This window comes from Curtobacterium sp. PsM8 (genome assembly GCF_030433875.1).
GTDB lineage: Bacteria > Actinomycetota > Actinomycetes > Actinomycetales > Microbacteriaceae > Curtobacterium.
On the sequence record NZ_JARUXD010000018.1, the window covers coordinates 1 to 54,914 of the forward strand.

Here is a 54,914-nt window from a genome sequence, read left to right on the forward strand (position 1 = left end):
GGCTGCTCTGTGCGGTCGGGTGCGCTCGGTGTGCGCTGCCGCGCCGGCCCGCCCGCCCCCCCGCGCGCCCGCGCGGCGGCCGGGGGCGGCCCCCCCCCCCCCCCCCCGCCCCGCCCGGTGTCCTCAGCCCGTGGCGGTGAGCACGATCAGCGCGATGTTCAGCGCGACGATCACCGCCGCGATCAGCCACGCGAGCACCTTCGTGCCGAGCGCGTTGACGTCGTCACCCATGACGCTCCGCCGTGACGTGTAGGCCACCAGGGGGACGATCGCGAAGGTGATCCCGAAGCTCAGCACCACCTGGCTGATCACCAGCAGCTGCGTCGGGTCGTACCGCAGCGCCAGCAGGACGATCGCCGGCACGAGCGTGACGAGGCGCCGTACGACGAGCGGGACCCGCACGTGCAGCAGCCCGTGCATGATCTCCGCCCCGGCCATGCAGCCCACCGAGGTGGACGCGAGGCCGGACGCCAGCAGCCCGACCGAGAAGAGCACCCCGACCACGGGGCCGACGTTCTCGGCGATGGCGTGCTGCGCTCCCGGGATCGAGTCGGTGCCGGACACCCCCTGCAGGGTGGCCGCGGCGAGCACGAGCATCGCGATGTTCACCCCGCCCGCGAGGACGAGCGCCAGCGCGACGTCCCACCGGGTCGCGACCAGGATGCGCCGCCGCTCCGGGCCGACCGGGGTGTCGCCGTGCCGGTCGCGCGCCAGAGCCGAGTGCAGGTACACCGCGTGCGGCATCACGGTCGCGCCGAGCATCGACGCGGCGAGCAGCACCGAGTCGGAGTCGGCGAACCGCGGGGCGATGCCGGCGACGAGTGCCGCGGGGGAGACCTGCGCGAACAGCAGTCCCGCGCAGAACCCGACCGTCAGCACCGCGAGCATCGCCGTGACGACGGCCTCGAAGGTCCGTGCGCCCCGGTGGTGCTGGAGCAGCAGGATCGCCATCGAGACCACGCCGGTGATGAGCCCGCCGACGACCAGGGGGACGCCGAAGAGCAGGTGCAGGGCCAGGGCGCCGCCGATCACCTCGGCGACGTCGGTGGCGGCGGCGACGACCTCGGCCTGGGCCCAGAACAGCAGGCGGGGCGTGCGGCGCATCCGCAGGCCGAGCAGCTCCGGAAGGGACCTGCCCGTGACGATGCCGAGCTTGGCGGAGAGGTACTGGACGACGACGGCACTGGCGTTCGCGGCGATCAGGACCCAGAGCAGCAGGTAGCCGTAGCGGGCGCCGGCGGTCAGGTTCGCGGCGACGTTGCCGGGGTCGACGTAGGCGATGGCCGCGACGAACGCCGGACCGAGGAGCCCGAGTCCGGCGGCGCGGCGACCGGGCGGGCGCTGGCCCACGACCGGGGTGGCGGTGTCCGTCATGCACCCACCATGCCAGAGGTTTCGGCGTACCGAATCCAGACTTTCGGTGCGCCGTCCGTTCTACGCGGATCCTCGCCCACGCTCCGGACGCCGCGCGCTGCGCTCAGTTCAGGCGGCCGCGCGCTGCGCTCGGTTCAGACGGCCGCGCGGCGGGCCCGGTGGGCGCGGACCTTCGCCCGGTTGCCGCAGCGCTGCATCGAGCACCAGCGCCGGGTGCCGCCGCGCGAGGAGTCGTAGAACACGAGCCCGCAGTCCGGCGCGGAACAGCGGCTCAGACGCGCCGGGCGTCCGTCCGCCTCGACGTCGTCGAAGCCGACCTCGGTGAGCAGGGCCACGGCGTCGCGCGCGACACTCGACAGCGCCTGCGCCAGCCGCACCCGGTTCGCCCCGGCGCGGCGTCGGCCACCCGGGAGGCTCGGGGGCACGTCCGGCAGGGCGGCGAACAGGTTCACCGTGTCGATGTCGTCCGGCACCGGACGCGTCCGGCCGGTCCCTGCGCGGAGTCCTGCGGCGACCGCGGTCCGCTCGGCGGCGGAGTCGGCGGGTGCCGGGGCGGCGGCGGTGGCCAACCGGGCGATCGCGGCTCGGAGCGCCCGGGCGTCCTGCAGCTCGCGGGCGGTCGCGCCGACGTCGATCGGTTCGGTGTGCAGCCCCAGCCACTCGTCGAGGTCTGCCGGGGTGGCCAGCAGCTCCCCGAGGTGTCCGCGGGGACGTCGGCGGTCCGGGTCGTCCGCGAACCCGCCGGTGTGTGCGAAGTCCAGGGCGATCCGGCCCGCGTCGAAGAACCACGAGGACCCGGCATCGGTCCGGATGTCCTGGCCTGTTCGCATCCGCCCAGGCTAACGGGTGAGCGGCGCGCCTCCGGCATGATCTGCCGAAGCTGGGGTAGCCGTTCCGCTCCGGCGGTGCCAGGTGATGACGTTCCGTTCGTCGAACCGCCGCCCGCAGCGTGCACACGCCAGCGGTCGGGTGGGCGTCCGGTACCGGAAGTGCTCGTGCCCCGCGGGGCAGGTCCCCACCCACGGAGCGAGTTCGCTGGCGATCGGGCCGTCGTGCAGCCGTGAGCCCGTGTACCCGAGGCCCTGGGCCGTCCGCCGCCACGTGGGACCGTGGCCGGCGCGCGGCCCGCTCAGCGCGTGCGCGATCTCGTGCAGCAGCACCTGATCGACGTCCTCCGGGGTGAACCGGACCGCCAGGTGCCGACTCACCGTGATCCGCCGCCGCGCGAAGTCGCACTGGCCGGCGCGGGTCTTCGCGTTGTCGAACGCGAAGGTCCACGAGCCGTCGGGCAGGTGGTCGCCCATCAGTTCCGCGGCACGGGTCCGTACGTCGTCGAGCAGCGTCACTCGTCCCGGTCCGTGCGCGACGGACGGGCCAGTCGACCCCAGAGCGAGTCGCCCTCGGTCCGGGCGGCGTCCGGAGCGCCGAGCACCCGTCGCGGGGTCGTCGGCAGCGGCGTGGCCGGCTCGGCCGCACGCGGCGTGGGCTCGGCGTCGGTGCGCACCGCGAAGTCGCGGGCGGTCCGGGGACGCTCGGCCTCGGGTTCCGCCGCCGGCTGCGTCATGGAGGCCCGGAGTGCGGCCTCGACGGCGGTCCGGAGCGCCTCGGTGCGCTCCGCCGGGGCGCCGGCAGCGCGGAACGCGTCGTACGACCGGCTGAGGACGGCGCGGGCCTCCTCGAAGCGGGACAGTTCGTAGAGGGACCAGCCCTCGAGTTCGGCGGCGGCGCCCTCGAGCTCCGGCCACTCTTCGGTCGCGGCGGTGTCCCGCGCCATCGAGGCCTCGGTCGCGGCGCGCTCGTACCGGCCGAGGTCGTGCAGGATGTGGGCGCGGCGGATCCGTGCGGACACCTTGTCCTGGCGCTCACCGGTGAACATCGTCAGGCGGAACACCTCTTCCGCGACGGTCAGCGCCTCGTCCAGGCGGCCGAGCAGCCGGAGCAGCTCGGCCCGTTCGGCCAGCGCGTCGGTGCTGCGGCTCTGCCCGAGGTCGCGCAGGCGGTCCTGCACGGCCTGGACGTCGACGGCGGGGCGCAGGCTGATCGGCGCGAAGGTGCTGCCCGGGCTGACCCCGGCGGTCACCGGGGCGGCATGACGGGGCTCCCGGGCCTGGTCGGCGCGGTCGTGGTCTCGGCGTTCGTCGGGCGGGAGGGACATCAGGGTCGAGGGTATCCGCGTCGCCCCGGGAGGTGACCGTGCCACGCGCACGAACGCAGACGGCCCGCCCCGGGAGTCCGGGACGGGCCGAGTGGCGTCGAGCTGGTGGTCACATGCCGGAGACGGATCCGGCGATGGCGCTGGCGTACAGGGCGATGGCCACGACGGCGGCGACGAGGGCGAGCACGACTGCCAGGACACCCCAGACGCGTCCCCGCTTGGTGGCGATCGCGATGATCCCCTGCACGATCGCCCAGAGGCCGAACAGCGAGCCGATCCCGAAGACGACCATGCCGGTGCCGAGCGACGACATCGCGGCGGGGTCCTGCATGAGCTGGCGCTGGAGTTCCTGCGGGTCGCCCGCGCCACCGTTCGCCGCGTAGTCCTGCAGGGCCTGGCTGTTCCCGAGGCCGTTGCCGAGCAGGACCCCGGCGACGACGCCGAGGACGAGCGCCACGACCCCGACGAAGAAGGCGATGACGCCGACGGTCTTCTTCTTCTTGGCAGGCTCGTCGTACGAGTGCCAGGCGGGGGCTCCGGCCTGCTGCTGGTTGCCGTACTGCTGCGGCTGCCCGTACTGCTGCGGCTGCTGCCCGTACTGCTGCGGCTGCTGCCCGTACTGGTCGCCCGGTTGCCCGTACTGCTGCTGCCCGTACTGCTGGTGCTGCTGCTGGTCGTGCTGACCCCACTGCGGCGCCGACTGCTGCTGGTACTGCTGCGTCGGCTGGTCATCGGAGCGGGGTGCGCCGCCCTGCTCCGGGCTGACGCGCTCGCCGTAGCGCGGCTGCTCGCGCTCGCCGTAGCGGGGCTGTTCCTCGTTGCGATCGTCGTTGGTCATCGGCGGCCTCCTCGTGGTGTGCGGTCGCGCGCTGGCGCGGCGTGCTCCGACCATCCTGGCAGCGTCCCCCGCCCGGGGTACGGCGCCCGCGCGATCCGCAGCGAGGCCCCAGGTCGGCGCGAACCCGATCGTGCTCAGGCGCCGAAGACCGACTTGTTCGGCTCGGGCGACCCGACGGCCGTGGTGTCGGTGACGATCGGGGCGCCCGCGATGAAGGCCCGCAGCTCGTCGCCGTGCACGACCTTGCTCGGCAGCGGGTCGGACGAGTACCGCCGGGGCATGTCCGCGATCGGCAGCTCGCCGGGGGAGCCGAGCAGCACGATGTTGCCGAAGCGCCGACCCTTGAGCATGCCGGTGTCCGCGACCGCCGCCACCGAGGGCAACACCGACTGCAGCGTCGACGCCTGCCCCCGGGCGAAGGCCAGGCCGGCCCCGTCCGCGACGTTCACCGCGACCATCCCGGTCGGGGACAGGAACGACGCGACCGACCGGTAGAACTCGACACTCGTCACGTGCGCCGGCGTGCGGGCGCCCGAGAACACGTCGACGACGGCCAGGTCGACGGTGCCGCGGAGTCCGGCCGGCAGCTTCTCCATGACCTCGCGGGCGTCGCCGTACCGCACCCGGATCGACGCGCCGCGGGGGAACGGCAGGGCGTCTCGGACGTGGTCGACCAGGTCCCGCTCGAGCTCGATGACCTGCTGCCGCGAGCCCGGCCGGGTCACCGCCACGTACCGCGGCAGGGTCAGCGCACCGGCGCCGAGGTGCAGCGCCGTGACCGGCCCGGGCGGCAGCAGGTCGATCGCGTGCCCGATCCGTCGGATGTACTCGAACGCCAGGTGCGTCGGGTCCTCGAGGTCGACGTGCGACTGCGGCGTCCCGTCGACGACCAGGGTGAACGACCCCGGTCGGTGCCGGTCCGGCTCGACGACCGCGTACCCCGCACCCACCCGGAACCCGTCGAACGCATCAGCCATGCGTCCATGGAACACCACCCGGACCCCCGCCCGGTCCCCACCCGTGGGTGGTGGGCCGGCGGACGTCCCCTGGCGACGATGGGACCACCGGCGGGGAACACCCCGCCGGACCACGACCGGGAGGCCCACCCCATGTCCGTCCAGCTCCTCACGAACGTCGTCATCGGACTCGCACTCGTCGGGTACCTCGCCTGGAAGCAGTCCACCTGGCAGTTCCTGGACCCGGCCCGGATCTGGCGCGGCCCGGTCGTGATGGCGGGCATCGGCATCGTGGTCCTCGCCCAGAGCGCCGCCACGATCGACCCGCAGGACGTCGTCTTCCTCGGCATCGAGGCGCTGCTCTCCGTCGGCATCGGCCTGGCGATGGGCAGCCGCACACGCTTCCGCACCGTCAGCGCCCCCGACGCGAAGGGACGCACCCTGCAGTCCCGCACCGGCTGGATCGGTGCCGCCCTCTGGGTCGCCCTGATCGTCGTCCGCATCGGCCTCGACGTCGTCGGCGCCCACCTCGGTGCACATCTGCTCACCTCGACCGGCGTCATCCTCCTCATGCTCGCCGTCAACCGTGCCGCCCGTGCCCTGGTCGTCGACCAGCGCCTCCAGCACGACGCCCGCGCCGCCCGCGGCATGATGGTGGGATGACCGACCTCCGCGGCCCCGAGGGGCGTGCCGCCGGGACCGACTCCGCACGGGGCCGGTCCCGCGCCGGGTTGTCGATCGGGCTCAACGCGGTCGGCATCGTCGTCGTGGCGTTCTGGTTCGTCCGCAACGGCGTCGCCCAGGAGCTGCCCGTCTGGGTCTGGGTGGCCGGCACCGTCGCGCTCGCCGCCTGGGCCGTCCGCGAGTACGCACCACCCCGCGTCGCCGTGCCCGCCGCCGTGCTGATGGTCGGCGCCGGGTCGCTCGCGGTCGTCCACACCGACGGGCTCCTGCTCGTGCCGGTCATCATCGGGCTCGTCGTCCTCGAGGCCGCGCCGGCCCTGCCCGTCTGGGTCGCCGTCGTCGCCGCGCTCGCCGCCGTCGTGGTCGTCGCCGCGGTCGCCACGGCCGCCGGCACTTCGGTCGCCCTGGTGCTCGGCACCTCGCTCGGCCTGGCGCTCGGCGTCGTGATCGGCGTCAGCCGCCGACAGCTCCGGGTCGCCGCCGAGCAGGCACGCGTCCTCGAGGAACAGGCCCGCCAGGCGGACCGCGACCAGCAGCGGGCACGTCTGCTCGCCGACCGGGCGCGGGTCGCCCGGGACGTGCACGACGTGCTCGCGCACTCGCTCGGCGGCCTGGTCCTGCAGCTCGACGCGGTGGAGGCGCTCCTCGAAGCCGGCCGCGTCGAGGACGCCCGGCAGCGCGCGACCGACGCCCGGGCCCTCGCCGCCGACGGACTCACCGAGGCGCGTCGGGCGGTCCGCGCGCTCCGCGACGACCAGCCCGACGACGCCGCTCCCGCGGGTACCCCCGGACCGGACGCGGGTGGTGTGGCGGAGTCGCCACGGGCCTCCCGACCGGCCGGTGACGGCATCGCCGCCCTCGTCGACGCACACCGCTCCTTCGGCGGCACCGCCGTCGTGCAGGGCGACCTCGACCTGCCCGACGTCGACGAGGCCACCCGCGCGGTCGTCGTCTCCGCCGTCCGGGAGGCCCTCAGCAACGCCCGCAGGCACGCCCCCGGCCGCCCCGTGTCCCTGTCCGTCATCCGGGACGGCGACGCCATGGACGTCGTCGTCGCCAACCCCGTCGCCGCGGACGGACACGGTCTGCTCGGGATGCGCGAGCGGTTCGCCGAGCTCGGCGGGGACGCGACCGTCGAGGCCGAGCGGTCCGACGGCGAGTTCGTCGTCGCGATGCACGTGCCGGTCGCGCAGGACGTCGAGCGTCCGGCCGTCGGCGGCACGAGCGGTCGGACCTCGTGACGATCCGGGTCCTGGTCGCCGACGACCAGGCGATCGTCCGCGACGGTCTGGTCACGGTGCTGTCGCTCGTCGACGACCTGCAGGTCGTGGGCGAAGCCGAGGACGGCGCGGCCGCGGTGGCGATGGTCGCGGCGCTCACCCCGGACGTGGTGCTCATGGACCTGCGGATGCCCGTCCTGGACGGAGCCGCGGCGACCGGGCGGATCACCGCCGAGCACCCGGGGACCGCGGTCCTCGTGCTGACGACGTACGCGGACGACGACTCGATCCTCACCGCGCTCGCCGCGGGGGCCCGGGGGTACCTGACGAAGGACGCGGGGCGGGCGGAGATCGCCACCGCGATCCGGGCGGTGGCGTCGGGGCAGACGACCTTCGATGCGACCGTGGGCGCGATGGTCCTGGCACGGTTGGCGGCCGGGGGCACGGGCGTCGGAGCGGCTGCTGGTGCTGGTGCTGGGACTCGTGCTGCGGAGCCGAGCGCGGCGGCCGGGGCGCCCGACGTTCGGCAGCGGTTCCCGGAGCTGACCCCGCGCGAGGCCGACGTGCTGACCCGCATCGCCGAGGGTCGCACCAACCCGGAGATCGCCGCCGAGCTGTTCCTCACCGTGCCGACCGTGAAGTCGTACGTCAACCAGGTCTTCGCGAAGCTCGGTGTCCGCAGTCGGGCGGAGGCGGTCGCCCGCGTCCTGCGTTGACGCTGCCCGTCGCCCGCGGCGATCCTGCGCCCGGTGGCGGCTCCTCGCCCGTGCTGGCTCAGGTCCTGGTCGATGCTCCTGCATCGACGGACAGGAGACGTCAAGCCTCGCGACGTACCGTGGACGGGTCCTCGCGACGACGAGCGACGCGACCGCGGATCCCCACCGATCGGTCGTGCCCGTCGTCCCGGTCCCCATCAGACCGCGTGGTCGACTGCCCTCCCACCGGCAGCCGCCCGCGTGCCCGTCGGGACCGACCCGGACGCCTGCCCGACGACGAGCCCCGCGCCCGTCGCGGGTCCCGGCGACGTGCTCCGCGTCCACCCGCACCGCTGCGACCCGCACCGCCCTCACCAGCACCGCGGCCAGCACACCCCGCACGACGTCCGGGCACCCACGCCCGAAGGAGCACCCCCATGACCGCCGACACCCTGTCCGTCCCCGTCCGACCGAGCCGACCGGGCTGGACCCCGACGCACGCTCCGGCTCGGGTGCGGAGCGAGGCGGGGGCGGGTCGGGCCTCCCGTCCGCTCGTCGAGGACCACCAGGGCGCACCGGTCTGGATGCGCGCCGTCGGCGGGGTCGTCCTGACGGCCGGGCTCGCGCTCACCGCGGCCGTCCTGGCCTGGCCGGGGGACGCGCCCGAGTCCGCCCTGCTGATCCCGGGCCTCGTCGCGGTCGTCGTCGGTGTCCTGGCGCTCGTCGCCCGGGCCGGCCTGACGGTCACCGAGGACGCGGTCGTCCTGCACTTCCGCCCACTCCCGCCGCGTCGGATCGCCCGCCGCAGCATCACGGCGGTCCGGGTGACCGAGGCGGATGCGCACACCTACGGCGGCATCGGCCTGCGGATCGGTCGTCGACGGCGTGCACTCGTGCTGACGCCGGGGCCCGGCGTGGAGATCACCGACGTGTCGGGGCGGACGACGTTCGTGCGGAGCGACCGGCCCGAGGACGCGGTGCGGGCGCTGGTCGGGGCTGCCCGATCGGGCTCCGCTCTGGCTCCCGCCGAGGGCTCCGCTCTGGCTTCCGCCGCGGGATGAGACAGGTCGTCCGGCGCTTATACACGCCGGACTCGATCTCGGTCAAGCCAGGGACTGGACAGCGCACTGCCGAGCCACCTATGATGACAGTTCGCGCTCCCTGGCATCCGTGTCGTCATATTGCGGTCGACCGAGTTCCACGAAGACGCCTCTCAGCAGGTGCTTCGCTGAACACGCCTGGTGATGCCGGTCCCGTATATGGCGGCGGGACCCGCTCACCGATCATCCCACACGCGGCTCCGGACCCGGAGCACACCGTACTCGTGTCCTGATCACCGGGTTGCGCCGAGCGATCTATCCACTCACCTACACACTGCTTCGTCAGTGTCGGCCCGACGGGGCCTACCGGAGGTCACACCCTTGGCTGCTGCGCCCAACGCATCCACCAACCCCAAGAACGGTCGCAACCACTCGCGACTCTCGTTCGCCAAGATCACGGACACCCTCACGGTTCCTGATCTGCTCGCCCTCCAGACGGAGAGCTTCGACTGGCTCGTCGGCAACGACGCATGGAAGGCCCGCCTCGCCGAAGGGCAGGAACAGGGTCGTACCGACCTCGCGCTGCACTCCGGCCTCGAGGAGATCTTCGAGGAGATCTCCCCGATCGAGGACCTCGGCGAGACCATGCAGCTCTCGTTCACGTCCCCGGAGCTCGAGGACCCGAAGTACTCGATCGACGACTGCAAGGAGCGCGGCAAGACCTACGCCGCTCCGCTGTACGTCAACGCCGAGTTCATGAACCACATGACCGGTGAGATCAAGACGCAGACGGTCTTCATGGGCGACTTCCCGCTCATGACCGAGCGCGGCACGTTCATCATCAACGGCACCGAGCGTGTCGTCGTCTCGCAGCTCGTCCGCTCGCCGGGCGTGTACTTCGAGCGTGCGCAGGAGAAGACGTCCGACAAGGACATCTACTCGGCGCGCATCATCCCGTCGCGTGGCGCCTGGCTCGAGTTCGAGATCGACAAGCGCGACCAGGTCGGCGTGCGCATCGACCGCAAGCGCAAGCAGTCCGTGACCGTCTTCCTCAAGGCCCTCGGCCTGACGAGCGAAGAGATCATGGAGGAGTTCCAGGGCTTCGCGTCCATGGAGTCGACCCTCGAGAAGGACGCCGTCCTCACGAAGGAAGAGGCGCTCAAGGACATCTACCGCAAGCTGCGCCCGGGCGAGCAGGTCGCTGCCGAGGCCGCGCGTGCGCTCCTCGACAACTTCTACTTCAACTCCAAGCGCTACGACCTGGCGAAGGTCGGTCGCTACAAGCTCGACCGCAAGCTCGGCATCGACGCCCCGCTGTCCGACTCGGTGCTCACCGTGCAGGACATCGTCGCGACGATCAAGTACCTGGTGTCCCTGCACGCCGAGCGCACCACCATGGACGGCGTCCGTGACGGTGAGCCGGTGCAGCTCCGCCTCGACGTGGACGACATCGACCACTTCGGCAACCGTCGCATCCGTGCGGTCGGCGAGCTCATCCAGAACCAGGTCCGCACCGGTCTGTCCCGCATGGAGCGCGTCGTCCGCGAGCGCATGACCACGCAGGACATCGAGGCCATCACGCCGCAGACGCTCATCAACGTGCGTCCCGTCGTCGCTGCGATCAAGGAGTTCTTCGGGACGTCCCAGCTGTCGCAGTTCATGGACCAGAACAACCCGCTCGCGGGTCTGACGCACAAGCGTCGCCTGTCGGCCCTCGGCCCGGGTGGTCTGTCCCGTGAGCGTGCCGGCGTCGAGGTCCGTGACGTCCACCCGTCGCACTACGGCCGCATGTGCCCGATCGAGACCCCGGAAGGCCCGAACATCGGCCTGATCGGCTCGCTCGCGTCCTTCGGTCGCATCAACTCGTTCGGCTTCATCGAGACCCCGTACCGTCGCGTCGTCAACGGCGAGGTCACGAAGACGATCGACTACCTGACCGCCTCGGAAGAGGACGAGTTCGTCGTCGCGCAGGCCAACGCCCCGCTGACGAGCACGTTCCACTTCGCTGACGACAAGGTGCTCGTCCGCAAGAAGGGCGGCGAGGTCGAGCTCGTCGGCAAGGACGAGGTCGACTACATGGACGTCTCGCCGCGCCAGATGGTGTCGGTCGCGACCTCGCTCATCCCGTTCCTCGAGCACGACGACGCGAACCGCGCCCTCATGGGTGCGAACATGCAGCGCCAGGCCGTGCCGCTCCTCCGCTCCGAGTCGCCGCTCGTCGGCACCGGCATGGAGGGCTACACCGCCATCGACGCCGGCGACGTCATCACCGCCGACAAGGCCGGTGTCGTCTCCGAGGTCTCGGCCGACGCCGTGACCCTGCAGCTCGACGAAGGTGGCACGCAGACCTTCTACCTGCGCAAGTTCGACCGCTCGAACCAGGGCACCAGCTACAACCACCGCGTGATCGTCAGCGCCGGTGAGCGTGTGGAGCAGGGCGAGGTCATCGCCGACGGCCCCGCGACGGAGAACGGCGAGCTCGCGCTCGGCAAGAACCTCCTCGTCGCGTTCATGCCGTGGGAGGGCTACAACTACGAGGACGCGATGATCCTGTCGCAGAACCTCGTGAAGGACGACACGCTCTCCTCGATCCACATCGAGGAGTACGAGGTCGACGCCCGCGACACCAAGCTCGGCAAGGAAGAGATCACCCGCGACCTGCCGAACGTCAGCCCGGACCTCCTGGCCGACCTCGACGAGCGCGGCATCATCCGCATCGGTGCCGAGGTCCGCCCCGGCGACATCCTCGTCGGCAAGGTCACGCCGAAGGGCGAGACCGAGCTGTCCGCCGAGGAGCGCCTGCTCCGTGCCATCTTCAACGAGAAGTCGCGCGAAGTCCGCGACACCTCGCTCAAGGTGCCCCACGGTGAAGAGGGCACGATCATCGGCGTCAAGGTGTTCGACTCGCAGGACGGCGACGACGAGCTCGGCTCGGGCGTCAACCAGCGCGTGGTCGTCTACATCGCCCAGAAGCGCAAGATCACCGCGGGCGACAAGCTCGCCGGTCGTCACGGCAACAAGGGCGTCATCTCGACGATCCTGCCGGTCGAGGACATGCCGTTCCTCGCGGACGGCACCCCGGTCGACATCGTCCTCAACCCCCTCGGCGTCCCCGGACGCATGAACTTCGGCCAGGTGCTGGAGATCCACCTCGGGTGGCTCGCCAAGCAGGGCTGGCAGGTCGAGGGCATCCAGGAGTGGGCCGAGAACCTGCCGGAAGCCGCGCACAGCGCAGCCCCCGGCACGAAGGTCGCCACCCCGGTGTTCGACGGTGCGTACGAGCGCGAGATCGAGGGTCTCCTCGACTCCACGCTCCCGAACCGCGACGGCGAGCGTCTGATCGGTTCCTCGGGCAAGGCGCAGCTCTTCGACGGCCGCTCCGGCGAGCCGTTCCCGGAGCCCGTGTCGGTCGGCTACATGTACATCCTGAAGCTGCACCACCTGGTCGACGACAAGATCCACGCCCGTTCGACCGGCCCGTACTCGATGATCACGCAGCAGCCGCTGGGTGGGAAGGCGCAGTTCGGTGGACAGCGCTTCGGCGAGATGGAGGTGTGGGCGCTCGAGGCATACGGTGCCGCCTACGCCCTCCAGGAGCTCCTGACGATCAAGTCCGACGACATCCTCGGCCGCGTGAAGGTCTACGAGGCGATCGTCAAGGGCGAGAACATCCAGGAGCCCGGCATCCCGGAGTCGTTCAAGGTCCTCATGAAGGAGATGCAGTCGCTCTGCCTGAACGTCGAGGTCCTCTCGGCGGACGGCCAGGCGGTCAGCCTCCGCGACACGGACGACGAGGTCTTCCGTGCCGCTGAAGAGCTCGGCATCAACATCTCCTCGCGGTTCGAGTCGTCGTCCGTCGACGACATCTGATCCCGCCCGCTGAACACGTTTCGAACCAGCAAGAGAGAAGAACATTGCTCGAAGCAACTTCCTTTGACGCCATTCGGATCGGCCTCGCTACCGCCGAGGACATCCGCCAGTGGTCGTACGGCGAGGTCAAGAAGCCGGAGACGATCAACTACCGCACCCTGAAGCCCGAGAAGGACGGTCTGTTCGGTGAACAGATCTTCGGTCCGTCCCGCGACTGGGAGTGCGCCTGCGGCAAGTACAAGCGAGTCCGGTTCAAGGGCATCGTCTGCGAGCGCTGCGGCGTCGAGGTCACCAAGTCCTCGGTCCGTCGTGAGCGCATGGGCCACATCGAGCTCGCCGCACCCGTCACGCACATCTGGTACTTCAAGGGCGTTCCGTCGCGCTTGGGCTACCTGCTGGACATGGCCCCGAAGGACCTCGAGAAGGTCATCTACTTCGCGGCGTACATGATCATCAGCATCGACGAGGAGGGCCGTCACGCTGACATGCCCGGCCTCGAGAACGAGATGCGCCTCGAGATCAAGACGCTCGAGGGTCAGCGCGACTCGATCATCGCCGACCGCCTCAAGAAGCTCGAGGACGACCTCGCAGCGCTCGAGGAAGAAGGCGCCAAGGCCGACGTGAAGCGCCGGACCAAGGACACCGCTGAGAAGGAGATGTCCCAGGTCCGCAAGTCCTTCGACGAGGACATCACCCGTCTCGAGCGTGTGTGGGAGGACTTCCGCAACCTCAAGGTGGGCGACCTCAAGCCCGAGGACGCCGTGTTCCACGAGCTCCAGGACCGCTTCGGGATCTACTTCGACGCCTTCATGGGTGCCGAGGCGATCAAGCTGCGGCTCGAGGCCTTCGACCTGGCCGCCGAGGCCGAGGCACTGCGTCTGCAGATCGCCGAGGGCAAGGGCCAGAAGAAGATCCGTGCGATCAAGCGTCTGCGCGTCGTCAGCTCCTTCCTCGCCACCGGCAACTCGCCGGCCGCGATGGTGCTCGACGTCGTGCCGGTCATCCCGCCGGAACTGCGCCCGATGGTGCAGCTCGACGGTGGCCGCTTCGCCACGTCGGACCTCAACGACCTCTACCGTCGTGTGATCAACCGCAACAACCGTCTCCGCCGCCTGCTCGACCTCGGTGCCCCCGAGATCATCGTGAACAACGAGAAGCGCATGCTGCAGGAAGCGGTCGACGCGCTGTTCGACAACGGTCGTCGTGGCCGCCCCGTCACGGGTACCGGCAACCGCGCCCTGAAGTCCCTGAGCGACATGCTCAAGGGCAAGCAGGGTCGTTTCCGCCAGAACCTGCTCGGCAAGCGCGTCGACTACTCGGGTCGTTCGGTCATCATCGTCGGCCCGCAGCTCAAGCTCCACCAGTGCGGTCTGCCCAAGCAGATGGCGCTCGAGCTGTTCAAGCCGTTCGTCATCAAGCGCCTGATCGACCTGTCGCACGCGCAGAACATCAAGTCGGCCAAGCGCATGGTCGAGCGTTCGCGTGCCCAGGTGTGGGACGTGCTCGAGGAGATCATCCGCGAGCGCCCCGTGCTGCTGAACCGTGCGCCCACGCTGCACCGTCTCGGCATCCAGGCGTTCGAGCCGCAGCTCGTCGAGGGCAAGGCCATCCAGCTCCACCCGCTGGTCTGTGCTGCGTTCAACGCGGACTTCGACGGCGACCAGATGGCCGTGCACCTGCCGCTGTCGGTCGAGGCCCAGGCCGAGGCCCGCATCCTGATGCTCGCCTCGAACAACATCCTGAAGCCGTCCGACGGCCGCCCGGTGACCCTGCCCGCACAGGACATGATCATCGGTCTGCACCACCTGACGACCGTCCGCGAGGGCGCCGTCGGTGAAGGCCGTTCGTTCTCCTCGGTCGCCGAGGCGATCATGGCGAAGGACCAGAACACGCTGCACCTCAACGCGATGGTGAAGATCCGCATGTCGGGTGTCCACTTCGCCGAGGGTGAAGCACCCGAGGGCTACGAGGTCGGTCAGTCGATCCTCCTCGAGACCACCCTCGGTCGCGCGCTGTTCAACGAGACCCTCCCGACGGACTACCCGTTCGTCCAGAAGGTCACCGACAAGGGCACGCTCTCCGCGATCGTCAACGACCTCGCCGAGCGCTACTCCAAGACGGAGACGGCCGCTGCACTCGACCGGATCAAGGACGCGGGCTTCTACTGGGGCACCCGCTCCGGTGTGACCGTCGCCCTCTCGGACGTCGTGACGCCTCCTCGCAAGAAGGAGATCATCGCGGGCTACGAGATCCAGGCCGCCAAGGTCCAGGGTGAGTTCGACAAGGGTCTGATCACGGACTCGGAGCGTCGCGCCGACCTGATCAAGATCTGGACCGAGGCCACGAACGAGATCGCGCAGGAGATGCGCGACAACTTCCCGAAGGACAACACCATCAACCGCATGGTGTCGTCGGGTGCTCGTGGTAACTGGCTGCAGGTGCGCAACATCGCCGGTATGCGTGGTCTGGTGAGCAACCCGAAGGGTGACATCATCGCCCGCCCGATCATCAACTCGTACCGCGAGGGCCTGACCGTGGCGGAGTACTTCATCGCCACGCACGGTGCTCGCAAGGGTCTGGCGGACACGGCTCTCCGTACCGCCGACTCGGGGTACCTGACCCGTCGTCTCGTGGACGTGTCGCAGGACGTCATCATCCGTGAGGACGACTGCGGGACGACCCGTGGCCTCGAGCTGCCGATCGCGACGATGGGTGCCGACGGCAAGCTCGTCCGCGACCCGCGTGTCGAGAACACCGTCTACTCGCGCACCCTCGCGACCGAGGCCGTCGACGCCTCGGGCACCGTGGTGGCCGAGGGCGGCGAGGACGTCGGTGACGTCCTCCTCGACAAGCTGCTGGCAGCCGGTGTCGAGAGCATCAAGGTGCGCTCGGTCCTGACCTGCGAGTCGGCCGTCGGTGTCTGCGCGCAGTGCTACGGCCGTTCGCTCGCCACGGGCAACCTGGTCGACATCGGTGAGGCGGTCGGCATCATCGCCGCCCAGTCCATCGGTGAGCCCGGTACCCAGCTGACGATGCGTACCTTCCACACGGGTGGTTCGGCCTCGGCCGACGACATCACGCAGGGTCTGCCCCGCGTGACTGAGCTCTTCGAGGCTCGCACCCCGAAGGGCGCGTCCCCGATCGCCGAGGCCCCCGGCCGCGCCACGATCGAGGACACGGACAAGGGTCGTCGGATCATCCTCACGCCGGACAACGGCGACGAGCCGTTCATCTACCCGGTGCTCAAGCGTGCGACCCTCCTCATCGAGGACGGCCAGCACGTCGAGCTCGGCGAGCAGTTCATCGCCGGCACCGTCGACCCGAAGGAAGTCCTCCGGGTCAAGGGTGTCCGAGAGGTCCAGAAGCACCTGGTCAACGGTGTGCAGGACGTCTACGGCTCGCAGGGTGTGCCGATCCACGACAAGCACATCGAGGTCATCGTCCGTCAGATGCTCCGCAAGGTCACCGTCGTCGACCACGCCGACACGGACCTGCTGCCGGGTGAGCTCGTCGACCGGTCGCGCTACAACGCGATCAACCGGGCCGCGCTGCAGGAGGGTCGCAAGACCGCCTCGGCTCGCCAGGAGGTCATGGGCATCACGAAGGCGTCCCTCGCGACCGAGTCGTGGCTGTCCGCCGCGTCCTTCCAGGAGACCACCCGCGTCCTGACGCAGGCGGCCATGGAGGGCAAGCAGGACCAGCTCGTCGGCCTCAAGGAGAACGTCATCATCGGTAAGCTCATCCCCGCCGGGACGGGCCTCAGCCGGTACCGCGACGTGGACGTGAACGCGACGGAAGAAGCGAAGGCGGAGCGGTACCCGAACCGCATCTTCGCGGACGACTCGTCGTTCTCGGACGCCGACCTGAGCTTCGTCGACTTCGACAGCTTCTCGTCGGACGACTTCACGCCGGGTACGTACAACTGAACCGAGTGAGTCCCTGAGGAGGGCCCCGCATCCAGTCGGATGCGGGGCCCTTCTTCGTTCGTCGGTGGTACTGATATGTTGGCGCTCATGTCGTCATCTGCTCCGACGCGTGCCCGATCCGCTGGCTTCCTGGCAGCGGCCGCAGTCGTGATCGCCCTCTGGGCTCCGGTGGCTGCCGTCACCGGGCTGCCGTTCGCGGTGGCCGCCGGCGCGAGCGGCGTGGGTCTCAGCGCGCTGGCCGGCATGGTCGATCGCGACGACCGCCGAGCGCCGGGTGCCTTCCTCGTCTGTCTGGCGATCGTCGGCGTCGCGCTCGTCCTGCACGTCACACGCTGAGACGGGCGAGCGACTTCTTCGGGTCGCCACGGTGACGGACGGGAGGCACGGAGCGGACCCGTCACGGGCCTCCCGTCCGGACGGGGCGGGTCCTAGACGGAGCGACCGGCGTCGCTGTCGCGGCCGCCGAAACCACGGCCGCTCTCGTCGGCGAGCGAGTAGAGGCTGAGGACGTTGCCGTCGGGGTCGCGGGCGTCGAACCAGTCGACGGCTCCGTCGACGCACTCGATCGGTCCGACGTCGATGCCGAGGGCCGCGATGCGCGCGTGCTGGGCGGCGACGTCGTCCACGCCGAAGCGGACGATGACGGGGTTGTCGTCGGCGTCGGGGTCCTCGAGGAGCTGGATCCAGATGCCGCCGACCTCGTACTCGGCGACGCCCTCGGTCGGTTCGAGGTCGGGCTCGAGCCGTTCGAACACCGCGCCGTACCAGAGGCAGGAGGCCTCGAGGTCGGTGACGGGCAACCCCACGGTCACGCTCGTGATGTCCATGTCTCATCATGGTCCGTCGATGCCGGGCGCGTCGAGGGGTAGGGCATGCTGGGGGCATGGCGACGCTGCGCGAACGGGTCACGGCTCCGGCTCACCTCGACTTCCCCGAGCCGGTCGGCGGGCTGACGTTCCGGCCGGCCACCATGGCGGACCTGCCGGCCGTGCACGGCATCGCCCTCGAGTCGGCGGCGGTCGACGAGCCGCACGCGCATCCCTCCACAGAGGACTTCGTGCACCGGCTGTCCACAGAAGGGCTCGACCCCGAGCGTGACACGGTCGTCGGGATCGATGCTGACGGTCATGTGCACGCGTACGCCATCGTCATCCCGGTCCCGACCAGGGACACCGCTGCCCGGATCCTCCTGGGCGGCTCGGTGCGACCCGCGTACCGCGGACAGGGCATCGGCCGACGGGTGCTCGCCTGGCAGACCGCACGGGCCCGACAGCACCTCGCCGGGCTCGACCTCGATCTGCCCGGTGCCGTCGACCTCACTGCTCCGCAGGGATCCTCCGCGCTCGCGCTGGCCGCACGGGCCGGACTCCACCCGGTGCGCACCTGGGTCGACATGCAGGTCGTGCTCGATGGTGACGAGCGCGCTGCGGAACGGGACCGCCTGCCGTCGCTGCCGGACGGCCTCGTGCTGCGTGCGGCGACCGGAGACGACATCGAGCCGATGCGGGCTGCCAAGAACGACGCCTTCCGCGACCACTGGGGCTCCCAGCCGATGGTCGAAGCGGACTGGCGCGGGTACCTCACCGCCGAGAAGAGCCGGCTGGACCTGTCTCGCGTGGTCGTGGACGAGCAGGGGGACGTCCTGGCGTTCACGGTGGTCGAGTCCGACCCCGGTGCCTTCGCTGCCCGCGGACGGAGCTTCGGGTACATCCACTGGGTCGGCGTCGTCCGTCGAGCACGCGGGCGGGGCCTCGCACCGCTGGTCGTCCGGGCCACCCTCGACGCCCTGCGCGACGCCGGACTGTCCGCGGCGTCACTCGAGGTCGACGCCGAGAACCCGAGCGGTGCCGTGGCGCTCTACGAACGACTCGGGTTCGTCGGCGGGAGCGCCACGATCACGACCTCGATGGCGCTCTAGGCCCCACCCGCGGATCTCGATACCCGCGGGTACCCCTGTTCTGGGTCCAGTCAGAACCCCTCCGGCCCCTCCTTCTGGGACTGCTCGGCGGCCGGGCGCCGGACGTACCGTGGTTGAGCGCCGCAACCCTGGCGGCGCCCATCGATCCACGCCGATCCGTCGCGCGCGCAAGCAAGGAGGTACAGGGCACATGGCAACCCTGTCCGAGATCCTGATCCTCAACGGCGCCCTCCCGATCGAGTACCTCGACGCGATGACCGGTCACGAAGACGTCGACGAGCAGGCGATCCGCTCACTCGTCGAGCAGGGCGTCGTGAGCGAGGCGCAGTACATCACCGCGCGTGCGGCGTCCCACAACTCCAAGACGGTCCCGCTGACCGACTACCCGGTGGACGGCACGGCCGTCTCGGTGCTCCCCGCGCCGCTGTGTCGCCGGCACGCGGTACTCGGCATCGGGTTCGAGGGCGAGACCCTCGTGCTCGCCATGGTGAACCCGGCGAACGTCCTGGCGATCGACGACGCCCGCACGGCGTCCGGCCGGCCGATCAAGCCGCTGCAGGTGGACGAACGGGACCTGCTGTCGGCGTTCGACCGGTACCTGCGGGCCGACGACGAGCTCAACGACCTCACCTCGTCGCTCGAAGAAGAAGCACGGACCACCGAGCACCAGGCCGACATCGGTGACGGCTCGCTCGACGACGTCCCGATCGTCCGCTTCGTCAACCTGCTGGTCTCGCAGGCGATCCAGGACCACGCGTCCGACATCCACATCGAGCCCGGCGAGCACGAGGTCCGGGTCCGCTACCGCATCGACGGTGTCCTGCACGAGATGACCCCGGCGCCCAAGAACATCCAGAACGGCGTCATCAGCCGGCTCAAGATCATGAGCGACATCGACATCGCCGAGCGGCGGAAGCCCCAGGACGGCCGGATGTCCGTCCGGCACGGCGGCCGACAGATCGACCTCCGCGTCGCGACGCTGCCGACGGTGTGGGGCGAGAAGGTCGTCATGCGCATCCTCGACAACACGAACACGTCGTTGACGCTGAAGGACCTCAACCTGCTCGACCGGAACGCCGCTGCCTACCAGCGCTCCTACTCGAAGCCGTACGGCATGATCCTGGTCACCGGCCCCACCGGTTCCGGCAAGTCGACCACGCTCTACACGACCCTGAACGCGGTCGCGAAGCCCGAGATCAACGTCATCACGGTCGAGGACCCGGTCGAGTACCGGATGGCGGGTGTCAACCAGGTGCAGGTCAACCCGAAGGCCGGACTGACCTTCGCATCGGCGCTCCGCAGCATCCTCCGCTCCGACCCCGACGTCGTCCTGCTCGGTGAGATCCGTGACCACGAGACCGCCCAGATCGCGATCGAGGCGTCGCTGACCGGCCACCTCGTGCTCTCCACCCTGCACACCAACGACGCCCCGTCCGCGATCACCCGGCTCACCGAGATGGACATCGAACCGTTCCTCGTCGGGTCCGCACTCGACTGCGTGGTCGCCCAGCGTCTGGCCCGCAAGCTCTGCGACCGGTGCAAGGCCCCCGCGTTCTACGAAGCCGAGCAGCTGCACGCCCTCGGGTTCCTCGACAGCGCCGCCGCCGAGGTGCCGGACTTCTTCGCGCCGATCGGCTGCTCCGTCTGCTCGAACACCGGGTACCGCGGCCGCATCGCCCTGCACGAGGTCATGACCGTGTCCGAGGAGATCGAGCGCCTCGCGGTGTCCCGGGCCTCGAGCGCCGAGATCAGCCGCGTCGCCCAGGAGCAGGGCATGCTCACCCTCCGCATGGACGGGTGGGAGAAGGTCAAGCTCGGGCTGACGAGCGTCGACGAGATCCTGCGCGTGGTCGCGTAGGCGTGGAGGACGGACAGATGACGGACTCCGTGTACGACCTGACCCCTGCCGACGACGAGCCCGTCGACGGTTGGCACCCCGGGACGCCCGGCCTGGAGGTCGGTGGCCGCCGGGCCGCACGCCTGGCGCAGGCCGCGCAGCAGCACGTCGTGCAGCAGCACCCCGTGCAACCCGCCGAACCCGGCACCCCGGACGCAGGCGCCGCACCCGCGGTGCCGGCCACCCCCGTCTACGACCTGAGCGACGACCTCGCCGGCTGGGGTGCCCCGAGCGGCGCACCCGTCGCCGTCCCGGTCGCCCAGCCGTACGCTGTGCCGGCCACCCCGCCCGCGGCGGTGCCGCCCTCGACCGCGAGCTACGGCTACGCACCGGACTCCGCCCTCGGGTACCAGGCGACCGAACGGCTGCCGGTCGTGCCCGCGGTCGTGACCACGAGCCTCCAGGCCGTCACCGCACCGCCGGTGCCGATGGCCGCGCCGTCCGGCAGCGCCGAGATCAACTTCACGCGCCACGCGCGGGAAGACGCCGACGCCGACCTCGTCACCGCACTCGCCCAGGTCGTCTACCAGGGTGCGTCCGACCTGCACGTCACCGCCGACGCGCCGCCCACGGTCCGCGTCGACGGCTCGCTCCGTCCCGCCGTGCCGGGAGGCCCGTGGGCGCGCAACAAGGTCATCGCAGCCCTCAAGACCCTGATGTCCGCCGAACAGGCGGCGCAGTTCGACCAGGAACAGGAACTCGACTTCGCGTACTCGCTGTCGCCCGAGTTCCGCTTCCGCGTGAACTACTACCAGCAGCGCGGCAACTGGGGCGCGGCCTTCCGCATCATCCCCACGAAGATCAAGACCCTCAAGCAACTCGGCATCCCCGAGCACGTGGGGGAGTTCGCCAAGCTGCCGCGCGGCCTCGTGCTCGTCACCGGCCCGACCGGATCCGGCAAGTCCACCACCCTCGCCGCGCTCATCGACCTGGTCAACGAGACCCGGGCCGACCACATCGTGACGGTCGAGGACCCGATCGAGTTCATGCACGAGCACAAGAAGGCGATCATCAACCAGCGCGAGGTCGGCGCGGACACGCAGTCCTTCGCCCGCGCGTTGAAGCACGTGCTGCGCCAGGACCCGGACGTCATCCTCATCGGCGAGCTCCGCGACCTCGAGACGATCTCCGTCGCCCTCACCGCCGCCGAGACCGGCCACCTGGTGTTCGCCACCCTGCACACGCAGAGCGCTCCCGGCACCATCGACCGCGTCATCGACGTGTTCCCGCCGCACCAGCAGGGCCAGATCCGCACCCAGCTCGCCGCCACCCTCGAAGGTGTCGTCTGCCAGACCCTCGTCCCCAAGGCCAACGGCACCGGCCGCATCGTGTCCACCGAGATCATGAAGACGACGCCCGCCATCGGCAACCTCATCCGTGAGGGCAAGACGTACCAGATCACCTCGGCCATGCAGGCCGGGCGCGACGCGGGCATGCACACGATGGACCAGGACCTGGCGGAACTCGTCAACGTCGGCACCATCACCCGCAAGGCGGCGCTCGAGAAGGTGCACGACCTCGAGGGCTTCGACCGACTGGTGCAGCGCGTCGAGTCCCCGTCCGACGCGTCCGCCGACGCCATCGCCGCGAGTGGGATCGACTTCGGCGACAAGTTCTCCGGAGGCTACTGATGTCCCTCGCATTCGACTACCGCGGACGGGACGGCGCGGGGAAGCTCGTCAAGGGCCGCGTCGACGCCGCGTCCGAAGGCGCCGTCGTCCAGCGCCTGCGCGGCATGGGCGTCTCGCCGATCGCCATCACCGAGGCGAAGGCCGGCACGGGGCTGCAGACCGAGATCAAGATCCCGGGCTTCGAGAAGGGCGTCGGGCTCAAGGACCTGGCGATCATGTCGCGGCAGGCGTCGACGATGTTGTCGTCGGGGTTGTCGCTGCTGAAGACGCTGAGCATCCTGGCGGACCAGACCGAGAACAAGAAGCTCAAGGTCATCCTCAGCAAGGTGCGCGACGAGGTCGAGCAGGGTGTCTCGTTCTCCGATGCCGTCGGCAAGTACCCGGTCGACTTCCCGCCGATCATGATCAACATGATCCGCGCGGGGGAGACCGGTGGGTTCCTCGACCAGGCCATGGACTCGATCGCGACGAACTTCGAGAAGGAGCACAAGCTCCGGTCGACGATCAAGTCGGCGATGACCTACCCGGTCGTGGTGCTCTGCATGTCGCTGGCATCCGTCGTGATCATGCTCGTGTTCATCGTGCCGATCTTCCAGGACATGTTCTCGAGCCTCGGCGGCCAGCTGCCGCTGCCGACGATGATCCTCGTGCAGCTGTCGCACGCGATGCGGTGGGGTGCGCCGGTGCTCGCCGTCGTCATCGCCGTCGGGTGGTTCTGGTACCGGGCGAACAAGAACACCGAACGTTTCCGCGCATTCCGCGATCCGATCATGCTGCGTCTGCCGATCTTCGGTTCATTGACGAAGAAGATCGTCATCGCTCGGTTCGCGCGGAACTTCTCGAACATGATCGGTGCGGGCGTGCCTATTCTGCAGGCCTTGAAGATCGTCGGTGAAGTGTCGAACAACTTCGTCGTACAGAAAGCCCTCGACCGCGTTTCCGAAAGCGTGCGGAAAGGCGAATCCATCGCGGAACCGCTGGCGCAGGAGAAAGTTTTCCCGACGATGGTGGCGCAGATGGTCGCGGTCGGTGAAGACGCCGGATCGCTGGAGACCATGCTCGAGAAGATCGCCGTGTTCTACGACTCGGAGGTGGAGTCCACCACGGAGGCGCTGACCTCGCTGATCGAACCCCTCCTCATCGCCTTCCTCGGCGTCGTGGTCGGCGGCATGATCATCGCGCTGTACCTCCCGATCTTCCAGATCACGTCACTGGTGCACTGAGGCGAACTCAATCGCCGCACCCCCTCGACGGGGGTGAGGCGATGCTTTCTGTCCCCGATTCTGGGGGTGTTTCCCTGCGGCAATGACCCCCGTTCTCGGGATTCCGACCGGGAAATGCGCCCAATACGCTGATGGCCGGCGACGAGCACAAGCCGGAACCGCACCACCCCACCATTTCCCGGATGAAGGAAAAACAATGTACTTCCGTCTCATGGGCAAGCTTGACGCTCGCCGCAAGGGTCTCCTCAACGAGAACGAGAAGGGCTTCACCCTGATCGAACTCCTGGTCGTCGTGATCATCATCGGCATCCTCGCCGCGATCGCGATCCCCGTGTACCTCAACGTGCAGAACAACGCGAAGGACGCCTCGGTCAAGTCCGACCTGGCCAACGCGAAGACCTCGGTCATCGCGTTCCAGACCGACAAGAACGGCAAGCTGCCGACCAACACGGAGTTCGACGCGCCGGCGACGATGCAGCCCTACGGCTGGACCAAGAGCGCCGACACGAAGTTCACCTACAAGCCGGCCGCGACGGGCTCCTCGTTCACGATCTGTGCCGTTGGAGCCACCTCGAAGGCATTCCAGCTGAGTGACACGGACGCAGCTGCGCCGGTCGCTTCCTGCTGACCGTAGCAACGACGTGAAGGGCGGTTCGTCGGACGACGGACCGCCCTTTTGCGGACCACGCCAGCTGAACGAGCGGAGGAGGTGACCATGATCCAGCGACTACGACGCGTCCTGCGCCCTGTCGACGCCACCGAGCGTGAGACCGGCAGCAGCATCATCGAGGTGATGGTCGCGATGATGGTCTTCGCCGTCATGTCCGTCGGCATCGCCTACGGCATCGCGAACACGCTCCAGCTCACCCAGACCAGCCGTGGACGCGAGACCGCCGTGGCTTTGGCCTCGCAGGACATCGACATGCTGCGCCAGACCGCGGCGGCGACGACGACCGGCATCTTCGACGTCGTCAGCGCGCGCGGTGACGACAACTCCTCGACCATCGGCGGGCTGACGTACCAGGTCGACCGGAAGGTGTCCTGGGTCCAGAGTGACGGCGCGAGCGGCGCGTGCGGCACGTCCAACGGCAAGCTCGCGTACAAGAGCGTCGTCGAGACGGTGTCGTGGCCGAATCCCCGCGGAGGCTCGAGCTCGACGTCCGTCACCTCCGCCATCGCTCCGAGTGACGCCGTCACCGACCCCGGCTACGGCACGATCATCATCTCGGTGGCCGATGCGTCGGGTGCGCCATACCCCGGTGTCACCATCAGCGTCACGCCCGTCGGGGGCGGGACGGGGTCGGCGCTGACGAAGAGCCCGCTGCCCACGGACGCGCAGGGCTGCTCCTACGCGGTCAACGTCGTGCAGGGTGACTACACGGTCACCGCGAACACGCCCGGTGGCATCGACACCGACCAGCAGCAACCCTCGAAGCAGTCGCCGATCTCGGTCACGGCCGGGGCCAGCGCACCGGTTCCGTTCGTCTACGACCGGGCGAGCACGATGCGCTTCCAGTACGCACCGACGTACAACGCCACGGTGCCGACGAACATGGTGACCACGCTGTCCAGCTCGGTCGGCGGTCTCGATCCCGTGTCGCCGTGGGACACGACCAGCAAGACGGTGCAGATCACCTCGACGACGGTCCCGAGCCCGTCCGCGGCGGTGTTCCCCTTCACGTCGGGGTACACCGTCCTCGCCGGTCCGTACTCGAACAGCCTCGACGGCACGAAGAACTGCCTGAGTCCGAGCCCCGCGTCGTGGACCACCCCGAACTCGACGGGCAACGTCGGCGTGGGCACGGCGGTGGTACCGGCGCCGGCGGGCAGCCCCTCGGATGCGCCGGTGATGATGGGGGTCGCCACGGTCAAGGGCGTCAAGGGCCGTTACCTCACCGCCGTCTCGTCGTCGACACCCGGCCCCGGGGACCCCGGGTGCGCGGCGGGCATGACGATGAAGTTCCCGGTCGCCGGTGCCGACGTGGCCACCATCGCACTGCCGTTCGGCACGTGGACCATCTCGTCCGGAACCACCTTCGGGTCGACGACGAAGAACGAGATCGCCTCGAACGCCTCGAACGTCGCCCCCGTCACCAACGGTTCCGTCAACCGGAAGACCGCCCTGGTGATCATCAGCTACGACAACACCCTCACTCTCGACCCCCGGGGGCAGATCCGATGACACGGTTCCTCCGACGGCTGCACCGCGGTCAGTCCGGCATCAGCCTCAGTGAGCTCCTCGTGTCGATGAGCGTCGCCTCCATCATCATCATCGCGGTCGGCGGGTTCTTCGTGGCCACGCTCCGAGCAGGCTCGACGAACTCGACGTCCGACCAGAACTCGCGGGTCGCGTCGAGCGTCATGAACTCCGTCACGCGCTACGTGCACGCCGCCAGCCTGCTGCCGAAGGCCGACGGGTCGTCCGTGCCGGCCGTCGTCGAGGCGACCCCGACGAAGCTCACCTTCACCGCGTTCATCAACCTGGACGGGAACACCACGGACAAGCCGGTGCTCGTCCGTTACTCGCTCAACAGCGCTCAGCGGGTCGTGTTCGACCAGTGGGACGGCACGGCGACGAACGGCTTCTACTCCTTCCCGGCGCCCACGCAGACGCCGACCAGGAGCCTGGTGATCGGCGGGCCGATCGCGTCCCCGACCAGTGACGGGGACGCGCTCTTCACGTACCTCGGGGCCGACGGGAAGGCCGTGGCTGCTCCCGCGTCCGGGATCGTCCCGACGACCGGCCTCGGGAGCATCCGGGCGGTGCAGGTGAACCTGGAACTCGGATCGACCACGGCCGGCAAGCCGGCGAACACGCACCTCCAGAACACCCTCTACCTGTTCAACGTCGTCTACGGCACGTCCGTGGGAACGACGCCGTGATCCGCCGGCTGATCCGGACACTCCGGCGGACGCACGAGGACGAGCGCGGCGTCGTCCTCGCCAACGTGCTGATCTTCGGCACGGTGATGATGCTCCTCGTCGCGACGATGATCGCCGTCTCGACCTCCGGCGCTGTGAAGTCCGCCGCCGACCGCAACTTCCAGAACGCCATGGCGGCCGCGTACGCAGGCCTCGCCGACTACCAGGCGAAGCTGTCGAACGACAACGGGTACGCGTTGTACGGCAACACGAACGCCCAGTTCAGCAAGGCGACCGGATCCTCGTTCACCGGCAACGACTCGAACATCGCCTTCACGAACACCGGGACCCAGTGGGCGCCGGTGATCGGGTCATCAGACCAGTCCTTCCGCTACGAGGTCGACAACTCGGACTACTCGGCGAAGGGCGTCCTCCGTGTCCGCGTCACCGGGAAGTCCGGTGCGAGCGTGCGTTCCCTCGTCGCGAACCTCAAAGGGGACGGGTTCATCAACTACCTGTACTTCACGAACTACGAGTCGTCGAACCCTGCGCTCACGGGGTCGTCGTGCATGACGGCGTACCAGTGGCAGACCGCTGTCAGCGGCAAGTGCTCGCCGGTGCAGTTCGCCGGCAGCGACGTCCTGAACGGACCGATCCGGACGAACGACGTGTTCACCGCGGCGTGCTCGACCACGTTCACGAGCTCGGTCGAACAGCACGACGCCACCGTGCGGTCCTCCGGCGGCGGCTGCAACGGGGTGTTCAAGGGTGGGGCGCCGTCCACCGTGCCCTACCTCGGGCTCCCCGCGCTGAACTCCAACATGTCGCAGGAGACCCGTACTGACATCCCTGCGACGGTCCCGCGGCCGGGGTGCCTCTACACCGGTCCGACCCGTGTCTCCTTCCTGGGGAACGGGAACATGACGGTGTGGTCGCCGTGGTCGAAGGCGACGCAGGTCAAGGTCTCGAGCTCGACCGGGGAGGTCACGAAGAGCGACGACATCGCGAAGGCGGCGTCGCTCTGCGGGACCATCGACGCACTGCAGAGCGCGGCGGGTGCCACCATCCCGACCCTGCCCGCGAACTTGATGTACGTGCAGGACATCCCGTCGGCGGCGAACAACGTGAACACCTGGCCGGCTGGCACGATCCCGTCGAAGTACTCGAACACGTACTGCTCAACCGCGGTCACCGTCCAGGGCGGGAAGGCGTCGACGAAGTCGAACCAGCCCTACAGCAACGGTCAGGGCTTCCCGGCCACGAACGAGTGGATCAACACCGGTTCCGCGAACAACTACCGCACCGGTTCGGTGTCGGACACGTACTCCTGCACGGCCGGCGACCTCTTCGTGAGCGGTGGGTTCTCCGGCGCGATGACGATGGTCGCGTCGGGGACCATCTGGGTCACCGGGGACATCACGTACAGCGACCCGACGAACGACATCCTCGGCCTCGTCGGACAGAACGCGGTCGAGATCTACAACCCTGCGCAGTGCTCCGCGTACCCGACGTCGTTCGGAACGGTCGACTACTCGCGCTGCACCAGCGGCGGAGTCGGCCTCCTCAACCGCGGCTACGGTGCCAAGATCACCATCAGTGCCGCGATCGCGAGCAACGCGGGCACGTTCTGGAACCAGAACTACGACATCGGTTCGCAGCTCGGTGTCCTCAAGGTCATCGGCTCGATCGCACAGAACTGGCGTGGTGCAGTCGCGACGACCGGTGGCACCGGATTCGTCAAGAACTACGTGTACGACCAGCGCCTCCTCACCACGGCCCCGCCGAAGTTCCTCCAGCCGGTGTCGACCTCGTACGGTGTCACGACCCAGGTCGAGGTGCAGTCCGCGTACAAGACCGACGGCTCGTGTGCCACGACCACGACCGGGGTGTGCCGATGACCGCGGCCACGACGGACCTCACTCCGCTCGTCGTGGTCTTCAGCGGGATCCTCGGCATCGTCATCGGTTCGTTCCTCAACGTCGTCGTCTACCGGGTGCCCGCCGGCCGATCCGTGGTGGCCCCCGCGAGCGCCTGCCCGCAGTGCGGCCACGCCATCCGCCGTCGGGACAACGTCCCGGTCCTGTCGTGGTTGGTCCTCCGCGGTCGCTGCCGTGACTGCGGGGCGCCGATCTCGGTGCGCTACCCGGCTGTCGAACTGGGCACCGGCCTGCTCTTCGCCCTGGTCGCCGTCGTCGCGTCCCCGGCGACGACCACCACCGCGCGGGACACCACGGGGGCGGTGCTCGTGTTCGTCGGGCTCCTCTTCCTGATGGCCGCGAGCGTCGCGCTGGCGTTGATCGACCTGGACACCCACACGTTGCCGAACGCGATCGTGTACCCGGCTGCCGCCGTGCTCGTCGTCGTGCTCCTCGGCGCCTCCGTCGCGGACGGCGACCTCTTCCCGTTCCTGCGTGGTCTCATCGGCGCAGCCGTCCTGGGGGGCGCCTACCTGGTCCTCGCTCTCGCCGTGCCCGGCGGGATGGGGCTCGGCGACGTGAAGTTGGCAGTCGTCCTCGGACTCGTGCTCGCGTACCTCGGATGGGGACCCCTCGCAGTGGGAGCTTTCGGCGCGTTCCTCGTCGGCGGTACGGTCGCGATCGTGCTCCTCGCGCTCGGTCGTGTGCAGCGGCGGGGCGGGATCCCCTTCGGGCCGTCGATGCTCGTCGGAGCGTGGCTCGGGATCGCCTTCGGAGCGCCGCTCTGGCAGGGCTACCTGGGGTTCCTGGGCCTCGCCTGACCGCTTCGACACTGACTCCCTGACCCGACCGAACCACACCAGAACCGAGAGCAGCAGCATGAGCAAGAGCATCGTGGGCGTCGACATCGCCGGATCGTCGATCCGTGCCGTCGAGGTGGCTGACGCGGACCGTGCGCGACCGACCCTGGTCCGGTTCGCCGAGGTGCCGACACCGGAGGGTGCCGTCAGCCGCGGCGAGGTCCTCGAACCGAACACGGTGGCGGCAGCGCTCCGGCAGCTCTGGAGCGTCGGGCGGTTCCGGTCGAAGAACGTGGTGCTCGGGATGGGCAACCAGCGTGTCCTGTCCCGCGACCTCACGGTCCCGCAGGCGCCTCTCGCGCAGATCCGCGAGAGCTTGCCGTTCCAGGTGCAGGACATGCTCCCCGTGCCGGTCGGTGACGCGATCCTCGACTTCTACCCGACCTCCGAGAGCCAGAGTGAGAACGGCCCCGTGGTGCACGGCTTGCTCATCGCCGCGATCAAGGACGCCGTCCTCGCGAACGTCCGCGCGGTCCAACTGGCCGGGCTGAACCCGGTCGGTGTGGACCTCATCCCGTTCGCCCTGACGCGGGTGCTGGTCGGCCGACAAGGACGTCCGGGAACCGTGGCGCTCGTCCAGCTGGGGGCCGACACCACCAGCGTCGTGCTCGCGACGAACGGCATCCCCCAGTTCGTGCGGATCATCCCGAGTGGCGGGAACGACATCACCAAGACGCTGTCAGGGCGGATCGAGATCCCGTTCGACCAGGCGGAGGCCGTCAAGCGGCACCTCGGCCTGGGCTCCGGCGGTCGGACGGTCGACGATGCGCGTGCCGTCGCGGCGACCCACGACGCGGCCAGTGAACTCATCGCGAGCCTCCGGAACACGATCAACTACTTCGCGAACACCCGACCGTCTGAACCGGTCAGCCAGATCGTCCTCGTCGGTGGCGGGGCACGGCTCATCGGTCTCCGCGAAGCCCTCGCAGAGCAGACACGCCTCCCGGTCGACCTCGGGAGTGCCTTCACGGGGGTGGCGACGGCACGGTCCCTCCGACCGGAGGACGTCGCCGACCACGGCGACGCGATCAGTGTCGCCTTCGGACTCGCAGTCGGGAGCAGAGCCGCATGACCAGCGCGCAGAACAGACCGTTGACCCTGCCCTTCTCGAAGCGGGCGCGGCCATCCGGCGACGCGGCGTCCACGCCCGTGCGGCAGAGCGTCCCGAAGAAGCGGCCAGCGGTGTCCGGGTCGGCGATCCGGGAACCCCGTGTCAACCTGTTGCCGACCGAGGTGCACGTCGATCGCCGGGAGCGGACGACAGCTCGACGCGCCTGGATGGGTGTCCTCGTGGCCCTCGCCGTGGTCGTCCTCGCGACCGGGGCTGCCATCGCCCGCCAGATCGACTCCGCCTCGTCCCTCTCCGCTGCGCAGGAGGCGACGTCGTCCCTGCTCGCGCAGCAGCAGCGCTACTCCGAGGTGCGGAGCGCTGAGGCCGACACCAAGGTCCTCCAGTCCGCCCAGGCTGTCGGTGGGTCGACTGAGATCGACTGGGACTCGACGCTGTCCGGCATCCGTGCGGTGCTCCCCGAGGGCGTCAGCATCTCGGCGATGACGATCGACTCCGCCAGTCCGACCCAGGCCTTCGAGCAGTCGAGTGTCCCGCTCCAGGGCCAGCGGGTCGCGACACTCTCGCTCACCCTGCGAACCGCGACGATCCCCTCCGTCCCGGACTGGAACGACCGACTGTCCACCCTCCCGGGCTACGCCGACTCGACGATCGCCTCGATCTCCCTGAACGCAGACACCGGTGAGTACAGCGCGGTGGTGCAGGTCAACCTGGACGCCGACGCGTACGACGGCAAGTACACGAAGGCGGACGACTGATGAACAAGAACAAGCTCTCGCTCGTCATCGCACTCGTGATGACGGTCGCCGTGCTCGCCGGCGGGTGGTTCCTCGGTGTCCAGCCACAGCTCGCTCAGGCTGCCGCCAACGGCACCCAGCAGGAGACGATCGACAGCACGAACCGGACGAACCAGCTGGAGCTCGCTCGGTTGGCCAAGGCGGCCGACTCGCTGAGCACGACGAAGTCCGAACTCGCGACACTGCGGGCTTCCGTTCCCGCGGCCATGGACACGACGCCCTTCCTCAAGGCGCTGGACGGCTACGCGTCGGCTGCCGGGGTCGTCGTCACGACGATCACCCTCGGCGATGCCGCACCCTACGAAGCGCCGGCCGCCGCCGCTGCTCCGTCGGACGCGTCCTCGGCGACGCCCTCGGCGACACCGAGTGCCACCCCCAGCCCGACCAGCAGCCCGTCGGCCATTCCGGCCGTCCCCAGCGCGCCCGCACCGCTCACCGACGCGGCGATCACGGGTACGGACTTCACGGTGATCCCGGTCACCGTCGCCGTCACCGGCTCCTACGACCAGGCACTCGCCTTCACGAAGTCCGTCCAGACCGGTGAGCGTCTGTTCCTCGTGAACCGCATCGCGGCCACTGACGTCGACGAGAGCGGTCCTCCGATGACGAGCCAGGCGTGGTCGCTGTCCGGATCCGTGTACGTCCTCAGGGGCACCTCGGACGACGCCGGCAAGTAGCCGGACGGACCGCCCCCACCACCCCCGCACCGGGGCCGCCCCGCCACGCCGCTCGCACTTCCGCCACGCCGCCGGCCACGTTTACGATGCTGCTCGGGCCCGCGCTCGCGGCCGCCCATCTCCCTCTCGGACGCCCGCGAAACGGGTGCTCCTCGTCGTGCCCGGAGTCGCGCGTGTTCGTCGGTGTCATCGAGTTCCTCGGCTGGTTCGGAGCAGGAACCGTCCTCGCCGGTTATCTGCTCTTCTCGCTCGGCAAGATCCCGAACGGCCCGGTGTACCAGCTGTTCAACCTCGTCGGAGGGATCGCCGTCGCCGTCAACGTGGCCGCTCACCACGCGGTGCCGTCGACGATCGTCAACGGCATCTGGGCGGTCGTCGCAGCCGTGGTCCTCGTCCGGATGGGTCTCCGCCGGCGCCGGAGCAGCACGAGTGGGGAGCCCACTGCCCGCTCCACCGACCTCCACGCCGAACTCCCGACGACCACGGCGGTCCTGCCGGTGATCGGCCCGGCACTGCGTGACCACGAGGCGGACGTCACCGCGACCCCGGAGCCGACCCCGGGCCTCCCGGCCGTGCCCGGCGACAGCACCGGAACCGGAACCGGCACCGACGCCCCCGCCCCGATGACCGAGAGCGTCCCCGTCATCACCGCGACGATCGCGCTCGCCCTCGTCCGCGCAGCCACCCAGCAGCACGCCACCCAGCAGCGCCACGCCGCCCAGCACCACGCCCCCGAGCCGGAACGCGCCGACGCCCCGTAGCCACCACCCCGACCGTCGGCGGGTGAGGGCTACGATCAGCGCATGTCCCGGTGGTTGGTGGCGACGATGACGTCCGTCCTGTTCATCGCGCTCGTCATCGCCGTGGCGGGCTTCGAAGCGCTGCTCGCCGACGCCGAGGCGATCCGCCAACCCGACGCCACCCCGTACCTCGGGCCCGGCATGGTGGTCGGCGCCGCGATCGTGGTGTTCCTCGCGACCGCGACGGGCGCCCGTGAGGGCAACCCCGGCATCACCGGTCTGGTCGCCGCCGCGACGACGTACCTGGTCATGCTCGGCGTGGGCGCGGTGGGCTACGCCCTGGTCCGGTCCGACGTCGCCGAGCTCCTGGTGTTCCCCGCGGGGTACGCCCTCAGCCCCTTCGTGGTGGGTGCGGTCGTCGTCGCTCTCCTGACCGTCGTCGGCGGCATCTCCGCCGTGCGCTGGCAGGCGAGTCATCCACAGGAGCCCCAGCAGCCACCGGTCCGTCCACAGGACTGACGGGAGGCCCGCACCACCCCCGCCTCGGCCGGTACGATTCCGGGGAAGCGCTGACCGACGCACCATGGGGGACCGATGACCGACCGAGCTGACCGCACGCCGGGCTGGGAGTCGGTGCCGGACGACGAGTCCCTGCACGGCGACCGCGCCCTGCCACCCGCCATGACGGCTGTCCAGCCGACGCCGACGCCGGGCGCGACCGGGCGGCGGCGCGGGCTGCGCCGCGGTGCGGTCGTCGGCATCGTGGCCGGGGCTGCGGCACTGGTCCTGCTCGTGGTCGCCGGGGGGATCGGCTGGTCCGTCGGATCGGACGCGCACTCGGCGGAGCGCCCGGTGCAGTCCTTCCTCGACGACGTCGAGCACGGCCACCTCGCCGACGCGCTCCGGACGGCCGGCATCGACCGTGAGAAGAGCGACGTGCTGCTGACCGACGCGGTCTACGCCCGTGTCGGCGACAAGATCACGGCGCACCGGATCACCTCGGTGGACCAGCAGTCGGACCACGCGACCGTCCGGACCGTCCTGACCCAGGCCGGGCGGATCGTCCCGGCGACGTTCGAACTCGAACGCACGGGCACCGACTGGGGCGTCTTCCCGGTGTGGTCGCTGCGGGCACCGGTGCTCGGGTCGGTGCAGGTCGCGGTGCAGGGGCCGCCTCGCAGCACCGTGCAGGTCGCGGGCGCCGACGTCCGGACCGACTCGTCCGGCACCGCTTCGCTCCGGGCGTTCCCGGGGTCGTACGGAGTGCACCTCGACGGCGGCAAGTGGTTCACCGCGACGGACTCGACGGCGCCCGTCCCGGGGTTCGGCGCGACCGGGACCCCGGTCGTGGTGGCGACGACCCTGACGGAAGCCGGGTCGACGGCGGCGTCGGCTGCGGTGGACGCATGGGTGGACGCCTGCGTGGCCGCACCGACCGCGGCTCCGGATGGCTGCAGCTTCTACGCCTACGGCGAGGATCCGGACAACACCTACACCGACCAGAAGTGGACACTCGAGTCCCGCCCGTCCGTCGCCGTCGGGGGATGGGCGTCGAAGGGGTGGGCGGTCTCGACTCGTTCGGCGGGTTCCGCGACGTTCCGCGCACAGTTCACGGGTCCCGAGGGCCGCGGCACCGCGACCGCCGGGCCGATCACCGTGCGCGCGTCCGGCTGGATCACGGGGTTCGGCGACGACGGGGCCACGTTCGTGTCCGCCGTCGGCAACGCGCAGTCCGAGTCGGGGTCCTGACGCCCCGTCCGGAGCTCGTCGCCGCCGTCACGCCGACAGCGGACGGGCCGGTCGGCGGGTTACCACGGATTGACCTCGTCTGTCACGACGGCTAGGCTCTTCTGGGTGTGCGCCTTCGGGCGCGCCCAGATCTTGCAGGCCTCCGGCCTCCCGATCACTCCATCCCCCATCTCCCTCCGCCGTCAGGCGTTGGTCCGCGTGGGATGAGGAAGCCGACGGACCGCGTCGGCCAGAGAGCACGAGCGAAGAACCAGGAGAACAGTTGCCTACCATCCAGCAGCTCGTTCGCAAGGGTCGTACGCCGAAGGTCGTCAAGACCAAGGCGCCGGCACTGAAGGCGAACCCCCAGCAGCGTGGCGTGTGCACCCGCGTCTACACGACCACCCCGAAGAAGCCGAACTCCGCCCTGCGCAAGGTCGCTCGTGTGAAGCTCTCGAACGGCACCGAGGTCACGGCCTACATCCCCGGTGAGGGCCACAACCTCCAGGAGCACTCGATGGTGCTCGTCCGCGGCGGTCGTGTGAAGGACCTCCCGGGTGTGCGCTACAAGATCATCCGCGGTGCCCTGGACACCCAGGCCGTCAAGAACCGTAAGCAGGCTCGTAGCCGCTACGGTGCGAAGAAGGGTTGAGTTAGATGCCTCGTAAGGGTCCCGCCCCGAAGCGCCCCGTCGTCGCCGATCCGGTCTACGGCGCCCCCGTCGTCAGCCAGCTCGTCAACAAGATCCTCCTCGACGGCAAGAAGGGCCTCGCCGAGCGCATCGTCTACGACGCGCTCGAAGGTGTCTCGTCGAAGAACGGCCAGGACGCCGTCGTCACGCTGAAGAAGGCGCTCGACAACGTCCGTCCGACCCTCGAGGTCCGTAGCCGCCGCGTCGGTGGCTCGACCTACCAGGTCCCGGTCGAGGTCAAGCCGCACCGTGCGAACACCCTCGCGCTCCGCTGGCTCACCTCGTACGCCAAGGGCCGTCGCGAGAAGACGATGACCGAGCGTCTCATGAACGAGATCCTCGACGCGTCGAACGGTCTCGGTGCCGCGGTCAAGCGCCGTGAGGACACCCACAAGATGGCCGAGTCGAACAAGGCCTTCGCCCACTACCGCTGGTAGTCATCCGGCACCGTCCGGGTGCCTCGGCCAAGAGCCGCGGCACCCGGACGGCCGCCACCCTCTCCTACAACTCTCCCGGAGGAACCTGTGGCACAGGACGTGCTCACCGACCTGAACAAGGTCCGCAACATCGGCATCATGGCGCACATCGATGCCGGCAAGACCACGACGACCGAGCGCATCCTGTTCTACACGGGCATCACGCACAAGATCGGTGAGGTCCACGACGGCGCTGCCACGATGGACTGGATGGCGCAGGAGCAGGAACGCGGCATCACGATCACGTCGGCCGCGACGACCTGCTTCTGGGACAACAACCAGATCAACATCATCGACACCCCGGGTCACGTGGACTTCACGGTCGAGGTGGAGCGTTCGCTCCGCGTCCTCGACGGTGCCGTCGCCGTCTTCGACGGCAAGGAGGGCGTCGAGCCCCAGTCCGAGACCGTGTGGCGTCAGGCTGACAAGTACAACGTCCCGCGTATCTGCTTCGTCAACAAGATGGACAAGCTGGGCGCCGACTTCTACTACACCGTCGACACCATCGTGAACCGCCTCGGTGCGGAGCCCCTCGTGCTCCAGCTGCCGATCGGTGCCGAGAGCTCCTTCGAGGGCATCGTCGACCTGGTCGAGATGCGTGCACTCACGTGGCGCGGTGACGCCAAGGGTGACGTCGAGATGGGTGCGAAGTACACCATCGAGGAGATCCCGGCCGACCTGGCCGACCGTGCCGCCGAGTACCGCGAGAAGCTCATCGAGCGCGTGGCCGAGGCGGACGACGCCCTCATGGAGCGCTACCTCGACGGTGACACCGACTTCTCGGTCGCCGAGATCAAGGCCGCCATCCGCGCCCTCACGGTGAGCAGCACCCTCTACCCGATCCTCTGCGGCTCGGCGTTCAAGAACCGTGGCGTGCAGCCGATGCTCGACGCGGTCATCGACTACCTCCCCTCGCCCCTCGACGTCCCGCCGATGATCGGCCACGACGTCAAGGACGAAGAGGTCGAGATCATCCGCAAGCCGGAGTCGTCCGAGCCCTTCTCGGCTCTCGCGTTCAAGGTCGCGGTGCACCCGTTCTTCGGTCGCCTCACCTACGTCCGCGTGTACTCCGGTCACATCGACTCCGGTGCCCAGGTCATCAACTCGACCAAGGGCAAGAAGGAGCGCATCGGCAAGATCTTCCAGATGCACTCCAACAAGGAGAACCCGGTCGACTCGGTCACCGCGGGCCACATCTACGCGGTCATCGGCCTCAAGGACACGACCACGGGTGACACCCTGTGCGACCCGTCCAACCAGGTCGTCCTCGAGTCGATGACGTTCCCGGAGCCGGTCATCGAGGTCGCCATCGAGCCGAACACGAAGGCCGACCAGGAGAAGCTCTCGGTCGCCATCCAGAAGCTCGCTGAAGAGGACCCGACGTTCCGCGTCGAGCAGAACGCCGAGACCGGTCAGACGACGATCAAGGGCATGGGCGAGCTCCACCTCGACATCCTCGTCGACCGCATGAAGCGTGAGTTCAAGGTCGAGGCGAACGTCGGCAAGCCGCAGGTGGCCTACCGCGAGACCCTCACCAAGATCGTCGAGCGCTACGACTACACCCACAAGAAGCAGACCGGTGGATCCGGTCAGTTCGCGAAGGTGCAGATCGCGCTCGAGCCGATGCCCGTCACCGCCGAGAAGGTGTACGAGTTCGTGAACGGCGTGACCGGTGGTCGCGTTCCCCGCGAGTACATCCCCTCGGTCGATGCAGGCATCCAGGACGCGATGCAGGTCGGCGTCCTCGCCGGCTTCCCGACCGTCGGTGTCAAGGCGACCCTCAAGGACGGCGCGGCGCACGACGTCGACTCGTCCGAGATGGCGTTCAAGATCGCCGGCTCGATCGCGTACAAGGAAGCGGCCCGCAAGGCCGGTCCCGTGCTGCTCGAGCCGATCATGGCCGTCGAGGTCCGTACGCCCGAGGAGTACATGGGCGACGTCATCGGTGACCTGAACTCGCGTCGTGGGCAGATCTCCGAGATGACGGATGCGTCCGGCGTCAAGGTGGTCCGTGCAAGCGTCCCGCTGTCCGAGATGTTCGGCTACGTTGGCGACCTGCGCTCCAAGACCTCTGGTCGTGCTGTCTTCTCCATGGTGTTCGAGACCTACAACGAGGTCCCGCGCAACGTGGCAGACGAGATCATCCAGAAGAGCACCGGGGCCTGACGCTCCCGCGTCATCCCCAGGCGAGGGTGCCCGGCGACGGGCCCCTCGCCACCAAGTAAAGTAGAGACACACACACCGCGCGCCAACAGCGCAGGACCGACCAGGTCCTGCTGGGGGCGACGCATCCGAGTCCTGAGGAGGACCCACAGTGGCCAAGGCCAAGTTCGAGCGGACCAAGCCGCACGTCAACATCGGAACCATCGGTCACGTCGACCACGGCAAGACCACGCTCACGGCGGCGATCACCAAGGTTCTGCACGACCAGTACCCGGACCTCAACGAGGCCCGCGACTTCGCGCAGATCGACAACGCTCCCGAAGAGCGCCAGCGCGGCATCACGATCAACATCTCGCACGTCGAGTACCAGACGGAGAAGCGCCACTACGCGCACGTCGACGCTCCTGGTCACGCTGACTACGTGAAGAACATGATCACCGGTGCGGCCCAGATGGACGGCGCGATCCTCGTGGTCGCCGCCACCGACGGCCCGATGCCCCAGACGCGTGAGCACGTGCTGCTCGCCCGCCAGGTCGGCGTCCCGTACATCGTCGTCGCGCTGAACAAGTCCGACATGGTGGACGACGAGGAGATCCTGGAGCTCGTCGAGCTCGAGGTCCGCGAGCTCCTCGGCTCGCAGGAGTTCGACGAGGACGCCCCCGTCGTGCAGGTCTCGGCGCTCAAGGCGCTCGAGGGCGACGAGAAGTGGGTCAAGTCCGTCCAGGACCTGATGGCCGCCGTCGACGAGAACGTCCCGGACCCGGTGCGCGCCACCGACCAGCCGTTCCTCATGCCGATCGAGGACGTCTTCACGATCACCGGTCGTGGCACCGTCGTCACCGGTCGCGTCGAGCGTGGCGAGCTGGACCTCAACTCCGAGGTCGAGATCGTCGGCATCAAGGCGACCCAGAAGACCACGGTCACGGGCATCGAGATGTTCCGCAAGCTGCTGGACAAGGCAGTCGCCGGTGACAACACCGGTCTGCTCATCCGTGGCCTCAAGCGCGAAGACGTCGAGCGCGGCCAGGTCGTCGTGAAGCCGGGTTCGGTCACGCCGCACACCGAGTTCACCGCGAACGCGTACATCCTGAACAAGGAAGAGGGCGGTCGTCACAACCCGTTCTACGCGAACTACCGCCCGCAGTTCTACTTCCGCACCACGGACGTCACCGGCGTCATCACGCTGCCCGAGGGCACCGAGATGGTCATGCCCGGTGACACCGTCGCCATGACGGTCGAGCTGATCCAGCCGATCGCCATGGAAGAGGGCCTCCGCTTCGCCATCCGTGAGGGTGGCCGCACGGTCGGCGCTGGCACGGTCGAGAAGATCATCAAGTAACTCCGGTTACCTGCGAGAGCGGGGTCGGGCCTTCGGGTCCGGCCCCGCTTCCGTTTCCCCTGCGATGCGAGCCAGCCCAGAGCCGCCAGACGCACCGGGGTACGTTCCTGCTCGGTCGAGCAGCGCCGGTGGTGTTGCATCAGGTCCGTGACACGCCTCCGCCGTTCCTCGACCAAGGGTCGTGGCTACCACCGTGTCCGCAGTGGCTCGGGGTTCTCGTACAAGGATCCCCACGGCACGACCGTGACCGACCCGGAGGTGCGGAAGCGCCTCGAGGACCTCGTGATCCCGCCGGCCTGGGACGACGTCTGGATCTCCCCGTACGAGAACGGCCACATCCTGGCCACCGGGATCGACGGTGCCGGGCGTCGGCAGTACATGTACCACCCGTCCTGGCGCGACCGGATGGACAAGATCAAGTACGACCGGGCGCTCGCGCTGGCCGAGTCCCTGCCCACGGCACGGCGGATGGTAACCCAGGACCTCCGCCGTCCGGAGCCCGACCGTCGTCGTGCACTGGCCGCGGCCTTCCGGATGCTCGACCAGGGTTCACTGCGTGTCGGGTCGGAGCGGTACGCCACCGAGCACGGCAGCCACGGGCTCTCCACGCTCCTCTGCACGCACGCACACATCTCCGGGGACGACATCGAGCTCGAGTTCCCCGGCAAGAGCCACCAGGCGTGGTCGTCGACGATCCACGACGCCGACCTGGCCCGGGTCCTGGTCGGCATGAAGCGTCGGGGGCCGACCGCGCGTCTGCTGTCGTTCCGGGAGCGCCGCGGTGACGACTGGGAGCCGGTGACGGCAGAGGACATCAACGCCTACGTCAAGGAGCGTGCGGGGGAGGACTTCACCGCGAAGGACTTCCGGACGCTGCACGGCACGGTCGCGGCGGCGGTCGACCTGGCTGAGACGGGCGTGCTGTCGAGCCAGGCGAAGCGGAAGAAGGCCATCTCGCACGCCGTCAAGGCCGCCAGCGAGGTCCTGGGCAACACACCGACCGTCGCGAGACAGAGTTACATCGACCCCAGGCTGCTCGACGCGTACGAACACGGCGAGACGATCGACCCCGAACGACTGCACGCGGCCGAGTCCGAGGTCCGGGCACTGCTCTACCGACAATGACGGGGTGGAGTCGTGAACGGTCGTCGGCGGCGCCGGGATGACGTAGCGTTGGTGGTCGTGCCCGCCCACCCCACGAGGCACGGAAGGACCCATCAGTCGTGACCGACGAGTGCATCCACGGTTTCCCCATCGAACTCTGCGACATCTGCTCCCCACGGCAGCGTGATCCGGAAGACATCATCAAGACCCCGACGCCACGGCGGACCCGCGTGACCACGTCGCTGCGGTCGACCCCGTCGACGCCGGGTGGCAAGGTCCCCGAGCAGGTCCTGCCGGCGACCCGTGACTTCGGTGCGCTGCGCGCCCACCACGTCACCCACATCGACAACCTCGCGGGCATCGTCGCCGAGGGCGCCGTCCTGGCGTCCGACCAGGCGACGCCGGCGGTCGACGTCAGCTCCGCTGCCACCCGGGAGGCGCGTGGTGCGGCCACCGCCCCCGACGGTTCCAGCGTGGCCGGCCACGTGCCGTTCACCCTCTCGCCCGACGCCCGCCGGTGGGACGAGCTCCGCTCCGGCGCGGAGGAGGACCGCTGGTCGGATGCCGCGCGTCGGACGCGTGCGACCGAGTTCGTCGTCCTCGTGGTGCCGACGACCGCCTTCGGTGCGTCCGTGATCCTGGCGGACACCGACGCCGACGACCCGGACGTGCGTTTCGCGGTCGGCCCGGATGCGGCGACGAACCTGCTCCGCCGCACCGACATCACCGACCCGTCGATGCACGGCGTGGAGCTGCTGGCCGGGCCGCGCGTGCCGCTGTCGTCCGTCGCCCTGGTGGGTGTGCCGAACGACCGCGTCCGCCAGCAGGTGAAGGCCGTCTTCGCCGAGCAGGGTGGTCCGGCCCCCCGTGTGGCGGTCTTCCCGCCGTGGTTCGTCCCGCCGCTGCCTGAGGACTGATCCCCGGATGCCGAGAACGCCCCGGACCGCACGAGCGGACCGGGGCGTTCGGCGTTCTCCGTCCGGAGGTCAGGCGTTCCGGCGACTGCGGGCGTAGAGCACGATGCCCGCGACGACGGAGACGTTGAGCGACTCGACACTGCTGTCGATCGGGACCGAGACGGTGTCCGCCGCGAGGTCCTGCAGCACGTCTGACGCGCCGGTCTTCTCGGCGCCGAGCAGCAGCGCCACGTCGCCCTCGAGCGCGCCGAGTGACTCGGGGGAGAGCGAGCCGTCCATGTCGACGTCGACGACCCGCAGGCCGGACTCGCCGAGCCAGCGGGCGACGCGCTCGCGGGTCTCGAGCAGCACCGGGACCGAGAAGACGTGCCCACGGCTGGCGCGGACCACACGGCGGTCGGCGATGGTCGCCAGGTCGCTGTCGACGAGGACCACGCCGCGGGCGCCGAGACCGACGGCGGTGCGGACGATCGCGCCGATGTTGCCGACGATCTTCACCCCGTCGAGGACCAGCACGTCGCCCGTGCCCTCCGCCAGGGCCGAGAAGCGCGCGGGTGCCGGGATGTTCGCGACGCCGAAGACCTTCGGGCGCTTCTCGCTCCGGAACACCTTGGTGAGCACCGCCGGTTCGACGAGCCGCACCGACACCTGGAGTTCGGCGCACAGGGCGGCCAGGTCGGCGGGGAACTCGCGTGTGGACTCCCCGTAGACCTCGACGAACCGGACGCCGGCGCGCAGGGCCTGCACGAGCGGCTCCTGGTCCTCGACGATCGCGGTCCGGACGGTGCCGCGCGCGGGCTTGGCGAGGTCGCTGAGCCGCTGGACAGCCGGGTCGGAGGGGTCGGCGAGCACATCGAGTTCGGGCATGTCCGAAGGCTAACAGCGGTGCTGCGGAGCCTCGGTGGTGAGCCGGACCGGCGGGCGTGACCCGAGCCTCCAGACCGGCTCCGGACAGCCGTCGGGAGGCGGTCCGGGAGGCCCGTGGCGGGCTCCTCGACACGCCGCCCAGATCGCGACACGCCCGGGTTGCACGGATGCGGGGCCTATGGGAGACTTGTCCGGTTCCGAAGTTCCGCGGGTGTTCGCGCCCGTGGGGTCACTGCTCTGACAGTGCACAACCCCCTTGTCCAGCAGGGCTGGGTTGGGCCGCAGGCAGCAGAACACGTTCGACATCCGCCAGCACCTCGGTGCGCGGGTGGCGACATGCCCACGCGTGTGCCCCGGGTACTCGCGCGGTTGACAGGAGAACAGCGGTCATCCCCTGCGGTGGAGCCGGTGGTTCACGTAAACAGCCGGGCACGCGACAGCGGAGCCCCGGCGGCGTCAGGCGGCCTGAGGGTGCGCGGCGCAGAGAGGACAGGAAAACACATGGCGGGACAGAAGATCCGCATCCGGCTCAAGTCGTACGACCACGAGGTCATCGACACGTCGGCCCGGAAGATCGTCGACACGGTGACCCGTGCCGGTGCAACTGTGGTCGGCCCGGTGCCGCTCCCCACCGAGAAGAACGTGATCCCCGTGATCCGTTCCCCTCACAAGTACAAGGACTCGCGCGAGCACTTCGAGAAGCGCACGCACAAGCGGGTCATCGACATCGTCGACCCGACGCCGAAGGCCGTCGACTCGCTCATGCGTCTCGACCTCCCGGCCGACGTCAACATCGAGATCAAGCTGTAAGGGGGCTGGAACTCATGGCGAACTCAACCAAGACCGTCAAGGGCCTCCTCGGCAAGAAGCTCGGGATGACCCAGGTGTGGGACGAGAACAACAAGTTCATCCCCGTCACCGTGATCGAGGTCGGCCCGAACGTGGTCACCCAGATCCGCAACATCGAGCGCGACGGCTACGAGGCGATCCAGATCGCCGCGGGCCAGATCGACCCCCGCAAGGTGAACAAGCCGGCCGCTGGCCACTTCGAGGCCGCCGGTGTCACGCCGCGTCGCACCCTCACCGAGATCCGCACGAACGACTCCGCGGAGTACTCGCTCGGTCAGGAGCTGACCGTCGACACGTTCGAGGCCGGCCAGAAGGTCGACGTCGTCGGCACCAGCAAGGGCAAGGGCTTCGCCGGTGTCATGAAGCGTCACAACTTCGCCGGTGTCTCCGCCTCGCACGGTTCGCACCGCAACCACCGCAAGCCCGGTTCGATCGGCGCCTCCTCGACCCCGTCGCGTGTCTTCAAGGGCATGCGCATGGCCGGTCGTATGGGTGGCGACCGCGTGACCGTCCTCAACCTCACGGTCCACGCCGTCGACGCCGAGAAGGGTCTGCTGCTCGTCAAGGGCGCCGTCCCCGGTGCTCGTGGCCGTTCCGTCTTCGTCCGCACCGCCGTGAAGGGTAAGTGATCATGGCCACCACGACCGCAACCACGATCGACGTCCTCGACGCCTCGGGCGTGAAGTCCGGCTCCGTCGAGCTCCCCGCAGCGATCTTCGACGTCGAGACCAACGTCCCGCTCATCCACCAGGTCGTCACCGCGCAGCTCGCCGCCGCGCGTCAGGGCACCCACAAGACCAAGAACCGTGGCGAAGTCCGCGGCTCGGGTCGCAAGCCGTTCAAGCAGAAGGGCACCGGCCGCGCCCGTCAGGGTTCGGTCCGCGCTCCGGAGCACACCGGTGGTGGCGTCGTCCACGGACCGACCCCGCGTGACTACTCGCAGCGCACCCCGAAGAAGATGATCGCCGCAGCTCTGCTCGGCTCGCTCTCGGACCGCGCCCGCGGTGGCCGCATCTCCGCTGTGGAGGGCTTCGTCGAGGCAGAACTGCCGTCGACCAAGACCGCTCGCACGCTGCTCGAGAAGGTCGCACCCGTCAAGCACGTGCTCATCGTGCTCGAGTCGGGCGACGAGCTGACGCTGAAGAGCGTCCGCAACCTGCCGAACGTCCACGCGCTCTCGTACGGCCAGCTGAACGCCTACGACGTCCTCCGTGCGGACGCCGTCGTCTTCAGCAAGAGCGCCCTCGACGCCTTCATCGCGTCGAAGACCGCGAAGGAGATCACCGCATGAGCGGCTTCAACAAGGACCCGCGCGACATCATCATCTCGCCGGTCGTGTCGGAGAAGAGCTACGGCCTCATCGACCAGGGCAAGTACACGTTCCTCGTGGACCCCCGTGCGAACAAGACCGAGATCAAGCTCGCGATCGAGAAGATCTTCGACGTCAAGGTCGCCGGCATCAACACGCTGAACCGTCCGGGCAAGACCCGCCGGACCAAGTTCGGGATCGGCAAGCGCAAGGACACCAAGCGCGCCATCGTGACGCTCAAGTCCGGTTCGATCGACATCTTCACGGCTGTCGGCTGAGGACCAGAGGGATAAATCATGGCTATTCGTAACTACAAGCCCACGACCCCCGGTCGTCGCGGCTCCTCGGTCTCCGACTTCGCCGAGATCACTCGTTCCACCCCGGAGAAGTCCCTGCTCCGTCCGCTGCCGAAGACCGGTGGCCGGAACAGCTCGGGCCGCATCACGACCCGTCACATCGGTGGTGGACACAAGCGCCAGTACCGCGTGATCGACTTCCGTCGTGCGGACAAGGACGGCGTCGACGCCAAGGTCGCTCACATCGAGTACGACCCGAACCGCACGGCGCGCATCGCGCTCCTGCACTTCGTGGACGGCACCAAGCGCTACATCATCGCGCCGAACAAGCTCAAGCAGGGCGACGTCGTCGAGACGGGCCCTGGCGCTGACATCAAACCCGGCAACAACCTGCCGCTGCGCAACATCCCGGTCGGTACGGTCGTGCACGCGATCGAGCTCCGCCCCGGTGGCGGCGCCAAGCTCGCCCGCTCCGCCGGCGCCTCGGTGCGTCTCGTCGCCAAGGACGGCCCCTACGCGCAGCTCCGTCTGCCGTCGGGTGAAGTCCGCAACGTCGACGCCCGCTGCCGCGCCACGATCGGCGAGGTCGGCAACGCCGAGCAGTCGAACATCAACTGGGGCAAGGCCGGCCGCATGCGCTGGAAGGGCGTCCGCCCGACGGTGCGTGGTGTCGCGATGAACCCGGTCGACCACCCGCACGGTGGTGGTGAAGGCAAGACCTCCGGTGGCCGTCACCCGGTCAGCCCCTGGGGCCAGGCCGAGGGTCGTACGCGCAAGCCGAACAAGCCGAGCGACAAGCTCATCGTCCGTCGCCGTAACGCCGGCAAGAAGCGCAAGTAGGAGTTCCGAAGATGCCACGCAGTCTGAAGAAGGGCCCCTTCGTCGACGAGCACCTGCTCCGCAAGGTCGTCACGCAGAACGAGGCCAACACCAAGAACGTGATCCGCACGTGGTCGCGACGGTCGATGATCGTCCCGAACATGCTCGGTCACACCATCGCCGTGCACGACGGCCGGAAGCACATCCCGGTCTTCGTCACCGAGTCGATGGTCGGTCACAAGCTCGGCGAGTTCGCGCCGACCCGCACCTTCCGCGGCCACGTGAAGGACGACAAGAAGGGCCGTCGCCGCTAACGCGGCGACGCAGAGGAGGAACGAAATGGTGGAGTCGATCGCACGCGTGCGACACATCCGCGTCACGCCTCAGAAGGCCCGTCGCGTCATCCAGCTGATCCGCGGCAAGCAGGCCCACGAGGCGCTCGCCATCCTGAAGTTCGCCCCCCAGGGCGCTTCCGAGCCCGTGTACAAGCTGGTCGCCTCGGCGATCGCGAACGCACGGGTCAAGGCGGACTCGACGAACAGCTTCCTCGACGAGCGCGACCTCTACGTGAGCAGCGTCTTCGTCGACGAGGGCACGACCCTGAAGCGGTTCCAGCCGCGCGCCCAGGGCCGCGCCTTCCGCATCAACAAGCGCACGAGCCACATCACGGTCGTCCTCGCGACGCCGGATGAGGCCGAGGCCGCCGCGACGAGCAAGAAGGCGAGCAAGTAATGGGCCAGAAGGTCAACCCGTACGGCTTCCGTCTCGGGATCACGACGGACCACATCTCCCACTGGTTCGCCGACAGCACGAAGAAGGGTCAGCGTTACGCCGACTTCGTGGCCGAGGACGTCAAGATCCGTCAGTTCCTGACGAAGAGCCTCGACCGCGCGGGCGTTGCCCGCATCGAGCTGGAGCGCACCCGTGACCGCGTCCGCGTGGACATCCACACGGCGCGCCCGGGCATCGTCATCGGTCGCCGCGGCGCCGAGGCGGAGCGCATCCGGAGCGAGCTCGAGAAGCTCACCAAGAAGCAGATCCAGCTCAACATCCTCGAGGTCAAGAACCCCGAGACCGAGGCCCAGCTCGTCGCGCAGGGCATCGCCGAGCAGCTCTCCGCTCGTGTCGCGTTCCGTCGCGCCATGCGCAAGGGCCTGCAGGGTGCACAGCGCGCCGGCGCCAAGGGTGTCCGCATCCAGGTGTCGGGCCGCCTCGGTGGCGCCGAGATGTCCCGCTCGGAGTTCTACCGCGAGGGCCGCGTGCCCCTGCACACCCTCCGCGCGAACATCGACTACGGCTTCTACGAGGCTCGGACCACCTTCGGTCGTATCGGCGTGAAGGTCTGGATCTACAAGGGCGACATCACGAACAAGGAGCTCGCTCGCGAGCAGGCGAACCAGCGTTCGTCGCGCCCGGAGCGTCGTGGCGGCGGCAACGACCGTCGTGGCGGCGGCCCCCGTGGCGACCGCAACGAGCGCGGTGGCGACCGTCGCGAGCAGCAGGCCCCGCAGGACGCGCCGGCCGGCGCAGGAGTTGAGGCGTAACCATGCTTATCCCCCGTCGAGTCAAGCACCGCAAGCAGCACCACCCGAAGCGTTCGGGCCAGGCGACCGGTGGCACGAAGGTCTCCTTCGGTGAGTACGGAATCCAGGCGCTCACCCCGGCCTACGTGACCAACCGTCAGATCGAGTCCGCTCGTATCGCCATGACGCGTCACATCAAGCGTGGCGGCAAGGTGTGGATCAACATCTACCCGGACCGCCCGCTGACCAAGAAGCCGGCTGAGACCCGAATGGGTTCCGGTAAGGGTTCGCCCGAGTGGTGGGTCGCCAACGTCAAGCCGGGTCGCGTGCTCTTCGAGCTCGCCGGTGTGAGCGACGAGGTCGCTCGCGAGGCACTGACCCGTGCAATTCACAAGCTGCCCCTCAAGGCACGCATCATCAAGCGCGAGGAGGGCGACGCATAATGGCGATCGGTTCCAAGGAGCTCCGTCCGACGGAGCTCGACACGTTCGAGAACGAGCGTCTCGCTGACGAGCTGAAGAAGGCCAAGGAGGAGCTGTTCAACCTCCGCTTCCAGTCGGCCACCGGCCAGCTGGAGAGCCACGGCCGTCTCCGTGCCGTCAAGCGCGACATCGCGCGCATCTACACCGTGCTCCGTGAGCGCGAGCTCGGCATCCGTGCCACGCCCGCGCCCGTCGAGACCGCCCCGAAGGCCAAGAAGTCGTCGAAGAAGGCCGAGAAGCCGGCTGAGTCGACCGAGGCCGCGACCGCCGAGGAGAACTGATGGCCACCGAAGAGAAGGACTCCGCCGCCGTCACCCGCGGCTACCGCAAGACCCGTCGTGGCTACGTCACGAGCGACAAGATGGACAAGACGATCGTCGTCGAGGTCGAGGACCGCGTGAAGCACCCCCTCTACGGCAAGGTCATCCGTCGCACGTCGAAGGTCAAGGCCCACGACGAGCAGGGTTCCGCCGGTGTCGGCGACCTGGTCGTCATCAGCGAGACCCGTCCCCTCAGCGCCACGAAGCGCTGGCGCCTGGTCGAGATCCTCGAGAAGGCCAAGTAGGCCTCGGCCCGCTTCGGAACAGGAGACAACAGTGATTCAGCAGGAATCCCGCCTGAAGGTGGCTGACAACACGGGCGCCAAGGAGATCCTCACCATCCGTGTTCTCGGCGGCTCGGGTCGTCGCTACGCCGGCCTCGGTGACGTCATCGTCGCCACGGTGAAGGACGCCATCCCCGGCGGCAACGTGAAGAAGGGTGACGTCGTCAAGGCGGTCATCGTTCGCACCAAGAAGGAGACCCGTCGTGCCGACGGCTCCTACATCAAGTTCGACGAGAACGCGGCAGTGATCCTCAAGGCTGACGGCGACCCGCGCGGAACCCGTATCTTCGGGCCGATCGGTCGCGAGCTCCGTGACAAGAAGTTCATGAAGATCATCTCGCTCGCGCCGGAGGTGCTGTAAGCCATGGCGAACATCAAGAAGGGTGACCTGGTCCAGGTCATCACCGGTGCCACGCAGGAGCGTGGCGGCGACCGCGGCAAGCAGGGCAAGGTCATCGAGGTCCGCGGCGACCGTCTGGTCGTCGAGGGCATCAACTTCGTGACCAAGCACGTCCGCGTCGGTCAGACCCAGCGCGGCTCGAAGACCGGTGGGATCGAGCAGCACGAAGCTCCGATCCACGTGTCGAACGTCGCGATCGTCGACCCGAAGACCAAGAAGCCGACCCGCGTCGGCTTCCGCAACGAAGAGGTGGAGAAGGACGGCGTCACCAAGACCGTCCGCGTCCGCTACGCCAAGAAGTCTGGTGAGAAGCTCTGATGACCGACACGACTGCCGCGACTGCTGAGAAAGTTCAGCCGCGCCTGAAGCAGAAGTACCGCAACGAGATCAAGGCGGCCCTGACCGAACAGTTCGGTTACGGGAACGTCAACCAGGTCCCCGGCCTGGTCAAGGTCGTCGTCAACACCGGTGTCGGTGAGGCCGCTCGCGACTCGAAGATCATCGAAGGTGCCATCAAGGACCTCACGGCGATCACGGGTCAGAAGCCCCAGGTCACGCTGGCCCGCAAGTCCATCGCGCAGTTCAAGCTGCGTGAGGGCCAGGCCATCGGCGCACACGTCACCCTCCGCGGTGACCGTGCGTGGGAGTTCCTGGACCGCCTGCTGTCGCTGGCGCTCCCGCGCATCCGCGACTTCCGTGGTCTGAGCGACCGCCAGTTCGACGGCAACGGCAACTACACCTTCGGTCTCTCGGAGCAGAGCGTGTTCCACGAGATCGACCAGGACCGCATCGACCGCGTGCGTGGCTTCGACATCACTGTCGTCACCACCGCGAAGACGGACGACGAAGGCCGCGCGCTGCTCCGTCAGCTCGGCTTCCCGTTCCGTTCGGGCGAGCAGACGGTCTAAGCTACTCCGGGCGGTGCGGGCCGGAGGAGTTCATCTCCTCCGGCCCGCACGCACGAAGTCACACCGATCCCGGGGAACCGCCCTGGGATCACATCGATCGTCGAGGTCGGCACTCGTGGAACGGGTGATCGAAACCGGACGAAGAACGGATACGCATCATGACGATGACTGATCCGGTCGCAGACATGCTGACCAGATTGCGGAACGCGAACTCGGCGCACCACGACGCCGTCTCGCTTCCGAGCTCCAAGCTCAAGCAGACCATCGCTGACATCCTCAAGCGTGAGGGTTTCATCAGCGAGTGGAAGGTCGAGGACGCCCGCGTCGGGCAGACCCTGACCATCGAACTCAAGTACGGCCCCGATCGCGAGCGTTCGATCGTCGGCATCAAGCGCGTCTCGAAGCCGGGCCTCCGTGTCTACGCGAAGTCGACCGAGCTGCCCCGTGTCCTCGGTGGCCTCGGCGTGGCGATCCTGTCGACCTCCTCGGGGCTCCTGACCGACCGCGAAGCCGAGCAGAAGGGCGTGGGTGGGGAAGTCCTCGCCTACGTTTGGTGATCGATCATGTCTCGTATCGGACGTCTCCCCATCGACATCCCGGCCGGAGCGACCGTCTCGGTCGACGGCCAGAACGTCGCCGTCAAGGGCCCGAAGGGCGAGCTCACGCTCGTCATCGCTGAGCCCATCCAGGCCACCGTCGAGGACAACCAGGTCCTCGTCAGCCGCCCGGACGACGAGCGTTCCTCCCGCGCGCTGCACGGCCTCACCCGGTCGCTCATCGCGAACCAGATCATCGGCGTCACCCAGGGCTACTCCAAGGGCCTCGAGGTCGTCGGGACCGGTTACCGCGTCGCCGCCAAGGGCAGCGACCTCGAGTTCGCGCTCGGGTACTCCCACCCGATCACGGTCAACCCGCCGGCAGGCATCAGCTTCGCCGTCGAGGGCAACAACAAGGTCACCGTGAACGGCATCGACAAGCAGCTCGTCGGTGAGGTCGCGGCCAACATCCGCAAGCTGCGCAAGCCCGAGCCCTACAAGGGCAAGGGTGTCCGCTACGCCGGCGAGATCGTGCGCCGCAAGGCCGGAAAGTCAGGTAAGTGATCATGGCCATCGGAACTCGTACTCGAGGCAAGAGCAAGGCGGCAGCCAAGGCCCGCCGCCACAACCGTCTCCGGAAGAAGATCACCGGGACCGAGACCCGTCCCCGCCTCGCCGTCACCCGGTCGTCACGTCACGTGTTCGTCCAGGTCATCGACGACGCGAAGGGTCACACCCTCGCCAGCGCATCGACGATGGAGGCCGACCTCCGCTCGTTCGACGGCGACAAGACCGCCAAGGCCCGTCGTGTCGGCGAGCTCGTCGCCGAGCGTGCGAAGTCGGCTGGCGTCGAGGCCGTGGTCTTCGACCGCGGTGGTAGCAAGTACGCCGGTCGCGTCGCCGCGATCGCCGACGGTGCCCGTGAAGGAGGGCTGAACCTGTGAGCGACATCGCGAACACCAACGACGACGCCGAGGTCAAGGCCGAGGCCACGACCGACGCCGAGGTCGACACGACCGCTGCGGCGCCGACCGAGGCGGACACCGCCACGGAGAGCACCGACGCTGCCGAGACGACTGACGCAGACGCCAAGGCCCCCGCGGCCAAGGAGCCTGAGGTCCCCGTCGTCGAGCGTCCCGTCGAGACCGCGGCGGGTTCGGCTTCGAACAACCGCGACTCCGTCGACAACCGTGGCCGCCGTGGTGGCGGCAGCGGTGGCGGCCGTGACCGCCAGCAGGGTGGCCGCGGCGGCAACGACCGGAGCGGGCGAGGTGGCGACAGCCAGTTCCTCGAGCGCGTCGTCACCATCAACCGCGTCTCCAAGGTCGTCAAGGGTGGTCGTCGCTTCAGCTTCACCGCTCTCGTCGTCGTCGGTGACGGCAACGGTCTGGTGGGCGTCGGCTACGGCAAGGCCCGCGAGGTCCCGACCGCCATCTCGAAGGGCGTCGAAGAGGCCAAGAAGAACTTCTTCCGCGTCCCCCGCGTCGGCAACACGATCCCGCACCCGGTGCAGGGTGAAGCCGCCGCTGGCGTCGTCCTCCTGCGTCCGGCCGCGGCCGGTACCGGTGTCATCGCCGGTGGTCCGGTCCGCGCCGTGCTCGAGTGCGCCGGCATCCACGACGTCCTGAGCAAGTCGCTCGGCTCGTCGAACACCATCAACATCGTGCACGCCACGGTCGAGGCCCTCAAGCAGCTCGAGGAGCCCCGCGCCGTCGCAGCACGTCGTGGCCTCCCCGTCGACCACGTCGTGCCGGCTCGCCTGCTGAAGGCCGAAGCAGCTGCGCGTACCGCCGCGAACGAGAAGGCAGGTGCCTGATGGCCATGCTGAAGATCACGCAGACGAAGTCCGTCATCAGCGAGAAGCAGTACCAGCGCGACACGCTCCGCAGCCTGGGTCTCAAGCGCATCGGCCGTACGGTCCTGCGTGAGGACAACGCCCAGAACCGCGGGTACGTCGCAACGGTGGCGCACCTCGTGAAGGTCGAGGAGGTCGACGCATGAGCGACGAGAAGAACGAGCGCGTCCAGATCCTGAAGGTGCACCACCTTCGTCCGGCCGCTGGCTCGAAGAAGGACCGCACCCGTGTTGGTCGCGGTGAGGGCTCGAAGGGCAAGACCGCCGGCCGTGGTACCAAGGGCCAGAAGGCTCGTTACCAGGTCAAGGTCGGCTTCGAGGGTGGGCAGATGCCGCTGCACATGCGCACCCCGAAGCTCCGCGGGTTCAAGAACCCGTTCCGTGTCGAGTACCAGCCCGTGAACCTGGACAAGATCGCGGAGCTCTACCCGAACGGTGGCGACGTCACCGTCGCGGACTTGGTCGCCAAGGGCGCCGTCCGCAAGAACGAGAAGGTCAAGGTTCTCGGTCAGGGTGACATCAGCGTGAAGCTCACGGTCACGGTCGACAAGGTCTCGGCATCCGCCGAGGAGAAGATCGTGGCGGCGGGCGGCACCGTCACCAAGTAGTCCCCCGTCGGCGGCCCGCGCATGGCGCGCGGGCCGCCGTTACGGTTTCCTTGATGGCAGGCCCGACAAGACGGCGTCGTTCGACGTGCGTCAACGGGCCACGGGGTCGGCGCTTCCGGCCACGGGCACCTCGCCCGGCTCGACCGGCCAGACCGGTCACAGAAGTTCGGAGTAACTCGTGTTCAGAGCGGTCGCGCGCATCATGCGCACCCCAGATCTTCGCAAGAAGATCGGCTTCACCCTGGCGATCATCGCGCTGTTCCGCCTGGGCTCGTACATCCCCGCACCGTTCGTCGACTACGCCAGCGTCCAGGCCTGCCTGGCGTCCGCGTCGTCGTCCGGCGGCCTCTACGACCTGATCAACCTGTTCTCCGGCGGGGCACTGCTGAAGCTCTCGGTCTTCGCGCTCGGGATCATGCCGTACATCACGTCGTCGATCATCGTGCAGCTGCTGCGCGTGGTCATCCCGCACTTCGACTCCCTCTACAAGGAGGGCCAGTCCGGTCAGGCCAAGCTGACGCAGTACACGCGCTACCTCACCATCGCGCTGGGCGTGCTGCAGTCCACCACCCTGATCACCGTTGCCCGCTCGGGCGCGCTGTTCGGCACGAGCGCCTCGGCGTCCTGCACGTCGATCATCTCGAACGACAGCTGGTACGCGATCCTGCTGATGGTCATCACCCTGACCGCCGGTACCGGCCTCATCATGTGGATGGGCGAGCTCGTCACCGAGCGCGGCATCGGCAACGGCATGTCGCTCCTCATCTTCACCTCGATCGCCGCGCAGTTCCCGTCCGCGCTCTGGGCCATCGAGCAGTCGCAGTCCTTCGAGCTCTTCCTCTTCGTGATCCTGGTCGGACTGGTGATCATGATGGCCGTCGTGTTCGTCGAGCAGTCGCAACGACGGATCCCGGTGCAGTACGCCAAGCGCATGGTCGGGCGGCGGACCTACGGCGGCAACAACACCTACATCCCGATCAAGGTGAACATGGCCGGCGTCGTGCCCGTCATCTTCGCGTCGTCGCTGCTCTACCTGCCGGCGCTGATCGCCCAGTTCAACCAGCCCTCGGACGGTTCTGCGCCGGCCCCGTGGGTGACCTGGATCCAGAGCAACCTGACCTCGGGTGACAACTGGTTCTACATGGTCCTGTACTTCCTGCTCATCGTCGGCTTCACGTACTTCTACGTCGCGATCACCTTCAACCCCGAAGAGGTCGCCGACAACATGAAGAAGTACGGCGGGTTCATCCCGGGCATCCGTGCCGGACGCCCGACCGCTGAGTACCTCGACTACGTCCTGACCCGGGTCACGCTGCCCGGTGCGCTGTACCTCGGTCTCATCGCCCTCATCCCGCTCGCAGCACTGGCGCTGTTCGGCGCGAACCAGAACTTCCCGTTCGGCGGTGCCAGCATCCTGATCATCGTGGGTGTGGGTCTCGAGACGGTGAAGCAGATCGACTCGCAGCTGCAGCAGCGTCACTACGAAGGGCTTCTCCGTTGAGCGCACGTCTCATCATCGTCGGACCTCCCGGAGCCGGGAAGGGCACGCAGGCCGGCCGGATCGCCACGTCGTTCGGCGTGCCGGCGATCTCGACCGGGGACATCTTCCGGAAGAACGTCTCGGAGGGCACGCCCCTCGGACAGCGGGCCAAGGCGATCATGGACGCGGGGGAGTACGTCCCCGACGACCTGACGAACGAACTGGTGCGTGACCGCCTGGCCGAGCCCGACGCCGTGCAGGGCTTCCTGCTCGACGGCTATCCGCGGACGCCCGCTCAGGTGGAGTACCTGGACGGGCTGCTCGCTGAGCACGGCACCGGGATCGACGCCGTCGTGCAGTTGGTTGCCGACCAGGACGCCCTGGTCGGTCGGCTCATGAACCGTGCGAGCGAACAGGGTCGCGCGGACGACAACGAGCAGACCATCCGTCGGCGCCAGCAGGTGTACCAGGAGCAGACCGCCCCGCTCGTCGCCGTGTACCAGCAGCGTGGACTGGTCGTGGACGTCGACGGCCTCGGCGGCGTCGACGAGGTCGGTGACCGGATCGCTGCGGCACTGTCCGCCCGCGGTCTCGCCGCCTCGGTCTGACCAGGCAGTCCGTGTCACGCTTCCGGAAGCCCTCGATCTACAAGACCCCCGAGGAGCTCCGCGCCATGGTGCGGCCCGGGCTCCTCACCGCACAGGCGCTCGACGCCGTGCGTGCCGCGATCCGGCCGGGCATCACCACGGGTGAGCTCGACGCGATCGCCGAGCAGACGATCCGCGACGGCGGCGGTGTGCCGAACTTCCAGTTGGTGCCCGGCTACCGCCACACCCTGTGCGTGTCGGTGAACGACGAGATCGTGCACGGCATCCCGGGTGACCGCGTGCTCGAACCCGGCGACATCGTCTCGGTCGACGCCGGTGCCGAGGTGGACGGATGGAACGGCGACAGCGCCTTCAGCACCGTCGTCCCCGGCGGCGACGCGGACACGACGGCGGCCCGCCAGAAGCTGTGCGACACCACGGAGCGGTCGCTCTGGCACGGGGTCGCCGCGCTGGCGCTCGCGAAGAACCTGCACGAGGTCGGTGCGGCGGTCGAGGATGCCATCGACGAGACCGGCGAGTGGGGCATCGTCGAGGACTTCACCGGTCACGGCATCGGTCGCTCGATGCACGAGGAGCCGCCGGTCTTCAACTACCGCGTCCGCGGCGCGGGTCCCGCCGTCAAGCCCGGCCTGGCCGTCGCGATCGAGCCGATGGTGACCGCCGGCACGATCGACAGCTCGACGGACGCCGACGAGTGGACGGTGCGTACGCTCGACGGGTCCGACGCCGCGCACTGGGAGCACAGCGTCGCGGTGCACGCGGGCGGCATCTGGGTCCTGACGGCCGCTGACGGTGGTGCAGCGGCGCTCGAGCCGCTGGGCGTGACCCCGGTCCCCGTCCCGTAGCGCTCCGAGCGGAGCAGGCCGGCCCGTGCCAGCGCACCACACGCATGACGGGAGGGCCCGGGCCCGCGGGGGCCGGGGGGCCCCGCCGGGGGGGGGGCGGGCCCCGCGGGGGCGGGGGGCGGCGGGGGGGTTGCCCCCCGCCCGGGCGGGGGGGGGGGGG

The 54,914-nt window shown here is 69.0% G+C and carries 59 protein-coding genes; 51 read left to right on the top strand and 8 right to left on the bottom strand.

The features are described from left to right. Positions 1–123: 123 nt before the first annotated feature. The 6 genes from QCD68_RS06125 to QCD68_RS06150 form a co-directional block, all read right to left on the bottom strand. The gene (locus tag QCD68_RS06125) at positions 124–1,374 is read right to left on the bottom strand and encodes an Nramp family divalent metal transporter (protein WP_301222404.1); all 1,251 of its coding nucleotides are present in this window, start codon (positions 1,372–1,374) and stop codon (positions 124–126) included. Between the two features lie 134 nt (positions 1,375–1,508). After that, complete coding sequence (locus QCD68_RS06130) at positions 1,509–2,204, bottom strand: CGNR zinc finger domain-containing protein (RefSeq protein WP_111043514.1); 696 nt, start codon at positions 2,202–2,204, stop codon at positions 1,509–1,511. A 9-nt stretch (positions 2,205–2,213) separates the two neighbouring features. Continuing rightward, on the bottom strand, positions 2,214–2,720 hold the full coding sequence (locus QCD68_RS06135; protein ID WP_301222405.1) for a SprT-like domain-containing protein: 507 nt from the start codon (positions 2,718–2,720) through the stop codon (positions 2,214–2,216). Beyond that, on the bottom strand, positions 2,717–3,529 hold the full coding sequence (locus QCD68_RS06140; protein WP_111073966.1) for a hypothetical protein: 813 nt from the start codon (positions 3,527–3,529) through the stop codon (positions 2,717–2,719). Before QCD68_RS06140 ends, QCD68_RS06135 begins: the two co-directional genes overlap by 4 nt. A 109-nt stretch (positions 3,530–3,638) precedes the next feature. Continuing rightward, positions 3,639–4,367: a hypothetical protein gene (locus QCD68_RS06145; RefSeq protein ID WP_301222406.1), complete on the bottom strand. Its 729-nt coding sequence runs from the start codon at positions 4,365–4,367 to the stop codon at positions 3,639–3,641. Positions 4,368–4,501: 134 nt separating this feature from the next. Then, positions 4,502–5,344: a spermidine synthase gene (locus tag QCD68_RS06150; protein ID WP_111073964.1), complete on the bottom strand. Its 843-nt coding sequence runs from the start codon at positions 5,342–5,344 to the stop codon at positions 4,502–4,504. 132 nt (positions 5,345–5,476) lie between these two features. Here QCD68_RS06150 and QCD68_RS06155 point away from each other — a divergent pair, with 132 nt between their 5' ends. The 7 genes from QCD68_RS06155 (at position 5,477) to QCD68_RS06185 (ending at position 17,094) form a co-directional block, all read left to right on the top strand. Continuing rightward, complete coding sequence (locus QCD68_RS06155; RefSeq protein WP_301222407.1) at positions 5,477–5,986, top strand: hypothetical protein; 510 nt, start codon at positions 5,477–5,479, stop codon at positions 5,984–5,986. After that, positions 5,983–7,248, top strand: coding sequence for a sensor histidine kinase (locus QCD68_RS06160; RefSeq protein WP_301222408.1), 1,266 nt, complete (start codon positions 5,983–5,985; stop codon positions 7,246–7,248). Before QCD68_RS06155 ends, QCD68_RS06160 begins: the two co-directional genes overlap by 4 nt. Further along, positions 7,245–7,943 carry a response regulator transcription factor gene (locus QCD68_RS06165; RefSeq protein ID WP_301222409.1) on the top strand — a complete coding sequence of 233 codons (699 nt, stop codon included), beginning with the start codon at positions 7,245–7,247 and terminating at the stop codon, positions 7,941–7,943. Before QCD68_RS06160 ends, QCD68_RS06165 begins: the two co-directional genes overlap by 4 nt. 416 nt (positions 7,944–8,359) lie before the next feature. Further along, on the top strand, positions 8,360–8,983 hold the full coding sequence (locus QCD68_RS06170) for a hypothetical protein (RefSeq protein ID WP_301222410.1): 624 nt from the start codon (positions 8,360–8,362) through the stop codon (positions 8,981–8,983). Positions 8,984–9,343: 360 nt separating this feature from the next. Further along, a complete protein-coding gene (gene rpoB, locus QCD68_RS06175) occupies positions 9,344–12,832 on the top strand; it encodes a DNA-directed RNA polymerase subunit beta (RefSeq protein ID WP_111073959.1) in 3,489 nt (1,162 codons plus the stop codon). Between the two features lie 44 nt (positions 12,833–12,876). Next, positions 12,877–16,758, top strand: a complete 3,882-nt coding sequence (locus QCD68_RS06180) for a DNA-directed RNA polymerase subunit beta' (protein WP_111073958.1) — start codon at positions 12,877–12,879, stop codon at positions 16,756–16,758. A gap of 87 nt (positions 16,759–16,845) precedes the next feature. Beyond that, a complete protein-coding gene (locus tag QCD68_RS06185; RefSeq protein WP_301222411.1) occupies positions 16,846–17,094 on the top strand; it encodes a hypothetical protein in 249 nt (82 codons plus the stop codon). A 92-nt stretch (positions 17,095–17,186) separates the two neighbouring features. Here QCD68_RS06185 and QCD68_RS06190 read toward each other — a convergent pair whose 3' ends face one another. Further along, a complete protein-coding gene (locus QCD68_RS06190; RefSeq protein ID WP_301222412.1) occupies positions 17,187–17,585 on the bottom strand; it encodes a VOC family protein in 399 nt (132 codons plus the stop codon). 56 nt (positions 17,586–17,641) lie between these two features. On the opposite strand from QCD68_RS06190, the gene QCD68_RS06195 reads away from it, so the two are divergent. The 21 genes from QCD68_RS06195 (at position 17,642) to QCD68_RS06295 (ending at position 40,766) form a co-directional block, all read left to right on the top strand. After that, complete coding sequence (locus tag QCD68_RS06195; RefSeq protein ID WP_301222413.1) at positions 17,642–18,676, top strand: GNAT family N-acetyltransferase; 1,035 nt, start codon at positions 17,642–17,644, stop codon at positions 18,674–18,676. A 190-nt stretch (positions 18,677–18,866) separates the two neighbouring features. Further along, the gene (locus QCD68_RS06200; protein ID WP_111073953.1) at positions 18,867–20,534 is read left to right on the top strand and encodes a GspE/PulE family protein; all 1,668 of its coding nucleotides are present in this window, start codon (positions 18,867–18,869) and stop codon (positions 20,532–20,534) included. A gap of 17 nt (positions 20,535–20,551) precedes the next feature. After that, positions 20,552–22,204 (top strand): type IV pilus twitching motility protein PilT, encoded by a 1,653-nt coding sequence (locus QCD68_RS06205; protein ID WP_301222414.1) that lies wholly within the window; start codon positions 20,552–20,554, stop codon positions 22,202–22,204. Then, positions 22,204–23,427, top strand: coding sequence for a type II secretion system F family protein (locus QCD68_RS06210; protein ID WP_301222415.1), 1,224 nt, complete (start codon positions 22,204–22,206; stop codon positions 23,425–23,427). Before QCD68_RS06205 ends, QCD68_RS06210 begins: the two co-directional genes overlap by 1 nt. A gap of 196 nt (positions 23,428–23,623) precedes the next feature. Beyond that, the gene (locus QCD68_RS06215; RefSeq protein ID WP_301222416.1) at positions 23,624–24,055 is read left to right on the top strand and encodes a type II secretion system protein; all 432 of its coding nucleotides are present in this window, start codon (positions 23,624–23,626) and stop codon (positions 24,053–24,055) included. 87 nt (positions 24,056–24,142) lie between these two features. After that, on the top strand, positions 24,143–25,609 hold the full coding sequence (locus QCD68_RS06220; protein ID WP_290157734.1) for a carboxypeptidase-like regulatory domain-containing protein: 1,467 nt from the start codon (positions 24,143–24,145) through the stop codon (positions 25,607–25,609). Next, the gene (locus QCD68_RS06225; RefSeq protein WP_290157735.1) at positions 25,606–26,310 is read left to right on the top strand and encodes a PulJ/GspJ family protein; all 705 of its coding nucleotides are present in this window, start codon (positions 25,606–25,608) and stop codon (positions 26,308–26,310) included. The genes QCD68_RS06220 and QCD68_RS06225 overlap by 4 nt, the downstream gene beginning before the upstream one ends. Next, entirely contained in the window at positions 26,307–28,187 is a 1,881-nt protein-coding gene (locus QCD68_RS06230; RefSeq protein ID WP_301222417.1) for a hypothetical protein, read from the top strand. The genes QCD68_RS06225 and QCD68_RS06230 overlap by 4 nt, the downstream gene beginning before the upstream one ends. After that, the gene (locus QCD68_RS06235) at positions 28,184–29,026 is read left to right on the top strand and encodes a prepilin peptidase (protein ID WP_301222418.1); all 843 of its coding nucleotides are present in this window, start codon (positions 28,184–28,186) and stop codon (positions 29,024–29,026) included. The genes QCD68_RS06230 and QCD68_RS06235 overlap by 4 nt, the downstream gene beginning before the upstream one ends. 58 nt (positions 29,027–29,084) lie before the next feature. Then, complete coding sequence (gene pilM, locus QCD68_RS06240; RefSeq protein ID WP_301222419.1) at positions 29,085–30,137, top strand: type IV pilus assembly protein PilM; 1,053 nt, start codon at positions 29,085–29,087, stop codon at positions 30,135–30,137. After that, positions 30,134–30,892: a hypothetical protein gene (locus QCD68_RS06245; RefSeq protein ID WP_301222420.1), complete on the top strand. Its 759-nt coding sequence runs from the start codon at positions 30,134–30,136 to the stop codon at positions 30,890–30,892. Before pilM ends, QCD68_RS06245 begins: the two co-directional genes overlap by 4 nt. Next, positions 30,892–31,608, top strand: a complete 717-nt coding sequence (locus tag QCD68_RS06250; RefSeq protein ID WP_301222421.1) for a hypothetical protein — start codon at positions 30,892–30,894, stop codon at positions 31,606–31,608. The genes QCD68_RS06245 and QCD68_RS06250 overlap by 1 nt, the downstream gene beginning before the upstream one ends. Before the next feature lie 173 nt (positions 31,609–31,781). Beyond that, on the top strand, positions 31,782–32,369 hold the full coding sequence (locus QCD68_RS06255; RefSeq protein WP_301222422.1) for a CBU_0592 family membrane protein: 588 nt from the start codon (positions 31,782–31,784) through the stop codon (positions 32,367–32,369). A 42-nt stretch (positions 32,370–32,411) separates the two neighbouring features. Beyond that, positions 32,412–32,867, top strand: a complete 456-nt coding sequence (locus tag QCD68_RS06260) for a DUF6121 family protein (RefSeq protein WP_221849448.1) — start codon at positions 32,412–32,414, stop codon at positions 32,865–32,867. A gap of 75 nt (positions 32,868–32,942) precedes the next feature. Beyond that, positions 32,943–34,097, top strand: coding sequence for a hypothetical protein (locus QCD68_RS06265; RefSeq protein ID WP_301222423.1), 1,155 nt, complete (start codon positions 32,943–32,945; stop codon positions 34,095–34,097). Between the two features lie 262 nt (positions 34,098–34,359). Beyond that, entirely contained in the window at positions 34,360–34,728 is a 369-nt protein-coding gene (gene rpsL / locus QCD68_RS06270; protein WP_058728453.1) for a 30S ribosomal protein S12, read from the top strand. 5 nt (positions 34,729–34,733) lie between these two features. Continuing rightward, a complete protein-coding gene (gene rpsG / locus QCD68_RS06275; RefSeq protein WP_110903576.1) occupies positions 34,734–35,204 on the top strand; it encodes a 30S ribosomal protein S7 in 471 nt (156 codons plus the stop codon). 87 nt (positions 35,205–35,291) lie between these two features. After that, positions 35,292–37,409, top strand: a complete 2,118-nt coding sequence (gene fusA, locus QCD68_RS06280) for an elongation factor G (protein ID WP_301222424.1) — start codon at positions 35,292–35,294, stop codon at positions 37,407–37,409. Between the two features lie 148 nt (positions 37,410–37,557). After that, positions 37,558–38,745: an elongation factor Tu gene (gene tuf, locus QCD68_RS06285; RefSeq protein ID WP_301222425.1), complete on the top strand. Its 1,188-nt coding sequence runs from the start codon at positions 37,558–37,560 to the stop codon at positions 38,743–38,745. Positions 38,746–38,892: 147 nt separating this feature from the next. Beyond that, positions 38,893–39,870 (top strand): DNA topoisomerase IB, encoded by a 978-nt coding sequence (locus QCD68_RS06290; protein WP_301222426.1) that lies wholly within the window; start codon positions 38,893–38,895, stop codon positions 39,868–39,870. 98 nt (positions 39,871–39,968) lie between these two features. Beyond that, on the top strand, positions 39,969–40,766 hold the full coding sequence (locus QCD68_RS06295) for a DarT ssDNA thymidine ADP-ribosyltransferase family protein (protein ID WP_111073939.1): 798 nt from the start codon (positions 39,969–39,971) through the stop codon (positions 40,764–40,766). Positions 40,767–40,835: 69 nt separating this feature from the next. Here QCD68_RS06295 and QCD68_RS06300 read toward each other — a convergent pair whose 3' ends face one another. Then, entirely contained in the window at positions 40,836–41,633 is a 798-nt protein-coding gene (locus tag QCD68_RS06300) for a TrmH family RNA methyltransferase (protein ID WP_301222427.1), read from the bottom strand. A 501-nt stretch (positions 41,634–42,134) separates the two neighbouring features. Here QCD68_RS06300 and rpsJ point away from each other — a divergent pair. From rpsJ to map, 23 genes are all read left to right on the top strand, one after another. Beyond that, positions 42,135–42,443, top strand: coding sequence for a 30S ribosomal protein S10 (rpsJ, locus tag QCD68_RS06305; protein WP_110824248.1), 309 nt, complete (start codon positions 42,135–42,137; stop codon positions 42,441–42,443). Positions 42,444–42,457: 14 nt separating this feature from the next. Continuing rightward, entirely contained in the window at positions 42,458–43,111 is a 654-nt protein-coding gene (rplC, locus tag QCD68_RS06310; RefSeq protein WP_110903570.1) for a 50S ribosomal protein L3, read from the top strand. 2 nt (positions 43,112–43,113) lie between these two features. Further along, a complete protein-coding gene (gene rplD, locus QCD68_RS06315; RefSeq protein ID WP_111043491.1) occupies positions 43,114–43,773 on the top strand; it encodes a 50S ribosomal protein L4 in 660 nt (219 codons plus the stop codon). After that, positions 43,770–44,069, top strand: a complete 300-nt coding sequence (gene rplW, locus QCD68_RS06320) for a 50S ribosomal protein L23 (RefSeq protein WP_110824245.1) — start codon at positions 43,770–43,772, stop codon at positions 44,067–44,069. The genes rplD and rplW overlap by 4 nt, the downstream gene beginning before the upstream one ends. Positions 44,070–44,087: 18 nt before the next feature. Next, a complete protein-coding gene (gene rplB / locus QCD68_RS06325) occupies positions 44,088–44,927 on the top strand; it encodes a 50S ribosomal protein L2 (RefSeq protein WP_111073937.1) in 840 nt (279 codons plus the stop codon). 11 nt (positions 44,928–44,938) lie between these two features. After that, a complete protein-coding gene (rpsS, locus tag QCD68_RS06330; protein ID WP_017885529.1) occupies positions 44,939–45,220 on the top strand; it encodes a 30S ribosomal protein S19 in 282 nt (93 codons plus the stop codon). Between the two features lie 25 nt (positions 45,221–45,245). After that, the gene (gene rplV / locus QCD68_RS06335; protein ID WP_110903567.1) at positions 45,246–45,638 is read left to right on the top strand and encodes a 50S ribosomal protein L22; all 393 of its coding nucleotides are present in this window, start codon (positions 45,246–45,248) and stop codon (positions 45,636–45,638) included. Continuing rightward, positions 45,638–46,450 carry a 30S ribosomal protein S3 gene (rpsC, locus tag QCD68_RS06340; protein ID WP_111073936.1) on the top strand — a complete coding sequence of 271 codons (813 nt, stop codon included), beginning with the start codon at positions 45,638–45,640 and terminating at the stop codon, positions 46,448–46,450. Before rplV ends, rpsC begins: the two co-directional genes overlap by 1 nt. Before the next feature lie 2 nt (positions 46,451–46,452). Beyond that, complete coding sequence (rplP, locus tag QCD68_RS06345) at positions 46,453–46,872, top strand: 50S ribosomal protein L16 (RefSeq protein ID WP_111073935.1); 420 nt, start codon at positions 46,453–46,455, stop codon at positions 46,870–46,872. Beyond that, complete coding sequence (gene rpmC / locus QCD68_RS06350) at positions 46,872–47,192, top strand: 50S ribosomal protein L29 (protein ID WP_110903564.1); 321 nt, start codon at positions 46,872–46,874, stop codon at positions 47,190–47,192. The genes rplP and rpmC overlap by 1 nt, the downstream gene beginning before the upstream one ends. After that, positions 47,192–47,476 (top strand): 30S ribosomal protein S17, encoded by a 285-nt coding sequence (gene rpsQ / locus QCD68_RS06355; protein WP_111073934.1) that lies wholly within the window; start codon positions 47,192–47,194, stop codon positions 47,474–47,476. The genes rpmC and rpsQ overlap by 1 nt, the downstream gene beginning before the upstream one ends. Positions 47,477–47,507: 31 nt before the next feature. Continuing rightward, complete coding sequence (rplN, locus tag QCD68_RS06360; RefSeq protein ID WP_110903562.1) at positions 47,508–47,876, top strand: 50S ribosomal protein L14; 369 nt, start codon at positions 47,508–47,510, stop codon at positions 47,874–47,876. A 3-nt stretch (positions 47,877–47,879) separates the two neighbouring features. Continuing rightward, positions 47,880–48,233, top strand: a complete 354-nt coding sequence (gene rplX / locus QCD68_RS06365) for a 50S ribosomal protein L24 (protein WP_111073933.1) — start codon at positions 47,880–47,882, stop codon at positions 48,231–48,233. After that, positions 48,233–48,823, top strand: a complete 591-nt coding sequence (gene rplE / locus QCD68_RS06370; RefSeq protein WP_111073932.1) for a 50S ribosomal protein L5 — start codon at positions 48,233–48,235, stop codon at positions 48,821–48,823. The genes rplX and rplE overlap by 1 nt, the downstream gene beginning before the upstream one ends. 158 nt (positions 48,824–48,981) lie before the next feature. After that, a complete protein-coding gene (gene rpsH, locus QCD68_RS06375; protein WP_111073931.1) occupies positions 48,982–49,380 on the top strand; it encodes a 30S ribosomal protein S8 in 399 nt (132 codons plus the stop codon). 6 nt (positions 49,381–49,386) lie between these two features. Next, on the top strand, positions 49,387–49,923 hold the full coding sequence (gene rplF, locus QCD68_RS06380; RefSeq protein WP_111073930.1) for a 50S ribosomal protein L6: 537 nt from the start codon (positions 49,387–49,389) through the stop codon (positions 49,921–49,923). Between the two features lie 2 nt (positions 49,924–49,925). Further along, on the top strand, positions 49,926–50,303 hold the full coding sequence (rplR, locus tag QCD68_RS06385; RefSeq protein ID WP_110824233.1) for a 50S ribosomal protein L18: 378 nt from the start codon (positions 49,926–49,928) through the stop codon (positions 50,301–50,303). Further along, positions 50,300–51,175 (top strand): 30S ribosomal protein S5, encoded by an 876-nt coding sequence (gene rpsE / locus QCD68_RS06390; protein WP_111073929.1) that lies wholly within the window; start codon positions 50,300–50,302, stop codon positions 51,173–51,175. Before rplR ends, rpsE begins: the two co-directional genes overlap by 4 nt. Beyond that, positions 51,175–51,360, top strand: coding sequence for a 50S ribosomal protein L30 (rpmD, locus tag QCD68_RS06395; RefSeq protein WP_022906355.1), 186 nt, complete (start codon positions 51,175–51,177; stop codon positions 51,358–51,360). The genes rpsE and rpmD overlap by 1 nt, the downstream gene beginning before the upstream one ends. Next, the gene (rplO, locus tag QCD68_RS06400) at positions 51,357–51,821 is read left to right on the top strand and encodes a 50S ribosomal protein L15 (protein ID WP_110903556.1); all 465 of its coding nucleotides are present in this window, start codon (positions 51,357–51,359) and stop codon (positions 51,819–51,821) included. The genes rpmD and rplO overlap by 4 nt, the downstream gene beginning before the upstream one ends. Positions 51,822–51,999: 178 nt before the next feature. Further along, a complete protein-coding gene (gene secY / locus QCD68_RS06405; RefSeq protein WP_110824231.1) occupies positions 52,000–53,322 on the top strand; it encodes a preprotein translocase subunit SecY in 1,323 nt (440 codons plus the stop codon). Further along, a complete protein-coding gene (locus QCD68_RS06410; RefSeq protein WP_301222428.1) occupies positions 53,319–53,909 on the top strand; it encodes an adenylate kinase in 591 nt (196 codons plus the stop codon). Before secY ends, QCD68_RS06410 begins: the two co-directional genes overlap by 4 nt. Positions 53,910–53,974: 65 nt before the next feature. Further along, positions 53,975–54,754, top strand: a complete 780-nt coding sequence (gene map / locus QCD68_RS06415; RefSeq protein ID WP_441005172.1) for a type I methionyl aminopeptidase — start codon at positions 53,975–53,977, stop codon at positions 54,752–54,754. The last annotated feature ends 160 nt before the right edge of the window (positions 54,755–54,914 follow it).

Coding starts and splice junctions, on each gene's coding strand:
- rpsC (WP_111073936.1), top strand. CDS start 45,638: ATGGGCCAGAAGGTCAACCCGTACGGCTTCCGTCTCGGGATCACGACG.
- QCD68_RS06235 (WP_301222418.1), top strand. CDS start 28,184: ATGACCGCGGCCACGACGGACCTCACTCCGCTCGTCGTGGTCTTCAGC.
- QCD68_RS06125 (WP_301222404.1), bottom strand. CDS start 1,374: ATGACGGACACCGCCACCCCGGTCGTGGGCCAGCGCCCGCCCGGTCGC.
- QCD68_RS06260 (WP_221849448.1), top strand. CDS start 32,412: ATGTCCCGGTGGTTGGTGGCGACGATGACGTCCGTCCTGTTCATCGCG.
- rplD (WP_111043491.1), top strand. CDS start 43,114: ATGGCCACCACGACCGCAACCACGATCGACGTCCTCGACGCCTCGGGC.
- rpsG (WP_110903576.1), top strand. CDS start 34,734: ATGCCTCGTAAGGGTCCCGCCCCGAAGCGCCCCGTCGTCGCCGATCCG.
- rplX (WP_111073933.1), top strand. CDS start 47,880: ATGGCGAACATCAAGAAGGGTGACCTGGTCCAGGTCATCACCGGTGCC.
- rpsQ (WP_111073934.1), top strand. CDS start 47,192: ATGGCCACCGAAGAGAAGGACTCCGCCGCCGTCACCCGCGGCTACCGC.
- rpmD (WP_022906355.1), top strand. CDS start 51,175: ATGGCCATGCTGAAGATCACGCAGACGAAGTCCGTCATCAGCGAGAAG.
- rplV (WP_110903567.1), top strand. CDS start 45,246: ATGGTGGAGTCGATCGCACGCGTGCGACACATCCGCGTCACGCCTCAG.
- map (WP_441005172.1), top strand. CDS start 53,975: ATGGTGCGGCCCGGGCTCCTCACCGCACAGGCGCTCGACGCCGTGCGT.
- QCD68_RS06245 (WP_301222420.1), top strand. CDS start 30,134: ATGACCAGCGCGCAGAACAGACCGTTGACCCTGCCCTTCTCGAAGCGG.
- rplO (WP_110903556.1), top strand. CDS start 51,357: ATGAGCGACGAGAAGAACGAGCGCGTCCAGATCCTGAAGGTGCACCAC.
- QCD68_RS06215 (WP_301222416.1), top strand. CDS start 23,624: ATGTACTTCCGTCTCATGGGCAAGCTTGACGCTCGCCGCAAGGGTCTC.
- pilM (WP_301222419.1), top strand. CDS start 29,085: ATGAGCAAGAGCATCGTGGGCGTCGACATCGCCGGATCGTCGATCCGT.
- QCD68_RS06130 (WP_111043514.1), bottom strand. CDS start 2,204: ATGCGAACAGGCCAGGACATCCGGACCGATGCCGGGTCCTCGTGGTTC.
- rpsH (WP_111073931.1), top strand. CDS start 48,982: ATGACGATGACTGATCCGGTCGCAGACATGCTGACCAGATTGCGGAAC.
- rplF (WP_111073930.1), top strand. CDS start 49,387: ATGTCTCGTATCGGACGTCTCCCCATCGACATCCCGGCCGGAGCGACC.
- rplC (WP_110903570.1), top strand. CDS start 42,458: ATGGCGAACTCAACCAAGACCGTCAAGGGCCTCCTCGGCAAGAAGCTC.
- rpsJ (WP_110824248.1), top strand. CDS start 42,135: ATGGCGGGACAGAAGATCCGCATCCGGCTCAAGTCGTACGACCACGAG.
- QCD68_RS06170 (WP_301222410.1), top strand. CDS start 8,360: ATGACCGCCGACACCCTGTCCGTCCCCGTCCGACCGAGCCGACCGGGC.
- QCD68_RS06150 (WP_111073964.1), bottom strand. CDS start 5,344: ATGGCTGATGCGTTCGACGGGTTCCGGGTGGGTGCGGGGTACGCGGTC.
- QCD68_RS06200 (WP_111073953.1), top strand. CDS start 18,867: ATGGCAACCCTGTCCGAGATCCTGATCCTCAACGGCGCCCTCCCGATC.
- QCD68_RS06155 (WP_301222407.1), top strand. CDS start 5,477: ATGTCCGTCCAGCTCCTCACGAACGTCGTCATCGGACTCGCACTCGTC.
- QCD68_RS06195 (WP_301222413.1), top strand. CDS start 17,642: ATGGCGACGCTGCGCGAACGGGTCACGGCTCCGGCTCACCTCGACTTC.
- QCD68_RS06225 (WP_290157735.1), top strand. CDS start 25,606: ATGACACGGTTCCTCCGACGGCTGCACCGCGGTCAGTCCGGCATCAGC.
- QCD68_RS06145 (WP_301222406.1), bottom strand. CDS start 4,367: ATGACCAACGACGATCGCAACGAGGAACAGCCCCGCTACGGCGAGCGC.
- rplE (WP_111073932.1), top strand. CDS start 48,233: ATGACCGACACGACTGCCGCGACTGCTGAGAAAGTTCAGCCGCGCCTG.
- rpsS (WP_017885529.1), top strand. CDS start 44,939: ATGCCACGCAGTCTGAAGAAGGGCCCCTTCGTCGACGAGCACCTGCTC.
- QCD68_RS06185 (WP_301222411.1), top strand. CDS start 16,846: ATGTCGTCATCTGCTCCGACGCGTGCCCGATCCGCTGGCTTCCTGGCA.
- rplR (WP_110824233.1), top strand. CDS start 49,926: ATGGCCATCGGAACTCGTACTCGAGGCAAGAGCAAGGCGGCAGCCAAG.
- rplW (WP_110824245.1), top strand. CDS start 43,770: ATGAGCGGCTTCAACAAGGACCCGCGCGACATCATCATCTCGCCGGTC.
- QCD68_RS06140 (WP_111073966.1), bottom strand. CDS start 3,529: ATGTCCCTCCCGCCCGACGAACGCCGAGACCACGACCGCGCCGACCAG.
- QCD68_RS06160 (WP_301222408.1), top strand. CDS start 5,983: ATGACCGACCTCCGCGGCCCCGAGGGGCGTGCCGCCGGGACCGACTCC.
- QCD68_RS06190 (WP_301222412.1), bottom strand. CDS start 17,585: ATGGACATCACGAGCGTGACCGTGGGGTTGCCCGTCACCGACCTCGAG.
- QCD68_RS06220 (WP_290157734.1), top strand. CDS start 24,143: ATGATCCAGCGACTACGACGCGTCCTGCGCCCTGTCGACGCCACCGAG.
- rplP (WP_111073935.1), top strand. CDS start 46,453: ATGCTTATCCCCCGTCGAGTCAAGCACCGCAAGCAGCACCACCCGAAG.
- QCD68_RS06205 (WP_301222414.1), top strand. CDS start 20,552: ATGACGGACTCCGTGTACGACCTGACCCCTGCCGACGACGAGCCCGTC.
- rpmC (WP_110903564.1), top strand. CDS start 46,872: ATGGCGATCGGTTCCAAGGAGCTCCGTCCGACGGAGCTCGACACGTTC.
- QCD68_RS06265 (WP_301222423.1), top strand. CDS start 32,943: ATGACCGACCGAGCTGACCGCACGCCGGGCTGGGAGTCGGTGCCGGAC.
- QCD68_RS06210 (WP_301222415.1), top strand. CDS start 22,204: ATGTCCCTCGCATTCGACTACCGCGGACGGGACGGCGCGGGGAAGCTC.
- QCD68_RS06250 (WP_301222421.1), top strand. CDS start 30,892: ATGAACAAGAACAAGCTCTCGCTCGTCATCGCACTCGTGATGACGGTC.
- rplB (WP_111073937.1), top strand. CDS start 44,088: ATGGCTATTCGTAACTACAAGCCCACGACCCCCGGTCGTCGCGGCTCC.
- QCD68_RS06300 (WP_301222427.1), bottom strand. CDS start 41,633: ATGCCCGAACTCGATGTGCTCGCCGACCCCTCCGACCCGGCTGTCCAG.